General features: G+C 70.1%; 48 protein-coding genes and 1 pseudogene (1 of these 49 only partly in view). 25 read left to right on the top strand and 24 right to left on the bottom strand.

The annotated features are described in order from the left end of the window. The 5 genes from ML01_RS17635 to ML01_RS17615 all read right to left on the bottom strand — a co-directional run. A protein-coding gene (locus tag ML01_RS17635; RefSeq protein ID WP_058556717.1) for an ABC transporter permease crosses the window boundary here: on the bottom strand, positions 1-300 show its beginning. Its footprint begins 483 nt before the window's first position; the window shows 300 of its 783 coding nt (coding positions 1-300); it begins with the start codon at positions 298-300; the stop codon falls past the left edge of the window. Beyond that, positions 300-1,211 (bottom strand): ATP-binding cassette domain-containing protein, encoded by a 912-nt coding sequence (locus ML01_RS17630; RefSeq protein ID WP_058556716.1) that lies wholly within the window; start codon positions 1,209-1,211, stop codon positions 300-302. Before ML01_RS17630 ends, ML01_RS17635 begins: the two co-directional genes overlap by 1 nt. Positions 1,212-1,244: 33 nt before the next feature. Further along, positions 1,245-1,586 (bottom strand): SEL1-like repeat protein, encoded by a 342-nt coding sequence (locus tag ML01_RS17625; protein ID WP_058556715.1) that lies wholly within the window; start codon positions 1,584-1,586, stop codon positions 1,245-1,247. A 131-nt stretch (positions 1,587-1,717) separates the two neighbouring features. Next, positions 1,718-2,623 (bottom strand): oxaloacetate decarboxylase, encoded by a 906-nt coding sequence (locus tag ML01_RS17620; protein ID WP_058556714.1) that lies wholly within the window; start codon positions 2,621-2,623, stop codon positions 1,718-1,720. Positions 2,624-2,798: 175 nt separating this feature from the next. After that, positions 2,799-2,996, bottom strand: a complete 198-nt coding sequence (locus tag ML01_RS17615) for a hypothetical protein (RefSeq protein ID WP_058556713.1) — start codon at positions 2,994-2,996, stop codon at positions 2,799-2,801. A 359-nt stretch (positions 2,997-3,355) separates the two neighbouring features. Between ML01_RS17615 and ML01_RS17610 the strand changes: the two genes are divergently transcribed. From ML01_RS17610 to ML01_RS17585, 6 genes are all read left to right on the top strand, one after another. Then, entirely contained in the window at positions 3,356-4,399 is a 1,044-nt protein-coding gene (locus ML01_RS17610; protein WP_058556712.1) for an AAA family ATPase, read from the top strand. An 84-nt stretch (positions 4,400-4,483) separates the two neighbouring features. Continuing rightward, positions 4,484-5,830 (top strand): VWA-like domain-containing protein, encoded by a 1,347-nt coding sequence (locus ML01_RS17605; protein WP_173865197.1) that lies wholly within the window; start codon positions 4,484-4,486, stop codon positions 5,828-5,830. Positions 5,831-6,123: 293 nt separating this feature from the next. Then, a complete protein-coding gene (locus ML01_RS17600) occupies positions 6,124-7,599 on the top strand; it encodes a M48 family metalloprotease (protein WP_058556711.1) in 1,476 nt (491 codons plus the stop codon). Positions 7,600-8,125: 526 nt separating this feature from the next. Next, positions 8,126-8,599, top strand: a complete 474-nt coding sequence (gene soxY, locus ML01_RS17595; protein WP_058556710.1) for a thiosulfate oxidation carrier protein SoxY — start codon at positions 8,126-8,128, stop codon at positions 8,597-8,599. Between the two features lie 55 nt (positions 8,600-8,654). Next, complete coding sequence (gene soxZ / locus ML01_RS17590) at positions 8,655-8,966, top strand: thiosulfate oxidation carrier complex protein SoxZ (RefSeq protein WP_058556709.1); 312 nt, start codon at positions 8,655-8,657, stop codon at positions 8,964-8,966. A gap of 171 nt (positions 8,967-9,137) precedes the next feature. Continuing rightward, complete coding sequence (locus tag ML01_RS17585) at positions 9,138-10,145, top strand: YheT family hydrolase (RefSeq protein ID WP_058556708.1); 1,008 nt, start codon at positions 9,138-9,140, stop codon at positions 10,143-10,145. 112 nt (positions 10,146-10,257) lie between these two features. Here the strand turns inward: ML01_RS17585 and ML01_RS17580 are convergent, their stop codons facing one another. Together ML01_RS17580 and ML01_RS27525 are read right to left on the bottom strand one after the other, a co-directional pair. Further along, positions 10,258-11,004, bottom strand: a complete 747-nt coding sequence (locus ML01_RS17580) for a ParA family protein (protein WP_058556707.1) — start codon at positions 11,002-11,004, stop codon at positions 10,258-10,260. Continuing rightward, the gene (locus tag ML01_RS27525; protein ID WP_156427807.1) at positions 11,001-12,602 is read right to left on the bottom strand and encodes a CHAD domain-containing protein; all 1,602 of its coding nucleotides are present in this window, start codon (positions 12,600-12,602) and stop codon (positions 11,001-11,003) included. The genes ML01_RS17580 and ML01_RS27525 overlap by 4 nt, the downstream gene beginning before the upstream one ends. A 357-nt stretch (positions 12,603-12,959) precedes the next feature. On the opposite strand from ML01_RS27525, the gene tal reads away from it, so the two are divergent. Beyond that, positions 12,960-13,928, top strand: coding sequence for a transaldolase (gene tal, locus ML01_RS17570; RefSeq protein ID WP_058556706.1), 969 nt, complete (start codon positions 12,960-12,962; stop codon positions 13,926-13,928). A 47-nt stretch (positions 13,929-13,975) separates the two neighbouring features. Here the strand turns inward: tal and ML01_RS17565 are convergent, their stop codons facing one another. From ML01_RS17565 to ML01_RS31415, 10 genes and pseudogenes are all read right to left on the bottom strand, one after another. Beyond that, the gene (locus ML01_RS17565; RefSeq protein ID WP_058556705.1) at positions 13,976-14,488 is read right to left on the bottom strand and encodes a dihydrofolate reductase; all 513 of its coding nucleotides are present in this window, start codon (positions 14,486-14,488) and stop codon (positions 13,976-13,978) included. After that, positions 14,478-15,497 (bottom strand): YafY family protein, encoded by a 1,020-nt coding sequence (locus tag ML01_RS17560; protein WP_058556704.1) that lies wholly within the window; start codon positions 15,495-15,497, stop codon positions 14,478-14,480. Before ML01_RS17560 ends, ML01_RS17565 begins: the two co-directional genes overlap by 11 nt. A 45-nt stretch (positions 15,498-15,542) precedes the next feature. After that, positions 15,543-15,914, bottom strand: a complete 372-nt coding sequence (rsfS, locus tag ML01_RS17555; protein WP_058556703.1) for a ribosome silencing factor — start codon at positions 15,912-15,914, stop codon at positions 15,543-15,545. A 16-nt stretch (positions 15,915-15,930) separates the two neighbouring features. Beyond that, positions 15,931-16,605, bottom strand: coding sequence for a nicotinate-nucleotide adenylyltransferase (nadD, locus tag ML01_RS17550; protein WP_058556702.1), 675 nt, complete (start codon positions 16,603-16,605; stop codon positions 15,931-15,933). A gap of 326 nt (positions 16,606-16,931) precedes the next feature. After that, complete coding sequence (locus ML01_RS17545) at positions 16,932-18,206, bottom strand: glutamate-5-semialdehyde dehydrogenase (RefSeq protein WP_058556701.1); 1,275 nt, start codon at positions 18,204-18,206, stop codon at positions 16,932-16,934. Positions 18,207-18,343: 137 nt separating this feature from the next. After that, positions 18,344-19,363, bottom strand: coding sequence for a DNA polymerase III subunit delta (gene holA, locus ML01_RS17540; protein ID WP_058556700.1), 1,020 nt, complete (start codon positions 19,361-19,363; stop codon positions 18,344-18,346). Positions 19,364-19,390: 27 nt separating this feature from the next. Continuing rightward, positions 19,391-19,942 (bottom strand): LPS assembly lipoprotein LptE, encoded by a 552-nt coding sequence (gene lptE / locus ML01_RS17535; protein ID WP_254045294.1) that lies wholly within the window; start codon positions 19,940-19,942, stop codon positions 19,391-19,393. 4 nt (positions 19,943-19,946) lie between these two features. Next, positions 19,947-22,505: a leucine--tRNA ligase gene (leuS, locus tag ML01_RS17530; protein WP_058556698.1), complete on the bottom strand. Its 2,559-nt coding sequence runs from the start codon at positions 22,503-22,505 to the stop codon at positions 19,947-19,949. Between the two features lie 138 nt (positions 22,506-22,643). Continuing rightward, positions 22,644-22,763: an SUMF1/EgtB/PvdO family nonheme iron enzyme gene (locus ML01_RS31420; protein WP_371258221.1), complete on the bottom strand. Its 120-nt coding sequence runs from the start codon at positions 22,761-22,763 to the stop codon at positions 22,644-22,646. A gap of 76 nt (positions 22,764-22,839) precedes the next feature. After that, positions 22,840-23,484, bottom strand: a pseudogene (locus ML01_RS31415) (formylglycine-generating enzyme family protein); the annotation flags it as partial. 1,638 nt (positions 23,485-25,122) lie between these two features. Here ML01_RS31415 and ML01_RS17520 point away from each other — a divergent pair. Then, a complete protein-coding gene (locus ML01_RS17520) occupies positions 25,123-25,770 on the top strand; it encodes a DoxX family protein (RefSeq protein ID WP_058556696.1) in 648 nt (215 codons plus the stop codon). A 228-nt stretch (positions 25,771-25,998) separates the two neighbouring features. Here the strand turns inward: ML01_RS17520 and ML01_RS17515 are convergent, their stop codons facing one another. Further along, entirely contained in the window at positions 25,999-26,577 is a 579-nt protein-coding gene (locus tag ML01_RS17515; RefSeq protein ID WP_058556695.1) for a hypothetical protein, read from the bottom strand. Positions 26,578-27,060: 483 nt separating this feature from the next. Here ML01_RS17515 and ML01_RS17510 point away from each other — a divergent pair, with 483 nt between their 5' ends. From ML01_RS17510 to ML01_RS17490, 5 genes are all read left to right on the top strand, one after another. Beyond that, positions 27,061-28,518 carry an ATP-binding protein gene (locus ML01_RS17510; RefSeq protein ID WP_254045293.1) on the top strand — a complete coding sequence of 486 codons (1,458 nt, stop codon included), beginning with the start codon at positions 27,061-27,063 and terminating at the stop codon, positions 28,516-28,518. Then, positions 28,508-29,926: a sigma-54 dependent transcriptional regulator gene (locus ML01_RS17505; protein ID WP_058556694.1), complete on the top strand. Its 1,419-nt coding sequence runs from the start codon at positions 28,508-28,510 to the stop codon at positions 29,924-29,926. The genes ML01_RS17510 and ML01_RS17505 overlap by 11 nt, the downstream gene beginning before the upstream one ends. Before the next feature lie 176 nt (positions 29,927-30,102). Further along, positions 30,103-30,543 (top strand): DUF4168 domain-containing protein, encoded by a 441-nt coding sequence (locus tag ML01_RS27520; protein ID WP_162268044.1) that lies wholly within the window; start codon positions 30,103-30,105, stop codon positions 30,541-30,543. A gap of 316 nt (positions 30,544-30,859) precedes the next feature. After that, a complete protein-coding gene (locus ML01_RS17495; RefSeq protein ID WP_058556692.1) occupies positions 30,860-31,681 on the top strand; it encodes a BON domain-containing protein in 822 nt (273 codons plus the stop codon). Positions 31,682-32,007: 326 nt separating this feature from the next. Beyond that, positions 32,008-33,291 carry a L,D-transpeptidase gene (locus tag ML01_RS17490; protein WP_058556691.1) on the top strand — a complete coding sequence of 428 codons (1,284 nt, stop codon included), beginning with the start codon at positions 32,008-32,010 and terminating at the stop codon, positions 33,289-33,291. 45 nt (positions 33,292-33,336) lie between these two features. Here the strand turns inward: ML01_RS17490 and ML01_RS17485 are convergent, their stop codons facing one another. Together ML01_RS17485 and ML01_RS17480 are read right to left on the bottom strand one after the other, a co-directional pair. Next, on the bottom strand, positions 33,337-33,765 hold the full coding sequence (locus ML01_RS17485; protein ID WP_058556690.1) for a hypothetical protein: 429 nt from the start codon (positions 33,763-33,765) through the stop codon (positions 33,337-33,339). Positions 33,766-33,832: 67 nt separating this feature from the next. Beyond that, entirely contained in the window at positions 33,833-34,219 is a 387-nt protein-coding gene (locus ML01_RS17480; RefSeq protein WP_058556689.1) for a hypothetical protein, read from the bottom strand. A gap of 404 nt (positions 34,220-34,623) precedes the next feature. On the opposite strand from ML01_RS17480, the gene ML01_RS17475 reads away from it, so the two are divergent. From ML01_RS17475 to ML01_RS17460, 4 genes are all read left to right on the top strand, one after another. Beyond that, entirely contained in the window at positions 34,624-35,451 is an 828-nt protein-coding gene (locus ML01_RS17475) for a glycosyltransferase family 2 protein (RefSeq protein ID WP_216819216.1), read from the top strand. Continuing rightward, positions 35,448-36,248 carry a sterol desaturase family protein gene (locus tag ML01_RS17470; RefSeq protein WP_058556688.1) on the top strand — a complete coding sequence of 267 codons (801 nt, stop codon included), beginning with the start codon at positions 35,448-35,450 and terminating at the stop codon, positions 36,246-36,248. The genes ML01_RS17475 and ML01_RS17470 overlap by 4 nt, the downstream gene beginning before the upstream one ends. Continuing rightward, positions 36,245-36,625 carry a hypothetical protein gene (locus ML01_RS17465; protein WP_058556687.1) on the top strand — a complete coding sequence of 127 codons (381 nt, stop codon included), beginning with the start codon at positions 36,245-36,247 and terminating at the stop codon, positions 36,623-36,625. Before ML01_RS17470 ends, ML01_RS17465 begins: the two co-directional genes overlap by 4 nt. 79 nt (positions 36,626-36,704) lie before the next feature. After that, complete coding sequence (locus ML01_RS17460; RefSeq protein ID WP_058556686.1) at positions 36,705-36,917, top strand: zinc finger domain-containing protein; 213 nt, start codon at positions 36,705-36,707, stop codon at positions 36,915-36,917. Between the two features lie 101 nt (positions 36,918-37,018). On the opposite strand, the gene ML01_RS17455 is transcribed toward ML01_RS17460, so the two are convergent. From ML01_RS17455 to ML01_RS17440, 4 genes are all read right to left on the bottom strand, one after another. After that, entirely contained in the window at positions 37,019-37,651 is a 633-nt protein-coding gene (locus ML01_RS17455) for an RloB family protein (protein ID WP_058556685.1), read from the bottom strand. Further along, the gene (locus tag ML01_RS17450) at positions 37,641-38,963 is read right to left on the bottom strand and encodes an ATP/GTP-binding protein (RefSeq protein WP_058556684.1); all 1,323 of its coding nucleotides are present in this window, start codon (positions 38,961-38,963) and stop codon (positions 37,641-37,643) included. The genes ML01_RS17455 and ML01_RS17450 overlap by 11 nt, the downstream gene beginning before the upstream one ends. Before the next feature lie 347 nt (positions 38,964-39,310). Then, a complete protein-coding gene (locus ML01_RS17445; RefSeq protein ID WP_058556683.1) occupies positions 39,311-40,936 on the bottom strand; it encodes an alpha/beta hydrolase in 1,626 nt (541 codons plus the stop codon). Positions 40,937-41,343: 407 nt separating this feature from the next. Further along, positions 41,344-44,388 (bottom strand): caspase family protein, encoded by a 3,045-nt coding sequence (locus tag ML01_RS17440; protein WP_162268043.1) that lies wholly within the window; start codon positions 44,386-44,388, stop codon positions 41,344-41,346. A 711-nt stretch (positions 44,389-45,099) separates the two neighbouring features. Here ML01_RS17440 and tagH point away from each other — a divergent pair. The 8 genes from tagH to ML01_RS17400 all read left to right on the top strand — a co-directional run bounded on the left by tagH (position 45,100) and on the right by ML01_RS17400 (position 56,384). Continuing rightward, on the top strand, positions 45,100-46,896 hold the full coding sequence (gene tagH, locus ML01_RS17435; RefSeq protein WP_058556681.1) for a type VI secretion system-associated FHA domain protein TagH: 1,797 nt from the start codon (positions 45,100-45,102) through the stop codon (positions 46,894-46,896). Between the two features lie 109 nt (positions 46,897-47,005). Next, a complete protein-coding gene (gene tssJ / locus ML01_RS17430) occupies positions 47,006-47,539 on the top strand; it encodes a type VI secretion system lipoprotein TssJ (RefSeq protein ID WP_058556680.1) in 534 nt (177 codons plus the stop codon). A gap of 19 nt (positions 47,540-47,558) precedes the next feature. Continuing rightward, on the top strand, positions 47,559-48,893 hold the full coding sequence (tssK, locus tag ML01_RS17425; protein ID WP_058556679.1) for a type VI secretion system baseplate subunit TssK: 1,335 nt from the start codon (positions 47,559-47,561) through the stop codon (positions 48,891-48,893). A 3-nt stretch (positions 48,894-48,896) separates the two neighbouring features. Further along, the gene (gene icmH / locus ML01_RS17420; protein ID WP_058556678.1) at positions 48,897-50,282 is read left to right on the top strand and encodes a type IVB secretion system protein IcmH/DotU; all 1,386 of its coding nucleotides are present in this window, start codon (positions 48,897-48,899) and stop codon (positions 50,280-50,282) included. After that, positions 50,279-53,908, top strand: coding sequence for a type VI secretion system membrane subunit TssM (gene tssM / locus ML01_RS17415; RefSeq protein WP_058556677.1), 3,630 nt, complete (start codon positions 50,279-50,281; stop codon positions 53,906-53,908). Before icmH ends, tssM begins: the two co-directional genes overlap by 4 nt. Next, positions 53,905-54,651 carry a type VI secretion system-associated protein TagF gene (gene tagF / locus ML01_RS17410; RefSeq protein WP_058556676.1) on the top strand — a complete coding sequence of 249 codons (747 nt, stop codon included), beginning with the start codon at positions 53,905-53,907 and terminating at the stop codon, positions 54,649-54,651. Before tssM ends, tagF begins: the two co-directional genes overlap by 4 nt. Positions 54,652-54,664: 13 nt before the next feature. Then, complete coding sequence (locus tag ML01_RS17405) at positions 54,665-55,444, top strand: PP2C family serine/threonine-protein phosphatase (RefSeq protein WP_058556675.1); 780 nt, start codon at positions 54,665-54,667, stop codon at positions 55,442-55,444. 115 nt (positions 55,445-55,559) lie between these two features. Beyond that, positions 55,560-56,384 (top strand): alpha/beta fold hydrolase, encoded by an 825-nt coding sequence (locus tag ML01_RS17400; RefSeq protein WP_058556674.1) that lies wholly within the window; start codon positions 55,560-55,562, stop codon positions 56,382-56,384. Positions 56,385-57,051: the final 667 nt, after the last annotated feature.

Here is a 57,051-nt window from a genome sequence, read left to right as displayed (position 1 = left end):
GGCCTCGTAGGTGCGCTGCACCTGCATGCGCGTGAACACCGAATAGGTCGCCTCGAAGCTCGCCGTGGTCATGGCGCTGGAGGCGATGATGCCCGAGGCGAGAAACACCAGGTACGGCATGCCGCTCATGGTGTCGATGAAGGCCCCCAGGCCGAAGCCGAGGCCGAGCAGGTACAGCGTCGGCTCGCCGAAGTTGAGCACCACCGCCGGCGCGAGCAGCTTGCGCCAGACCCGCAGGTTGCGCCGCCACACGGCGAGCGCACCGCGGCCGGGGCGCGGCAGCGACCAGTCTGCGGCCATCAGTCGCGCAGCTCCCGGCCGGTGAGCCGGAGGAACACATCCTCCAGCCCGGCCGGGCGATGCAGGTAGACCAGGTCCGCATCCTGCTGCAGGAACCCGAGCAGCGGTGCGCTGTCCTGCCCGTAACAATAGAGGCTCATGCCCTGCTGCTCGAGCCGGCAGCCGTGGTGCTCGGCGAAGGCCCGAAAGCGCGCGGTGTCGCCCGCGCGCACCTCGATGACCTCCGGCTCCACGTGGCGGCGGATCAGCTCCCGCGGCGTGCCGCGGTCCAGGATTCGGCCTTGGTCCATGATCACGAGCTCGTCGCAGAGCCGCTCGGCCTCTTCCATATAGTGCGTGGTCAGCAGGAGCGTCGTGCCGCGGGCCTTGAGCGCCGCGAGTCGCGACCAGATGACGTGCCGCGCCTGCGGGTCGAGGCCGGTGGTGGGCTCATCGAGCATCACCAAATCCGGCGCGTTGATCAGCGCCCGGGCGATGGTGAGCCGGCGCTTCATGCCGCCGGAGAGCGTGTCCGTCTTGGCATGGCGGCGGTCGGTGAGGTTCGCGAACGCCAACAGCTCCGGCACCCGCGCACGGGCGGTGGCGGCGTCGATGCCGAAGTAGCTCGCGTGCACCTCCAGGTTCTCATCGACGCGGAAGTCCGGGTCCAGGTTGTCGGCCTGCGGCACGACGCCGATGCGCCGGCGAATGGCGCGGCCGTCCGCGGGCATGCCGAGCCCGAAGACGCTGAGGCTACCCGCCGTCATTGGCGTCATGCCGAGGATCATGCGCAGCGTGGTGGTCTTGCCGGCGCCGTTGGGGCCGAGCACGCCGAAGCAGCAGCCGGCCGGGATGTCGAAGCTGACGCCGGCGACGGCCGTGAAGCCGCCGTAGCGCTTCACGAGCCCGTCGGCGCGGACGATGGGGGGCATTTGAGCGCGGTCGAGAAGCGCGGTCGAGACCGGTCAGCCCGCGTCGGGCGGATCGCCGGCACCGGCAGCGGCGACGAGCTTGAGCGCCGCCCCGGCGCGCAGCCGCTTGGCGGCGGCGTATTCCTCGTCGCTCATCTGGCTGCCGACGATGTTGCGCAGCAGCTCCGCGTCGCGGTCGCCCTGCTCGATGGCCAGCGACAGCCAGTAGTGCGCCTGCGCGAGGTCGATGGCCACACCGCGCCCTTCCGCGTAGATCAGGCCCAGCGCGTACTGCGCGTCCACCTCGCCGCGCTCGGCGGCCGCACGCACGGGGCCGACCTTGCTCGGGTCGTTGCGGAGCAGAATCAGGTCTTTCAGGTAGCTGTTGTCGGGCATGGGTCTAGATTTGCGTGGGGCAAAAGGGCCTAGGGCCAAGGGAGGCCTCCTCGGCCCTCGGCCCTCGGCCCTCGGCCCTTCGACTTGCGGCAAGGAGCGGGCTCCGCAAGTCTAGTGGGCCAAATAGGCATTCAACGCGACGCCTTGGGCGGCGCCTCGTAGCGGGCCAGCATCGCGTCGTAGGCATCGAAGCCCACCAGAGCGCGCAGCGCCTCGAAGCTCACGCGGTACTGCGGCACCTGCCCGGCGCCGAGCTGCGCCAGCGCCACCTGCATCGCATGCACGGCGCAGGCCAGGAGCGTCAGCGGGTAGGCCGCGAGCTTGTAGCCGAGCTCCGCCAAGCGCGCGTCGGGCAGGAGCGGCGTGATGCCGTCTTCCAGCATGTTCACCATGTGCAGGCCGGGGGCCTCACGCGTGCAGCGCGCCATCTCGGCCTCGTTGCGCGGCGCCTCCAGAAAGAGCACGTCGGCGCCCAAGTCCGCGAAGGCCTTGAGCCGGTCGATGGCCTCGGCGAGCGCCCGCTCCGGGCCTGCCGCGGCTTCCAGCGCGCTGCGGGCATCGGTGCGGGCGACGATGATCAGATCCGCGCCGGCCTCCCGGGCGGCGACCGCGGCGCGGATGCGCCGCTCGGCTTCGGCGCGCTCCACCACCTGGCGCACGCCGGTGTGGCCACAGCGCTTGGGTGCTACCTGGTCCTCGATCATGATCCCGGCGAAGCCGGCCCTGGCGAACTGCGCCACGGTGCGATGCACGTTGACCACGTTACCGTGGCCCGTGTCGCCGTCGCCGATGACGGGGATGGAGACGGCATCGCAGATGGAGCGGCCCTGGTCGAGCATCTCCGTCACCGACAGGAGCCCCGTATCCGGCAGCGCCGCGCGCGCCGCCGACACGGCGAAGCCGCTCATGAAGGTCAGTGGAAAGCCCGCCTGCTCGACGAGGCGTGCGGACAGGGCGTCGAAGCAACAGGGCATGGTCCGGCAGCCGGGCTCCGCGAGCAGGGCCCGCAGCCGCCGGGCAGCGGTATAGCTAGTCATCAGGTGCGAAAATCCGTGCCGGGAAAGGGCACCATGATGGCAAAAGAAAAGGCGGGGATCACCCGCCTCGTCTGCGTGCCGGCCGGACCATGGTGGCGGCCCGACCGAAAACCTGGTTCCCGATGCCCGGGGCAGCGCACCTGCAAGCGCGCGCGCAGGGCAGATCATCCGGCGGTCAGCTCTTGACCCACTCGCCGAAGTTGTCGGTGTTTTTCTCTTCGCCGTCGGCGTAGCCGGCCTCGTAGGCCTCGGTGAGGCGCTGATCCTCGCGCTTCGGGTTCTGCAGGAAACCGCACTGCCAACCCTGCACGTACTCGTCGTCGACACCCAACTGCTCCATCTTGGTTACGGCGTCGTAGTAGAACTGGTTCATCTCCGCTCTCCGCATTCGCGTTCTTGGTTTGGCGCTTGCGACCCTTGCATCAGGTCGCCGTGGCTGTCGCTGACCCGCCCCGCACCGCCCGGCTCCGGCGCCTTTTCTGCGGCGATGGACTGGGTGATGGCGATCCCCGACCGGCCCGGTCAGCTTAACGGATAAGAATACCGTTTTTTTCTAATGCGTACCACCGAGAGGGGGAAGTCCCGGCGGCACCGTCCCGACCTCATGCCGGACACCGCACTTGCGCGGCCGCGTCCTGCGCACCACATCGTACAGTCGCATCGGCACGAGCGCAGCTAGCGCCCGGCGCCGCACGCTGTCACAGCGGCACCGCCATAGGAGACCGAACCGGCATGCGCCCCGCCCAACTGCTCCGCGTCCTTGAGCGCGAATTTACCAGCACCGCCAGTGGCCACCACACCCCCGTGATGCTGTGGGGCCCGCCCGGGGTCGGCAAGTCGCAAATGGTCGCGCACCTCGCCAAGCGTCACGGCGTGCCCGTCATCGACATCCGGCTGTCGCAAATGGAGCCGAGCGACCTGCGCGGCATCCCGTTTCGCGTCGATGACCGCGTGGAATGGGCAGTGCCGGCGATCCTGCCGGATGCCGAGCGCCACGGCCCGCAGGGCGTCCTATTTCTCGACGAGATCACCTCCGCACCACCAGCCGTGTCCGCGGCGGCCTACCAGTTGATCCTCGACCGCCGCCTGGGCGAGTACCAGGTGCCGCAGCAATGGGCGATCTTCGCCGCCGGCAACCGCCAGGGCGACCGCGGCGTGACGTACAGCATGCCGGCACCGCTCGCCAACCGCTTCTCGCACTTCGAGGTGGATACCCACCTCGACGACTGGGTGGCCTGGGCCTACGCGAGCGGCATCGACGAGCGCATCATCGCCTTCCTGCGCTTTCGCCCGGAGCTATTGTTCGACTTCGACCCGGCACACAACCCGGTGGCCTTCCCGTCGCCGCGCTCCTGGGAGTTCGCGCATCGGGCACTGCAGAAGTTCGAGGACGAGCCGCAACTGCTCCAGGGCACGCTGCAGGGCTGCGTCGGGCCGGCGGCCGGCGTCGAGGTGACGGCCTTCGTCAACAGTCTGGATCAGATGCCGGATCTGGACGCCATCTGCGCCGGCGCAGAGGTGTCCGTCCCGCGCGAGATCGACCTGCAATACGCGGTGGCCGCGGCGCTGGTCGGCAAGGCCATCCGCGCGAAGGCGACCCCCGAGCACCAGACCGTCATCGGCAACATCCTCGCCTACGCCGGGCGCTTCCCGCAGCGCGAGATGGGCGTCATGCTGGTGTCCGACCTGCACCGCGCCGTGGGCAACGAGCTGTTCGAGGTGCAGGCCTTCGCCGACTGGGCCAGCGCCGTCGCGGATGTGATGCTATACGAGTAAGGGCCGAGGGCCGAGGGCCGAGGGCCGAGGGCCGAGGGCCGAGGGCCGACAGAATCGGGCCACTGATCAGCGCCGTATGCAACGATGACCGACACCGCCGATATCGACCTCAGCGCCATCGAGACCAAGCTCGCCTCGGCGCGCACGCGGCTGATCCTCGATAAGCCCTTTCTCGGCGCGCTGGTGCTCAGGCTGCCGATGCAGCCGGCCCGCGACGACTGGTGCCCCACCACGGCCACGGACGCCAAGACCTTCTACTACAACCCGCAGTACATCGGCGCCCTGTCGCTGGACGAGACGCAGTTCATGCTCGCCCACGAGGCGCTGCACTGTGCGCTCTCGCACTTCGCGCGGCGCCAGCACCGGGTCAAGCACCGCTGGGATCTCGCCTGCGACTACGCCATCAACCCGCTCCTGGTCGATGACGGCCTGAAACCGCCGCCAAACGCGCTGCTAATGCCCCTGTACAAGGGCATGACAGCGGAGGAGATCTACCCGCTCCTCGACGACAACGACCAGTCCGAGACCCTCGACACCCACGCCTACGACAGCGACGCCGAGGACGGCCAGCAGGGCAGGCAGAGCAACCTCGACGAGCGCGACGTCCAGCGGCAGCAGTCCCGCGGGGCAGAGGGCGACGACGGCGAGCGCGGCGGTGCCGAGCCGCGGGCGGACGGCGCGAGCGGCGGCACGCCCCGGGGCGAGCCCGGCGACGACGGCCGCGGTGCCGCCGCCGGCCAGGTCGAGCCGGAGCAGGGCGACGACGGTGCTGCCGACGCGCCGCCGCCGCTGGCCCCGGACGAGCGCGAAACGCTGCAGGTGCAATGGCAGCAGCGCATGGCCGGCGCCGCGCAGCAGGCGATGCAGGCCGGCAAGCTCCGCGGCGAGCTCAAGCGCATGATCGACCACCTGCTCCAGCCGCAACTGCCCTGGCGCATGCTGCTCGCGCGCTACATGAACAGCATCACCCGCGAAGACTACAGTTGGTCGCGGCCGTCGCGGCGCGAGGGCGATTACCTCATGCCGAGCCTGCGCAGCCACCAGCTCGACATCGTCGTCGCCCTCGACACCTCCGGCTCCATCAAGGACCCCGAAATGCAGGAGTTCATCGACGAGGTAGACGCACTCAAGGCCCAGGTACGCGCCCGCGTGACCCTGCTGCCCTGCGATGCGACGCTGTGTGAGGGTGCACCCTTCGAGTTCGAGCCCTGGGAGCACTTTCAGCGCCCCAAGCGCTTGGGCGGTGGCGGCGGCACCAGCTTCCGGCCCGTGTTCCAATGGGTCGAGAAACAGGGTCTGCGTCCGGACCTGCTCGTCTACTTCACCGACGCCGACGGCCAGCTCCCCGAGCGCGAGCCGCCGTACCCCGTGATCTGGCTGGTCAAGGGCAAGCGCACGGTGCCTTGGGGACAGCGGATCCAATTGAACTAAAACAGGGGCTAGGGGCTAGGGGCCTAGGCATCAGGGCCGAGGGCCGAGGGCCAAGGGAGCCCGCCTCCGCCCTCGGCGCTTTGGCTCACTTTCGGGATTGGGATCGGGACCGTTGCCACTTGGTTGGGTTTCGATTTCGATAGCGATCCCGATTTCGATTTCGATTTCGATAGCGATCAGCACGACTCGTCGGTCTGAGGCGACGCCTCGCTAGCTCCTAGCCCCAAGCCCTCCTAGTTCCCTAGCCCCTAGCTCCTAGTTCCCTAGCACCTAGCCCCTAGCTCCTCATCACCATGCGATTCGACGCTCCCAAACCCCTTCGTGCCGTCCTGTTCGCCTTGTGCGTGCTGAGCGGCAGCCTCGTCGGCGGTGCGGCGAGCGTCGGCGATGCGCTGGACCTGCCGGACATGGGCAACAGCGCCGATGCCGTGCTGACGCTGACCGAGCAGCGCGAGCTGGGCCAGGAGTTCATGAAGTGGGTCCGCAAGAGCCTCGACGTCTCCGAAGACCCGCTGCTGACCGATTACGTGCAGAGCCTCGGCCGCAAGCTCGTCGCCGCGAGCCGCGACACGCGCGGGCGCTACGACTTTTTCGTCGTCGAGGACCCGCGCATCAATGCCTTCGCCGGCCCGTCCGGCAACATCGGCGTCAACGCGGGGCTGATCCTGGCCGCGGAGACCGAGTCCGAGCTCGCGGCGGTGATGGCGCACGAGGTCGCCCACGTCAGCCAGCGCCATCTGCTGCGCGCCTTCGCGGCGCAGAAGCAGATGACCATCCCGGCCACGGCCTTGCTCATCGCCGCCGCCGTGCTCGGTGCGACGGTGGACTCGCAGGTCGGCACCGCGGCGCTCATGGGCCTGCAAGGGGCCATGGTCCAGCGCCAGATCAACTTCACCCGCGCCAACGAAGAAGAGGCCGACAGCATCGGCATCGACACCCTCGCCCGTGCCGGTCACGACCCTTACGCCATGCCGGGCTTCTTCAACAAGCTGACCAAGGCGAACCGCGTCTATGAGAGCGGCGCGCCGGAGCTGCTGCGCACCCACCCGGTCACCAGCGACCGCATCGCCGATGCCATGGCCCGCGCCGAACGCTTCGGCCACAGCCAGCGGCCGGACAGCCTGCGCTTCCACCTGACCCGCGCGCACCTGCGCGAGCGCTCCTACAACCGCGCCGAGCAGGCCATCGGCCACTTCAAAAACACCCTGGCCAGGGGTCGGTACCGCAACGAGACGGCCGAGCGCTACGGCTACGCCCGCGCCCTCGCGAGGGCCGGGAGCCTCGGCGACGCGGCCGAGCAGCTCGCCCCGCTGATCGAAAAGCACCCGAGCCAGGTAGAGCTCGTCGTCTTGCAGGCGGAGCTCGACCGGCGCCGCGGCGCCGCGGACAAGGCCGCGCGCGACCTCAAAAGCGCCGTGGGGCTGGCGCCGGGGAGCTGGCCGCTGCAGCAGGCTTACGCCGAGGCGCTGCTGGATGCCGGCCGCCCTGCCGAGGCCCTGGCCACGCTGGAGCGCTTGGTGGCCCTGCGCCCGGACATCACGCCCGTCTACCAGATCATGGCCGATGCCGCGGGCAAAGTTGGCGACGCGGGTGCCGCCATGCGCTGGCGGGCGGAGTACCTGTACCGCAGCGGCGACTTGGAGCCCGCGGTGCGCCAGTTGGAGCTCGCGTTGCGCCAGCCCGGGCTCGACTTTCACTTAGCGTCCAAGATCCAGGTGCGGCTCGCGGAGCTGCGCACCGAGGAGCAAAGCCGCAAGAAGCCCCGATGACCGGCGTCGGCCGCAACCGCAGCCACAACTTCGCCACAGCCAGCAGGGGTTAGCGCTATTTCCACCCCGTCATGGATAGGCTAAGCTTCGGCCATCGTCGACGAGGGCCAGCGCCGCGTCGCCCAACCAGGCACGCTGCGGGTTCGACAAAGGCTCCGCAGACAGGAGCCAATGATCGACGGCAAACAGAAAAGAGAAGCACCAGGAGGCCCCGCCGTTGTCCTCAGTCGCGCGCTGTGCGCATGCCAGCACGTCGCCCTTCACGCTTGGTGGACACAACCAGCGCAATGCAAGGTACACGGTCGGTTCGGAACTTAAGCCTTCCCGCAGTCTTCCACCGGCTATCGCCCCGATGGTCGCTGACCGGCACGGGCGGCGGCCCCCTGTTCGCTTGGCGGCGCGTGGGCCGTGCGCCGATGACCCAGTGCCCGCGTTGGCCCAACGCGACCGGCAGCAGGCAGGCTGCCGCAACCAGATCAGACGATCGACCCAACGAACCAACCAACCGATCCAGAGGAGACACCCAATGATCGATGCAAAGCGCAGAATCCTGCTCAAGGGCTCCCTCGGTGCCGGCGCCGTCGGCGTGGCCGTGAGTGCCGGGCTCCTGACCCCGGGCGCCGTGCTCGCCGACTGGCCGGAAGCCGCCTTCGCGGCGGACAGCCAAGCCGCCGCGCTGAGCGACCTGTTCGGCTCCGACGCCACCGAGGCCAGCGACAAGGTCAAGGTCAAGGCCCCCGACATCGCCGAGAACGGCGCCGTCGTGCCGGTGACCGTCGAGAGCGAAGTCGAGAACGCCAAGGCCATCTCGATCATCGCGAGCGGCAACAACACCCCGCTGATCGCCTCCTTCGAGCTGGGCTCCGACGCGGTGCCCTTCGTGTCGACGCGTATCAAGATGGCCAAGACCTCCGACGTCGTCGCCGTCGTGCAGACCGACGCCGGTCTGCTCAGCGCTTCGAAGTCCGTGAAGGTAACCATCGGCGGCTGCGGCGGCTGACCCCGCACCCTGCCCTATCCCTTCACCGACCGGACCGATCCAGAGGTACACCGACATGTCCAATATCAAGATCCGCGCCAAGGCAACCGGCGGCGTCACCACCGTCAAGTCCCTGATGAGCCACGAGATGGAAACCGGGCTCCGCAAGGACAAAGACACCGGCGAGCCCATCCCGGCCCACTTCATCCAGGAAGTGACTGCGAAGTGGAAGGACCAGACGGTGATGACCGCGCTGTGGAGCGGCGGCATCTCCAAGAACCCCTACCTGTCGTTCAAGTTCAACGGCGGCGAGCCCGGCGACACGGTCGAGATCACCTGGGTGGACAACAAAGGCGCCACCGAGAGCGGCACCGCCGAGATCAGTTGACACGCGAGAACGGCGCGGGCCACGCCTGCGCCGACCTGCCGAAGATGACCGCCCCCGGGGCTGCCCGGGGGCGGTTTTTTTGTCGCACCGATTTCCAAGCACGTCCGCGGGCCACCGCAGCCGGGTCGCAAGACCGCCCGCGAGCGCCGACCACCCCGATGCGAGGCCAGCATGGGCCGGATGAGGACCAGTGACTTCAAGCCCGCCTGGTGGCTGCCCGGCGCGCATTTGCAAACCTTGTGGGGCAGCCTCGCGCGGCGGGCGACGCCCACCGACGGGCTGGTGCTGACCCGCCGGCGCATCGAGCTCGCGGACGGCGACTTCATCGACCTGACCATCGGCGCGGGCGACGGCCCCGGCGTGCTCATCATCCACGGCCTGGAGGGGGACCTGCGCTCCCACTACGCCAGCGCGCTGGTGGCACGACTCGCGCGCGAGGGTTTCCGGCCCCTGTTCATGCACCTGCGCGGCGCCGGCGACGAGCCCAACCGGCTGGAACGGTCCTATCACTCCGGGGCCAGCGGCGACTTGGCCGAGGTGCTCGCCGCGCTGGCGCAGGACCCGGGCGGGCCGCCGCGGGCGGCGGTGGGCTTCTCGCTGGGCGCGAACCTGCTGCTCAAGTACCTCGGTGAAGGGCGAGACGAGCTGCACTTGGAGCAGGCCATCGCAGTCTCACCGCCCTTTGTGCTGCGCGATGCGATGCTGCGGCTCGACCTCGGTCTCTCGCGCATCTACCGCAACCACTTGGTCACGCGGCTAAAGCAGAGCTTCCGGCGCAAGTTCGCCGACCGGCCACTGCCCCCTGCTCTCGCGCCGGATCTCGCCCTCGACGACATCCGCGACTTCAACCGCTTCGACGATGCCATCACCGCCCCGCTGAACGGCTTCGCCGGCGTTTTCGACTACTACCAGCGCGCGAGCTGCCGGCAGTTTCTGCCCGCCATCGAGCTGGACACGCTGATCATCCATGCGCTCGATGATCCCTTCCTGTTCCCGGCAAGCGTGCCCTTCGCGCACGAGCTCGGGCCCGGCGTCACGCTGGAGCTCGCAGCCCACGGCGGCCACGTCGGCTTCATCGCCGGCCCCTTGCCGTGGCGGCCGGTGTATTGGCTTGAAGAGCGGATCGTGCGAGCGCTGCGGGTGAAGGGAGAAGGGAGAAGGGAGAAGGGAGAAGGGTGAAGGGTGAAGGGTGAAGGGTGAAGGGTGAAGTTTGAAGGGTGAAGTTTGAAGTGAGAACGGCGGTTTCGGCCCCGTACTCCGTACTCCGTACTCCGTACTCCGTACTTCCCACCTACACCGCCCGTTCAACCTCCCCCCACAGCGCCCGATACGCTGCCGACGCCGCATTCGACGGCGCATAGGCCGGCAGCGGCATGCGGTGCAGGCCCATGCGCTCCACCTCGGCGGCGAGCGGGATGCGGGCGGCGAGGATCTCGGGGTGCTCGGCACAGAGCCGGGCGATGGTGTCCGTGTGCAGGCTGCGCTCGGCGTCGACCATGGAGAAGAACGGCAGCACCTTGAGCGCGCCGACGCCGTCCTGTTTGGCCAGAAAGCCGAGCAACTGCGTCAGCGTACGCGCGGACAACGTGCTCGGAATCAGCGGTACCAACAGCGCATCGGCGGCGCGGAAGATGTTCTCGGACATCAGCGAGATGCTCGGCGGGCAGTCGAACAGCACGTAGTCATACTCCCCCACCAGCGGCCTCAGCAGGCGCCGGAGCTGGCCGGTGGGCTTCTTCTTCTCGCCCTCCAGCAGGATGTCCATGTTGCGGTAGGAAAAGTCCGACGGCAGCAGGTCCAGCAGCTCGAAGTCCGTCCCCTTGATGACGTCGTCCAGCGGGCGCTTGCCGCGCAGCAGCGCCCGGCCGCCACCCTTGATCTTGGGCTTGACGCGGAAGTAGTAGCTCGCGGCCCCCTGCGGGTCCAGGTCCCACACCAGCGTGCGATGACCGCCTGCGGCGGCGAGGTAGGCCAGGTTGACGGTACTCGAGGTCTTGCCGACGCCGCCCTTGATGCTGTAAACGCCGATGATCTTCACGCCGACACCTCCGCGTCCGCGAGCGCACTCGGCGGCGTGAACAACTGCGCGAACAGCGCCGCGTTCGCATCGCTGTCGAAGTCCGCGAAGATGCGTGCAAACTCCCGCCGCGCCCGCTGCTGCTGCTCCAGCATGTGGCCGATGAGTGCGCCCATGGCGAGCAAAGTGCCGAGCGGTGCGGCGCCCGCCGCCTGCATCATCGCCGCGGTCTCGCGCAGGTGCGCGGCCTGCACGGCGAGGTCCTGAAAGCCGCCCAAATTGTCCAGCAGCAGCTTCATCTGCTTGATGAGCTCCTTGATGTCGGCGGCCGGGTACAGGCTCTGGAAGAACTCCATCAGGTAGCGGAGCTTCTTGCAGCTCTTGCGCAGCTCGTGCAGCTCCTCCGAGGGGGACGCGTCGGTGATGGCGCGCCCCTCGTCGAGCACACGCCGGTGCATGCGCCGAATGCGCTTGTCCGCGACGCGCTTGATAGGCGCTGTGGCTTGCTTGGCGGCCCGATCTGCCCCCGGCCGCGACGGCGCCTCCAGGAACGCCCGCCACTCGCGCAGGAGCCTGGCGAAGGACTCGCCCGCCAGCGCGTCGGCGAGCGCGCGCTGCGCCGCATCGTAATGCCCGGCGAGCCAGTCCTTGAGCGGTTCCAGGTCCTCGCGCAGCGCCGCCGGCAGGTCGGCCTTCAGAGTCGGGAAGTCGAGCAGGTAGACATCAAGGTCGCGCACCGGCCCCGTCACCTGCTGCAGCCACGCGAAGCGGGCCTTGAAGTCCGCGACGATGGCCGCTGGCAGCACGCCCTTGATCTGGCCGAGCGCCGAGCGGGTGCGGCGCGTCGCAACGCGCAGGTCATGCAGAAACTCGGGGTCAAGGTTGCGGCGGGTGCCGTCGACGTTGGCCTCGATGGTGTCCAGGAGCCCGAGCAGGATGGTGCGGGTCGCGGCCTCGGCGCGCTCGCCGGGGTCGAGTCGGTAGTCGAGCTTCGATGAATAGCCGCCGGGCCGCCGGCCGATGGCGGCAAGGCCTTCCAGTAACAGCGGCGCGTGCGCCGGCGCCAGCGGCAGCAGCGCGCGGAGCTCTGCCGACACCTCCGCGTGCTCCTCTTGATAGCCGCGCACGCCGACGAGCCGAAGCCGCGCCGGCAGCAGCCTGTCATGGCCAGGGCCATCGTCGACGATGCGCGCCTGCTCTAGCACGATGCGCACAACGGTCTTGTCGTCGGCGTTCAGCACTCGCAGCGTCCGGCTGGTGCTCGTGAGGGTCAGAAGCGCCAAGAGCCGGCGCACGCCGAGCACCGGCGCGAGGCGCTCGCGCACCGGCCCCAGCGGCAGCTCGGCGACGAGCCCCGGCTCGGTGCTGATCGACTGGCGCGCCAGCACGGCGCCGCTGTCGGCGAGATCCTCCCAGACGAGCTCGCGGCGACCGGCGGCAGACACCTCTTCCAGCGCCGCACCGGCCTGGTACAGGCTCCATTCAAAGCTGTCGAAAAAGCGCCGCTCGCTGCTGGCAGGCGGCTCCTGCTCGCAGCGGAAGGCCGCGCGAATGGCGGCGGCGATGCTGTCCATGTCCTGCTCAGGTGGAAGCAGGTAGTCCGTTGCGACCGGGTTCATGAGAACTGCGTGTAACCTCCTGGACTCTTTGACTGCGCTAAATGTGTGCAGATGCGTCAAGCTTCACAACGATGCCGAAGCCGAGGGCCGAGGGCCGAGGGCCGGATCCGACAGGCCCGCCGGCCTTGTGCCTATCTATATTATGACAGAATGATGACAATTCTCGGAACTCCTTGTTACAAAAAGAAACCTTCGCGCCTCGGTGAATCCACGACTCGTCGCCGTGGTACGGGTATTCCCGAACTATCAAAGCCGCATAGGCGACCGGACAATCCTGTTTCAGAGCCCGGCAGCCGCCGCAGGCGCGCACGGCGCGAGCACGCAGAGGCCGGGATTTCCGTCCCCACGGGAGCACCGATGAGCAAGCTCGACCAACTCAAGACCATGACCACCGTGGTCGCCGATACCGGCGACTTCGACAGCATCGCCGAGTACAAGCCGCAGGACGCCACGACAAACCCGTCGCTCCTGTACAAGGCCGCGCAGTTGCCACAGTACCGGCATCTGGTGGAAGACGCCGTTGCCTTCGGCAAGGGACGCGGCGGCAGCGCACTGGAGCAGGCGCGCTGGACCATGGACAAGCTGGCCGTGAACTTCGGCGGCGAGATCCTGAACATCGTCCCCGGGCGCGTGTCCACCGAGATCGACGCCCGGCTGTCCTTCGACACCGAGGGCACCATCGCCCGGTGCGAGGGGCTGATCGCGCTCTACGAAGATATCGGCGTCGACCCGTCACAGCAGGTCCTGTTCAAGATCGCCGCCACCTGGGAAGGGATCGGCGCCGCCGAGGTGTTGGAGCGACGCGGCATCCACTGCAACCTAACCCTATTGTTCAGCTTCCCGCAGGCCGTGGCCTGCGCAGATGCCGGCGTAACGCTGATCTCGCCCTTCGTCGGCCGCATCCTGGACTGGTACAAGAACGCCGAGAACGTGCCCGGCTATCCGGCGGACGAGGACCCGGGCGTGCGCTCGGTGACGGAAATATTCAACTATTACAAGCACCACGGCTACGAGACCATCGTCATGGGCGCGAGCTTCCGCAACGTAGACGAAATCCTGGAGCTCGCCGGCTGCGACTACCTGACCATCGCGCCAAAGCTGCTCGCCGAGCTCGCCGAATCCGACGGCGATGTGCCGCGCAAGCTCGACCCCGCCGCCGCCGCGGACATGCACCTGCCGCGGCAGAGCTTCAATGAGAAGACCTTCCGCTGGGCCGTCAACGAGGACGCCATGGCCACGGAGAAGCTCGCCGAGGGGATTCGCCTGTTCGCCGCCGACACGCAGAAACTTGAGGCGTTCGCGCACGAGATCTGCCGCGACTGTTGAGGGGAAGGAGCTAGGAGCTAGGAGCTAGGGGCTAGGGGCTAGCGCACCTAGCACCTGGAAAAAAGGACGAACTCCAGCGCATACGCATTGCGCTCGTCCGCCGGCCGATGCTCGCGCGCGACCTCCCGCCATGCCGCCGGCTCCCAGGCCGGAAAGCGCGTATCGCCGGGGATGTCGGCATCGACGAAGGTCAGCGCCAGATGCGTCGCCGCCGGCAGCAGCGCGGCGTAGATGCTGGCCCCGCCGACGATCATCGCCTCCGGCTGATCCCGCAGCAGTGCCAGCGCCGCCGCCGGCGAGCTGGCCAGCTCGCAGCCCTCGGCGCGGTAATCCCGCTGCGCGGTGATGACGACATGCCGGCGCCGCGGCAGCAGCCCCGGCAGCGACTCCCAAGTGCGCCGGCCCATGACGATGGGCTTGTCCAGCGTGAGGCGCTTGAAGTGCGCGAGATCGGCGGGCAGGTGCCAAGGCAGCGCGTTGTCGCGGCCGATGACGCGATCATGCGCCATGGCCGCGACCAGCGTAATGCGCCGGCTGTCGCGATGCGGCTCAGGCGGCATCGCCGACGACCGGCGTTATTGTGCTCTCGGCAGGCGCGCCGTAGAGGTCCAGCGCCTCGCGCAGTCGCTCGGCGACGGCCTCGCGCAGCCCGACGGGGGCAATTACCTCCACCTCCGGCCCGAACTTGAGAATGTCCATGATCAGCTCGGCGGGGTTGCTGTAGGGCACCCGCAGCTCATAGCGGCCGTCGTCCAGGGGCCGGCCCTGCTGGTCGCGGTGCCAGCGCTCGTTGGCGACGTAGCGCGCCCGGGTCGCACTGAAGCAGAGCACCGCCTCGTGTTGCGGCGTGCCGGCGAAAATGCCGTAAGAGCTCGCGAAGTGGCTGTCTAGCGCCGCGGCGTCCACGTCGAGCGCGGGCTCGTCGAGCGCCACGGCCTGCTCGATGGCGTCGAGCGCGAAGGTCCTAAGCCCTTCGCGCAGGTGGCACCAGCCGTCCAGGTACCAGTTGTCGCGGTAGTGCACGAGCCGCTGCGGCGACACGTCGCGCTCGTCGCGGGACTCGCGCCAGCGGCTGTAGTACTTGAGCCTGAGCCGCTTGCGCTGTGCGAGCGCCCCGGCCACGGTCTGGAAGGCACCGCCCTGCTCGGCGTTGTGCCGCGCCGCCATCTGCAGCATGCGGATGCGACCCACGAGCCCCTCGGAGCCCGTGCGCTGAAGCTCTAGCAGCGCGTCGATGCGCTGCTGCAGGGGTTTCAGCATGGGCTCCAGCAGGCCCGGCTGCACGTCGGCCAGGAGCTGCTGCACGGTCAAGAGCGCGTGCAGCTCCGAGGCGTTGAACCAAAGCCCCGGCAGCTCGTACATCTGACCTTCCCGCTGGTCGTAGCAATAGCCGTTGTGCTCGCGGTCGTAGACGATCGGCGCGTTCAGATACAAGCGCATATCCTCGATGATGCGCTTGACCGTCGCCCGCGAGCATTCGAGCTCGTCCTCCAGGCGCTTGCGCGACACCGGGTGCCGCGAGGCCTGCAGGATGCGGTTCAGCTCGAAGATGCGGTCGAAGCGATCCATGACGGGCAGCGCGGCGCGGCCCCGCTCGGGGCCTGCCGCCGCGCGCTAGCGGCCCGCCGCAGCGCTCTGCAGCGGCGGCGCGTCGGACACCAGCGCCGGCGCCGACCAGAGCCGCTCCAGATTGTAGAAGTCACGCACCTTGGGCAACATCACGTGCAGAACGACGCCGTTCAGGTCCACCAGCGCCCACTCGCCCTCCGCGACGCCCTCGGTGCCGAGCGGTGGCTCGCCGGCCTCCTTGGCGCGGTAAGCAACGGTCTCGGCAACGGCCTTCACGTGGCGGTCCGAGGTGCCGGAGGCGACGATCATGTAGTCCGTCACCGCGGTCTTGCCGCGCACGTCCATGATGACGATGTCGCGGGCCTTCATATCGTTCAGCGTCTCTACGACCAGGTCTTTCAGTTGCTCAAGCTGCATCTTGTCCCCTCTGGGCTTAAGTGTTGAATTCGGATTCACGCGCAAGCGCCGGGCCGGCTGGCCCCGCATAGCATCCCGCCGCCTCGGCCAGGTCCAGCACCGCGTCCGGCAGCAGAAAACGCGGGCTTGCGCCGGACGCCAGCGCGCGGCGGATGCGGGTGGATGAGATGTCGAGCTGCGTCACCGATTGCAGCCAGATGCGCCCCGCAGGCGCCGCGTGCAAATCCGCCGGCCGCTCGGTGCGGCGCCGCTCCAGCTCCTCGCGCAGCTCCGCGTCGCGCGGCAGCACGCTGCCGGGGCGGCGCATCACGGCGATATGGGCCAGCGTCAGGATGTCCCTCGGGCGATGCCATTCGAGGAAGCCGTTGAATGCGTCGCCGCCGACCAGCAGGCACAGCGGCGCATCCGGCCCGAGCTCCGCGCGGAAATCGGTCAGCGTGTCCACGGTGTAGGAGCGCCCGGACCGCCGCAGCTCCCGGTCGTCGGCGACCAGCCCGGGCACGCCCGCGATGGCCGCCTGCACCATGCGCAGGCGCAACGCCCCGTCGGCGGCGGGCTGCTCGCGATGCACGGCGACGTTGAGCGGCAGGAGCCGGACCTCGGTCAGCCCGAGGGCCTCGCGGACCTCCAGCGCGGCGCGCAGATGGCCGAAGTGGATCGGGTCGAAGGCGCCGCCGAACAGGCCGATCATCGCGAGGGCGCCGCCGCGGGCGGGGGCACCGGCAGCGGGGCCGGTGCACAGGCGGCGCGTTGCACGCTGGGCATGCCGCCGGGTAGGAACGCTGCTGGGCGCGCCTGTGGGCGCAGGGGACAGCGGGCTTGCGAGCCTTAAGCACGCACGCGAGGGCCGGCAGAACGTCGGCTGGATCAAGGCTGGCAAAGGCTGCACGGTGGGCGTGCGATCAATTGGTTGCCTGCGCAATGGGCAATTTCCACGGACCATACCAGAAACCCGCCGGACTTGGCAGCCGCCGCTGGTCGGGCATGCGAACCGGCACGTCCGCGCTGCCACGTCCGTCAGCGGCGCACGTGCCCATCGCCGAGCACGATGTACTTCTGCGACGTGAGCCCTTCAAGGCCCACCGGCCCGCGCGCGTGGAACTTGTCCGTGCTGATGCCGATCTCGGCGCCGAGCCCGTACTCGAAGCCGTCGGCAAAGCGCGTGGACGCGTTCACCATCACGGAGCTGGAATCCACCTCGCGCAGGAAGCGCCGCGCACGGCCATAGTCCTCGGTGACGATGCTGTCGGTGTGGTGCGAGCCGTGGCGCTCAATGTGGTCGATGGCCGCATCCAGGCCGTCGACAACGCGAATCGCCAGGATGGGCGCGAGGTACTCGGTATCCCAGTCCGCCTCGGTGGCCGGCAGCGCGCTGCCGAGCACGGCGCGCGTGCGCTCGCAGCCGCGCAGCTCCACCCCGGCCGCCGCCAGTGCCGCGCCGACGCGCGGCAGAAACTCGCCGGCGACGCCCGCGGCCACCAGCAGCGTCTCCATGGTGTTGCAGGTGCCGTAGCGCTGGGTCTTGGCGTTCATGGCCACCGCGAGCGCCTTGTCGAGATCGGCACGGTCGTCCACGTAGACGTGGCAGATGCCGTCCAGATGCTTGATGACCGGCACCCGCGCGTCGCGGCTGATGCGCTCGATGAGGCCCTTGCCGCCGCGCGGGATGATGACGTCGATGTGCTCCGGGCTCGCGATCATGGCGCCGACCGCGGCGCGGTCGGTGGTCGCCACCACCTGCACGGCGTCCTCCGGCAGACCTGCCTCGGCGAGCCCGCGCCGGATGCAGGCGGCGATGGCGCAGTTGGACGCAAACGCCTCGGAGCCGCCGCGCAGCACCGCGGCGTTGCCGGCCTTGAGGCACAGCGCCGCGGCATCGGCCGTCACGTTCGGGCGCGACTCGTAGATGATGCCGACGACGCCAAGCGGCACCCGCATGCGGCCCACCTGGATGCCGGACGGACGGTAGTCGAGCCCGGTGATGGCGCCCACCGGGTCGGGTAAAGCGGCGACCTGATGCAGGCCTTCGATCATCGCGTCGATGCGCGGCGGCGTCAGCGCGAGCCGATCGAGCAGCGCGGCATCAAGGCCCTTGGCCGCGCCGGCCTCGAGATCCGCGGCGTTGGCCTGGCCGAGGATGTCGCGGGCTACATCGAGTTCAGCGGCCATCGCTGCCAGCGCCCTGTTCTTGGCCGCGGTCTCGGCGCGGGCCACGGCGCGGGCGGCAGCGCGGGCGCGCGCGCCCACAGCGGCCATGTAGGCGGCGACGTCTGTTATCTCTGGCTCATGCATGGATTGGCCTCCGGCGGCAAGCGTGTGGGGGCATTGTCCCCGACGCGGGGCGGGGCGGAAAGGGCCGAGGGCTCTGGGGCGAGGATGCGACCCTGACGATGTGCAAAACGCGCCTCCGCGGCCCTGGGCCCTTCCCCTTAGCCCTTCCCCCGCGCGGCCAGCGCCAGCCCATCGGCGATCTCGGCCAGCACCGACCAGGGCTCGGCATCGCCGCGGCCCTTGATGGCGAGGTCGGCGTCGGCGCAGCGCGCGAGCAGCGCCCACAGCCGCACCAATGGCAACCTGCGCGCCGCGGCCAGCACCGACTCCGAGCGATACTGCGTCACCTTATGCTCGCGCAGCACCGCCGCAACGTCCCGGCGATTGGCGAGCGCAAAGCCCACGGCCGCGAGCTTGCGCAGCTCCCGCGCCAGCACCCACAGCACCAGCGGGGCGGCGGTACCCTCGGCCGCCAGCACCCGCAGCACGCGGTCGGCGCGGGCGCGGTCGCCGGCCAGGGCGGCATCGGTGAGGTCGAAGAGGTCGTAGCGGGCGTTGTCGGCGACGGACGCGAGCAGCGCCTGAGCGTCGAGCGGCCCGGGCTCGCGCAGCAGCTTGAGCTTTTCGATCTCCTGCGCGGCGGCGAGCAGGTTACCCTCGACGCGTTCCGCGAGCACGGCCAGCGCATCGGCATCGGGCCGAAAGCCGGCCCGCTCCAGGCGCCCCGCGAGCCACCGGCTAAGGCGCTGCCCCTGGAGCTGGCGCACCTGCACGATGACGCCGGCAGCATCCACGGCCTGCGCCCATTTGGAGGTCAGCGTCTTCCAGTCGAGCCGCGGGGCGATGACCAGAAGCAGCACATCATCCGCGGCGCCGGCGCAGTAGCGGCGGAGCGCCTCGCCGCCGTCGCGGCCGACGCCGTCGCCGGCCAGGCGCACCTCGATCAGGCGTCGCTCCGCGAACAACGACAGCGACGCCGTGGCGTTGGTCAGTGCCGACCAGTCGAACTGCGCGTCGGCCTCCAGGCAGGTGCGCTCGCCGAAGCCGCGGCTGCGGGCGACCGAGCGCACGGCAGCGGCGGCCTCGCCGAGCTGCAGCGGCTCGTCGCCGAACAGCAGATAGATCGGCGCCAGACCGCGGCTCAGCGCCGCCTCGAGCTGCGTGGGGTCGAGCTGCATACCGGGCCGCTGCGCGCCGCGCTCCGCCTAGCCGGCGCCGGGGCGCTGCGCGAGCGCGGCGCGCAGGCGAAAGATCACCTGATCCGCCGCGTCGTCGGCCATGTCGGAGTAGATGATGTCGGACTCCTGCTCCTTGCCGAGCACCGCCGCATCCGGGTTGTCGTCGAACGTGCGCTCCAGCGTCAGTCGCTGCGGCTCCACCAGCGGCACGCCCTGCGCATCCAGCACGGCAAAGCGCACACGAGATGTCAGCATGAATGCGAGCGCCTTGCCGTTGGAATCCACGGCGACGACGCGGGAATCGCGCTCGTCGGCCAGGATGTCGATGACCATGCCCGCGTTGGTCGGGGTCGCCGTAGTGGGCACGCCGCTCGCGATCAGGCGCGATTCGATGCTGCGCCCGACGAGGCCGCCGCCGCGCACGGCAACGGGGCTCAGGCCCGGCGGGATGTCCACGGCGCCGCGGAGCTGAAAACCGCAGCCGCCGAGGACGGCGACGGCGGGCAGCGCCAGCAGGGCCGCCGCGAGGCGCCGCCGGGCCAGGCTGCGCGGCGCCGGGCAACAAGGCTCCAAGGCCACGCGCTCAGCTCGCAACGACGTTCACCAGCTTGTTCGGCACGACGATGACCTTGCGCACCGTGACGCCCTCGATGAAGCGGCGCACGTTCTCATCGGCCAGCGCCGCGGCCTCAATGGCCTCGCGCGGCGCGTCCGCCGGCACCTGCACCTTGCCGCGCACCTTGCCGTTGACCTGCACGACGTACTGCACGTGCTCCTGCACCAGCGCGGCCGCATCCACCGCCGGCCAGCCGGCGGCGAGCACGTCATTGCCGAAACCGAGCTCGCGCCAGAGCTGATGCGTGACATGCGGTGCAATGGGCGCGAGCAGCCGCAGCACGATGCCGAGCCCCTCGCGCAGCAGCGCGGCACCGGCCGGCGTCTCGGCATCGAGCTTGTAGAGCACATTCACGATCATCATGCAGCCGGACACCACGGTGTTGAACTGCTTGCGCTCGAAGTCGAACAGCGCCTTCTTCAGCGCCGCGTGGACATCGCGGCGCGCATCGGCGATGGCCGGGTCGGCAGCCGGAGCAGTGGCGCCGCGCACGGCCTCCGCGCTGCCGGCCGCCAGCGCCCAGAGCCGGCGCAGGAAGCGCGCGGCGCCCTCCACGCCCTCGTCGGACCATTCGAGCGACTGCTCCGGCGGTGCCGTGAACATGGTGTAGAGGCGCACCGTGTCGGCGCCGTAGCGCTCGATGAGTGCCTCGGGATCGATACCGTTGTTCTTGGACTTGGACATCTTCTCGACGCCGCCGAAGGTCACGGGCTCGCCGTCCGCCCTCAGCGTGCCGCCGATGAGCTTGCCTTTGTCGTCGCGGGTGACTTCAACGTCGGCGGGGTTGAACCAGGTGCGCTTGCCATCCGCGCCTTCGCGATACCAGGTCTCGGCGACCACCATGCCCTGGGTCAGCAGGTTCGCGAAGGGCTCGTCGCAATCCACCAGGCCCTCGTCGCGCATCAGCTTGTGGAAGAAGCGCGCGTACAACAGATGCAGCACCGCGTGCTCGACGCCGCCGACGTACTGATCCACCGGTAGCCAGTACTTCGCGCGCTCGTCCAGCATGGCCGTGTCGCAGTCCGCCGAGCAGTAGCGGGCGTAGTACCAGCTCGACTCGAAGAAGGTATCGAAGGTGTCGGTCTCGCGCTCCTCGCCGTCGGGCAGCGCGTAGAACTCAGGCATCCGCTTGAGCGGCGAGCCGGCGCCGTCCACGACGACATCCTCCGGCAGCCGCACCGGCAGATCGGTTTCGGGCCGCACGCCGCCGTCGGCGGTGCGCACCGCCGGGATCGGGCAGCCCCAGTAGCGCTGGCGCGAGACGCCCCAGTCGCGCAGGCGAAAGTTGACGCGCTTCTCGCCCCGGCCACGCTCGGCGAGCCAGGCGGCGATGGCGTCGAAGGCCTGCGCGGAGGTCAGGCCGTCGAAGGGGCCGGATTCAACCAGCACCCCCTTCTCGACATAGGCGCCCTGGCCGATGCCGCAGTCGCTGCCGTCCGCGCTGACGATGACCTGCTGCTTCGGGATGTCGAAGCGCTCGGCAAACTCCCAGTCGCGCTGATCGTGCGCCGGCACCGCCATGACCGCACCGGTGCCGTAGCCCATGAGCACGAAGTTGGCCGCAAAGATCGGCACCGGCGCGCCGGTGATGGGATGCACCGCGTCGAGGCCCAGCCGATGGCCCTTCTTCTCCATGGTCTCCAGCTCCGCCTCCGTGGTGCCGCCCTTGCGGCACTCGTCGATGAAGGCGGCAAGCGCCGGGTCCTGCTCGGCGCGGGCGCGGGCCAGCGGGTGCTCGGCGGCAACGGCGACGTAGGTGACGCCCATGACGGTGTCCGGGCGCGTGGTGTAGATGCCGAGGCGCTCGTCGGAGCCCGCGATGCCGAATTCCATGTAGACGCCCTCGGAGCGCCCGATCCAGTTGCGCTGCATGGTGCGCACCTGCTCCGGCCAGCCGTCTAGGGTGTCGATGGCGTCCAACAGCTCTTGGGCATAGGCCGTGATGCGCACGGACCACTGCTCGATCTCGCGCTTCTCCACGGTTGCGCCGGAGCGCCAGCCCTTGCCGTCGATAACCTGCTCGTTGGCGAGCACGGTCTGGTCCACCGGGTCCCAGTTCACGGTGGCCTTGGCGCGGTAGGCGAGGCCCTTTTCCAGCAGCCGCGTGAACAGCCACTGCTCCCAGCGGTAGTAGTCCGGGTCGCAGGTGGCCAGCTCGCGCGACCAGTCGTAGCCGAAGCCGAGCCGCTTCAACTGGCCCTTCATGGTCTCGATGTTCGAGCGCGTCCAGGCGGACGGCGGGATGCCGTGCTTGATGGCCGCGTTCTCGGCGGGCAGGCCGAAGGCGTCCCAGCCCATGGGCTGGAGCACGTTCTTGCCCAGCATGCGCTGGTAGCGGGCGATGACGTCGCCGATGGTGTAGTTGCGCACATGGCCCATGTGCAGCCGCCCGGACGGGTACGGGAACATGGACAGGCAGTAGAACTTCTCGCGCGCCGGGTCCTCGACGGCGCGGAAGGTCCGGTTGGCATCCCAATACTGCTGCGCCGCCGTCTCGGCAGCGGCGGGATCGTACTCACTCTGCATCGGCTCGGGTCTCGACTGGCAGCGGCACGGGCGGGCGGCACGGCGCCCGGCCGAGCGGCTGCGGACGGCTGGGTTCAGCCGCAGAGGATACCGTATCGCCGTCGCCCGCAGGCAGCCGCGCCGGGTCTGCGTCTTCGCTTAGTCCAACGCGCGGGCGACCCGAAACCCGATGTCGGCATTGCGCGTGCCGGGCTCGCTCCACAGCCGCGCGGCGGCGCGCAGATACCCGGGCTCGTAGCGCCAGGCGCCGCCCCGCATGACCCGCCGGCCGCAGTGGCGCGTGGGCCGGCTCCTCTGCCGTCGGCGGGATACCGGGCTGGACCTTGTAGCGCGCGCTCCAGCAGTCGCTCATCCACTCCCAGACATTGCCGTGCATGTGGTAAAGCCCCCAGCGGTTCGGCGGCAGCGCCGTCGCGGGCAAGGTCTGGCCGCGATAGATGCCCGTGCGCGCGCCGCAGGCGGCGTAGTCGAAGACGCCGTTGTAGTTGGCCTGATCGGTATGAACGCAGCCGCCGGTGGCGAAGGGCGTGTCGGTGCCCGCCCGGGCCGCGAATTCCCACTGCGCCTCGGTGGGCAAGAAGTACTGCTTGCCGGTCTCGGCGCTGAGCCATTCGGCATAGGCCATGGCATCCGGCCAGGAGACATTGATCACGGGCCGGTTGCCGCGGCCCCAGCCTTCATCCGGCGGCAACGCACGCCCGGTCATCGTCGCAAACAGGTCGTACTCCGCAAAGGTCACCTCTGCGATGCCGAGCGCGAAGGGCTCGACGCCGACCCGGTGCACCGGGCCCTCGCTGGCATGCCGCTCGGGCTCGCCGCCATAGGATCCCAACATGAAAAAGCCGCCGGGCAAGGCCGCCAGCTCGGGGCCGCGCCCGCCACTCGCGAGCACATCACTAAAGGTGGCCCCGACGCCATCGACAAAGAGGCTCCGAAAGGCGTCCGGTGCGATCTGATGCACCACCTTGGCCGCGGCCATCTGGAGATCGCGCGGTGTGCCCTCGCCGGAGAGGTACAGCGCCATGGGCCCCAACATCACCAGGCCGGCCAACCTCCCCGTCAGGCCGAGCATACGGGCGGCGCGCCAGCCGCGGCCCGAGCGCCGACGCCTGCGCCGGCTGCCCTTGCCCGACGGCTCGGATTGCCCAGGCTGGCCGGCGGCGGTGCGGCGCGGCGGTCGGCCGCGGGCCGGTACCAATACTCGGATCGAGCGCGCCCGTGCACGAGCATCGGCCGCTGCCCGCGCCCCCGGCGCCGGCGCCGCCTCGGCGCCGTCTCCGGGCGGCCTGGCTGCCCGCTCGCCGGCGAGGGCCACAAGCCCCCGGCTCAAGTGCCCCAGCCAGAGGCGTGGCACGTCGGAGCGCTCATCCGGAGGCCTGTCCCGGAGCAGGCGCTCATACAGCGCGTTCACCGTCAGCAAGCGCCCGGTTGGAGCGTCCTGAGCCGACAGCACATCGGCGAGCCAGGGCCCGAGCAGGCGGCGCGGGGGCATGGTCCCAGCGACGGCGACGAAGGGCGCATTGGCGGCGCTCGCCAGCACGGCCGTGTTCGGAAGCTTCATGGCCTCGGCGGCGAACACCCGGCGTAGCGCTGCCCCGGGCGCGGCAGCGACGACACCGATATCCAACAGGATGATCCGCCGCGAGCAATCGCTGAGCCGGGAGTTGTTCAGCAGGGCGGCAATCGGCATGGCGTGCCGGGGATCGAGCCCGCCGGTCCAGCCCGGCAGCAGCAGATGGGTGCGGCCCGCGCGGTCGAGCAATCCTGCCGCGGCGATATAGAGCAGCAGCGTGTCGCCGCCGTGCTCCGCGCTGTAAAACTCGAACAGGGTCTTAGCGAGGCTGCCCCGATCCGGATTCAGCAGCGTCTGCACCTCGCCGAAGCCACCCGCGTCGGCCCGCAGAAGCGCCGCACGCAAGTCCTCCAAGACCGCTGCGGGGGTGCGGGCGGCGAGGGGTTGATCCGTACGATAGGCATCGATGCCGACGAGGAGCGCGTGCTTCACCAGGTTGCCGGGCCAGGTCTCATGTCAGGTTACCCCTATCAGTTTATAGGGGTTTCCTGCATCTGCACGCTGTCGGCTCGACCGATTGTCGCCCGTCAGCCCGGGCACGGCCGAAGGTCGCGGTTAGGCCGGAGGTTCCGTGATTCGCATCACATCGGCGGCGAAGGCGCCCCTGCGAGCCATCGGGAACGGACGGTTAACGAACGGCACCTTCCCCGGCACGGCGATGTTGCGGATGGAGCCGAAGACATCCTCAGCAGGCATCCTCAGCAGACATCCTCAGCAGGCATCCTCAGCAGGCATCCTCAATTGAGGCGGCCCGCCCCACTGCTTATCTTGCCCAACGAAACGAACCCTTCGCCCTGGTTGCCAAGCCCCAGCTTGGCAACCCCAGCCCCGGAAGCTCCAGCTTCCCGTCGGTCAGCCACGCGGTAGCCACCTCGATCAACCTGCGCCGCGACCTCGCGGGACGCCGATCCGGGACCGCCGCTCGCCCGTCTCTTTGCCGGCCGCTCGCGCCGGATGGCCACCCAATGAAAGATCGCCGGCGCCGCTCGGGTCTGCGACGGTGAATCCATCGTTTTCACCTCGCCACCTCGCCGGAGAACAACCATGTTTGCGCTGATCCATCAGGCCCGCGGTCTGCTCGATGCCACGCGACGCGCCGACTTCATCGCGCCCTTGCTGCTGCGGCTCTATCTCGCGCCCATCTTCTGGATGGCCGGCACCATGAAATTCGCGAGCTTCGACAGCACCGTGGCCTGGTTCGGCAACCCCGACTGGGGCCTGGGCCTGCCGTTTCCGACGTTGCTGGCGTTTCTGGCGGCCTCCACCGAGACCGCAGGTGCGGTGCTGCTGGTACTGGGGCTCGGCGTGCGCCTGATCTCGATGCCGCTGATCGTCACGATGCTCGTGGCGATGGTCACGGTGCACTGGCAGCACGGCTGGCTCGCCATCGCCGAGGGGGCCGGCTCGCTGTTCGCCAACGCGCGCACCATCGGCGCCATCGAGCGACTCGACCGCGCCAAGGACATCCTGCGCGAGTACGGCAACTACGAGTGGCTGACCGAGAACGGCAGCCTCGTCATGCTGAACAACGGCATCGAGTTTGCGGCCACCTACCTGATCATGCTCGTGGCCCTGTTCTTCATCGGTGCCGGCCGCTGGCTGTCGGTGGACGATTGGATACGCCGCTGGCTCGATCGCCGGAGCCCGGCTGCGCGGGGCGCGAGGTCGCGCTTCGCTATGGCGCACGCCTGAGGGCAAGGGCTGCGGCAGCGTCGGCGCCGAGCCGGACACCCGCCGCCGTCCGCCGAAGCGGTGCCGGCACCTTGCGGTGCGAACGGGCTGCACGAGCACACGGCGGTTCAAGACCGGGGGCAAAGGCGGGGCCGGCGGCCGCAGCGCTTCTGGTTGCGCAGCTCGCGGCGTGCCGACAGAGCCCGGCAGGTCCGCCAAAGGGCCGTTTCCGATCCGTCCGGGGCGGACTCAGATGGCTGCCAGCACCTGCTGCAGATTCGCCTCGCCGATGACCCAGCCGCCCTGGTGGGCGGACGCCTCGGGGCAGTCCATGCCGGCATGGGACTGCCCCCCGCCAACAACGATCCGGCGGCAGGGGATCAGGCTCCAGCCGTCGCTCGTGAGCTTGGCTCGGGTGTCTGTGTCGGTCTCGTCGAACGCCAGGGCGACCCGCCGGAACCCACCGGAACCCCCGCGTCGTTGTGCCTCAAGGGAGGCCTGGGCGAACTCCTGCCAGGTCCACTGGCTCTGCGCCCACTCCGGCGTCGCCACGATGATCATGGCCGAGCACTCGGACATTGCCTGGAGGTATCCCGCGTTCCAACTCGCGTTGCGGGCACCGATCAGGGTAATGCCGGAGGACTCCGCCTGGAACCGGCGGTCCTGGGTGAGCTCGGTCCCCTCCTGCTCACGCATGGCGATGTTGTCCATGTAGACGGACCGGGTATCGAAGAGGCTCTTCGCCCGCATGATCCGGCGGCGCAGCCACGTGGCGAAGATCGAGCCGAGGCCGGCGTTGGAAAAGCTGAGAAGCACTTCAGTCGCCATAGCGGATTCCTCGCTCGGGATGACTCTCGGCATGAATTGACGCCGCTCGGCGTCGCTGCCCGCCTCAGCACGCCTCCCCGCGGTCCCTCCGGCCGCGGGCGGGCCGAGATCAGGCCCTAGGGATCGTCCCGAAAACGCGCACCTCCGGATCGGGTAGGCGGGGTCGGGCTCCCCGTCCCGCAACGCGCGGGGCGACCGCGGACAGGAAATCCGTTCCGCCCGGAGCGTCCACGCTGACCCGATCCTTGTACGCTAGCGCCGCCGGGATGCGCCGTCAACATGCACCGGCGCGGCGGCAAGCGGGGCTGCCGAACGCCGGGAGCCCCGCAAGCGCGGGCGCCTTGCCTGCACACTCACGGCCGGATCTAGAAGCTCGCCCGCGGCTCGCCCGCGGCTCGCCCGCACCTGTTGCGCCAGCAGGGCGCGCCATGGGAGATAATCGTCCGGGTGAAAGGTTTAGGCTCACTGCGCAACGCTGTCCTGTTGTTCGTCCTCCTGCCGCTGCTCGGCATCCTGGTCGCCGTCGGCATGCTCGGCCTGCGTGAGCTGGAACAGCAGATGACCACGCGCCTGCAGGACGATATCGAGCTGGTGGCACGCTCGATCCGGTTGCCGATCTCGGCGGCGATGCTGCGGGGTGATACCGAGGCCGTGCAGGAGGCGCTGGACTCGGTGTTTCAGATCGATCAGGTGTTCGGCGCTTACGTATACAACAGCTCCGGCGAGCGGGTGGCCACCAGCGGGCCGCGCAGCCCCTTGTTGGAGCGGCGTCGCGATGCACGGGCAGTGACAGCGCAAGGGACGCAGGGCAGCTTCGAGGAGCGTCGCGGCCGCGACGTTTTTTCGTTCTTCCTGCCGTTATTGGATCCAGCAGGGCAAGTGGTCGGCCTGTTGCAGGTGACGCGCGACCTATCCCGTTTCCAGGACTATTTGGTCCGGATGCAGTGGCTCGGTGGCGCCGCGCTCGGTCTGCTGGCGGTCGTCTTCGTCCTGGTCGTGCTGGTCGGACACCATCGTGCCGTCGGTCGCCATGTGCGCGCCTTGACCAGCGCGATGGAGCCGATCGGGAACGGCGAGCCGGGACTGCGCGTGCTTGAGCAGGGGCCGGATGAGCTCCGCCGTCTGGGCGTTGGCATCAATGCGATGATCAGGCGTTGGGAGAGCTCCGAGCAACGCCTGCGCGATCAACGTCAACGCGAGGCGAGGCTTGAGAGTGAGCTGCGACAATCGGAGAAGCTGGCGGCGATCGGGCGTCTGGCGGCCGGCTTGGCGCACGAGCTCGGCACCCCCCTGGGCAGCGTTGCCGGGCGTGCCCAGCGCGCCGCGCGCGGCTTGCCGGAGACGTCGCCGGCCAAGGCTGAGCTGTCGCGGTTGCTGGCAGAACTGGGCCGGGTGGAGAGCATTGTGCGCGAGTTGCTCGATTTCGCACGCCAGGGGCCGCCGCGCCGGCGGCCGGTCGAGCTTGCGCCGTTGATCGAGGGCGTTGTAACCCGCTCGCGACAGGCCTCGCCGCGCCGCGATCTCCGTGTCGACGTCATGCTGCCCCGCGACTTGGTCGATCTCAGAATCGACGTAGATCCTTTGCGTCTGGAGCAGGCATTGGGCAATCTGCTCGACAACGCGCTGCAGGCGGCCGACGCGCGGGTCCGGATCAGTGCCGAGCTGGTCGCGGATCAACTGCTGCTGCGGGTCGAAGATGACGGGCCCGGGGTGGCCGCCGCTGCCGTCGAACGGCTGTTCGAGCCCTTCTTCACCACCAAACCTGCCGGTCAGGGCACGGGACTCGGGCTCGCCGTCGCGCGCGCGGCCGTTGCCGAGCATGGTGGTCGTCTAACGATCGAGTCCGGTCGCGCATCGGGCGCCTGTTTCCAGATCGGTTTGCCGCTGACGGGCCGCACCCGAGCCGACGCCGAACGACGAGGCTCAACTGATGTTCGCTGAGCCTGGTGCAACGCCGACCGAACGACCTACCATCCTGGTGGTTGAGGATGACCTTGGCTATCGGCAGTTGTTGCTGGAGGAGCTCGAAGACGCCGGCTATGTGCTCACCGGGGTTGCCGATGCCGCCGCGGCGCGCGCCGTGCTCGCGCGCCAAAGCATCGCCCTGGTGCTGAGCGATCTGCGCCTGCCGGGCGAGGACGGGCTGGCGGTGCTGCAAGCGACCCGCGCGCTGACGCCGATACCCGGTTTTATCATACTGACCGGTTTCGGCACCATCGGACAGGCGGTGGCCGCACTCAAGGCGGGTGCCGATGATTTTTTGACCAAACCGGTCGATCTCGACCATTTGCGACTCGCGGTGGCGCGGGTGTTGGAGAACCGGCAACTGCAGGCCGAGGTAGCGCGGTATCGGCAGGTGCTCGCGGGCGCGAGCTTCCACGGTATGCTCGGCAAGAGCCCGGCAATGCTCGTGCTCTATGACCTGATCCGCCGCATCGCCCAGTCCGACAGCAGCGTGCTGATCACCGGCGAGTCCGGTACCGGCAAGGAGCTGGTCGCACGCGCGTTGCACGCCGAGAGCCCGCGCGCGGCGGCGCCGTTCGTCGCGCTCAATTGCGCCGGCATTCCGGAGTCCTTACTGGAGTCCGAGCTGCTCGGCCATGCGGCCGGTGCCTTCAGCGGTGCACGCGGCGCGCGCCAAGGGCTCTTCGCCGAGGCCGACGGCGGCACCCTGTTCCTCGATGAGATCGCCGAGATGCCGCCCGCGATGCAGACCAAGCTGCTGCGGTTGCTGCAAGACGGCCGGGTGCGGCCGGTGGGCGCCAATGCCGAGATCAGCACCGATGTGCGTATCGTCGCCGCGACCCATCGCGATATCAGCGAGCGCATCGCGAACGGGCACTTCCGCGAGGATCTGTTCTACCGCCTGGAGACCTTCCACATCCAGGTACCGCCGCTGCGCGCCCGTGGCGAAGACATCGCCGCCTTGCTGCAGCACTTCTTGCAGACACACACGGTGGCGCGCGAGTGCCCCGCGCGGCGTTTCGCGCCCGAGGCCTGGCGCGCCTTGCTGAGCTATGGCTACCCCGGCAACGTGCGCGAGCTGGCGAGCCTGGTGGAGCGCGCCGCGACCCTGGCACCGGCGGAGGCAATCGGCCTCGATGACCTGCCGGAGCGCGTCCGGAGCGAGACCTCTGGCCGCGGACACGCAGACGAGCCATCCGTCGCATCACCCGCCGCGCCGCAGGCCGATGAGGACTGGCGGACACTTGCCGAGGTCGAGGCGCGTTACATCCGATCGGTCCTCGATTGGACCCACGGCAACAAGCAGCGCGCGGCCAAGATCCTTGGAGTCGGCCGCAAGACGCTCTATCGCAAGCTCGACGAGCGGAGGCCAAATGACACGTAGCAGGATGACACATGTGTCGTTTCGACTCGGTCGCTTGGCCGTCCAGCCCTTGCGCCTACGCTGGGTTGATTTCATAGACCATTGATTTCTCAGTCTCCATCGTCTTTTTTCAGGCTTGGCACGGCAAGTGAATGTTCCAGGTTGCCATTCACAACCGTTCCAAGCGGAGGTTCAACATGAAGACGATGACACGTGAACAGACTCGTGCGCAGACTCGTGCGCAGACTCGTGCGCAACTGGCTCCGGCCCTTGCAATCGCCGCACTGCTCGCCGCAACCGGCACCGCCGTAGCCCAGCAAGGTACAGGCGGGAATCCGGCTGCTGGCATGCAAGCGCCGCCGAGCGCTCCCATGGAGGTCGCCGATGCGACGGTCTCGAATTTCGCCGATGCCTTCCTCGCGGTGCAGAAAATCTCCGAGGAGCTGTCCGCGGAGCTGGCAGAGACTCCGAGCGCGGAGGTTGCTCAATCCCTGCAGCGCGAGGCCCAGAATGAGATGGCGCAAGCCGTTGAAGAAGCTGGCATCTCCGTGAAAGAGTACAACGATATCGCCGTGGGTATGAAAGGCGATCCGATGCTTGCGGAACGGGTCGAGACGGCGATCAACGAGAACCGCTAGGGCTGCGATTCGGCCAGCCGCGCGCGTTCGAGCCGGCATCGCAGGTGCTTGAGCGCATTGTTTGGCCGAACGCGCAGACCGCGTCACGAGCCGCCGGCCTGCTGGGCTGGCGGCTTTGCGCTTTACCATGAAAGTCGCGCGGCGCGCGCCTTAGCCCCCCCTCGCCCTCCGGGTCGCTCTGGGAGAGGGCCGGGGTGAGGGAAACGGCCATGGCGAGCAGCGCCTTGCGGGCTACGGGGTGGCGCTGGTCGCCATGGCCGGCCGTTAGCTGGACAGGCGCTTGCACGCCTCCAGATTCCCACGGGAGGGCTCTTCGATGATCGATTTCAAGGGTAGCGCGACGCCTAAGCGACGCATCGCCGCTGTGCTGACGCTCGGCGCCTTGGCTGGACCTGTGGGGTCCGAATCACTTGAGCAGGCTGAGACGGCGGCCAAGGCACAGGTGATCCTTGACGCCAATCCGTTACTAGGCGGCTACGCGCTCAAGGTGCGGCCAAGCGGTACCGGACTGCGCCTCGAAGGTGCTGTTGCGAACCAGATTGAGGCGGACCTCGCTGCCGAGCTTGCCGGCTTGATCGCCGGGGAAGCGGCCGACATCCAGTCCGGATTGCGCTTGGATACACGCATACCGGAGGAGCAGAGCGGCTTGATCACCGCGATCCGGGAGCGTACTACCGCTGCCCGGCTGAAACAGCGGCTACGCTGGCAGGTCCGCAACATCCCGCTGGATGTGCAGGCAAGGGTGGAGAGCGGGGTGGTGCGCTTGCACGGCCAGGTTGGTGCTTTGGCCACCAAAGACCGCCTTGCGGCGATGGCGGAGAGCACGATGGGAGTCGATGAAGTCTTCAACTACATCAGCGTCGATCCGGCGTTGATCACCGACGAGCGCAAGCGACAGCGCCGCGCCGAAAGGACGCATCGGAAGGACGACTGGATCAGCACCCGTTTGCGGGCGTTGTTGCGGTCCGACACCACCGTGAACGACCGCTCCATCGAGATCACGGTGAGCGACGGTGAGGTTACCCTGAGCGGCTCGGTGGCCTCATCCGCGGAGCGCGCGGTGGCCGAATCCATTGCCGCGGATGTCCCCGGTGTTCAGGATGTCGATTCGCGCCTTGTCATCGAACGCTTACTGTGAAGCGCCTGCTGTGACGCGCCTGCTGTGACGCGCCTGCTGTGATGCCGAGCATAGCCGCAACAAAAAGCCGGTCGCATGCCGGCGGGGCGGACGCCGACCGCCATCTTCCATCAGGGCTATCGCATCGACGCAGGCCTCGGCCCGCCGCACCCGGCGCCGCCACTTGCGCGGCCCGCAAATCGGCGCACATCTCTCCCACGATCGAGGCTGCCCGCCCGGTCTCGCGCCCGTCGCCCCTCAAGCCCAGACTTTGCCCGGCCCGGCGCAATCGGGTAACGTCTGTGTCTGCGCCCAGCGCCCCGTCCAGTCACCGCCGGATCAGCCGCATGACCCACTTGTCCTTCACCCGCAGTGCCGCGCATCTTAGCGGTGCATTCGCGCTCGTCGTGCTGCTCGGCCTGCTCGGCGGCTGTGCGCAGATGAGCTTTCCCGAGCTGCCGCCCGGTTTGACCAACCGGCCGCAGCCCGCCGCGGAGACGCAGCCCTCGCCGGAAGACGAGGCCGCGGGCGCCGTCGCCGAGACCATCGAGCCACCGGAGCCAACTGCCGAGGAGCCGACCGCCGCGAAGCCGAAACCGGGCAAACTCTACGAGTGGTCCGGTGACGGCCGGCAGCTCACCCGCATTATCATCGACACCAACGAGCAGACGGCCCGCTTCTTCGCCGGCGACGACCCGGTCGGCTGGAGCACCGTCGCCACCGGGGTTGCGAACCACCCGACGCCGCGCGGCGAGTTCTCGATCTTGGAAAAGGTGCGCGACAAGCGCTCGAACCTCTACGGCAAGATCGTGGCCCGCGACGGCCGGGTGCTGAAGGGCAGTGCCCACAGCAGGGACCGCGTCCCGGCCGGCGCCCGGTTCGTCGGCGCGAACATGCCGAACTTCATGCGCATGACCTACGACGGCATCGGCATGCATGCGGGACCGATCCCGAACCCCGGCAGCCCCGCCTCCCACGGCTGCATCCGCATGCCGCCGACATTGGCGGAGGCGGTGTTCGCGCACGTGGGGTCGGGCACGGCCGTGACGGTGGTCGGCAACGGCCCGGACTACGGCAACTATGCCGAGCGCATCGCCCGCGAGCAGGCCGAGCAGCGCGCCCGCCGGGCGGCAGCCGAGGCAGCGAAGACGGGCACCGGGCTGGACGCCCTTGATGCCGAGATCAAGGCCATGGAGGAGTCGGGCGTGGAGACGCCGCCAGCGACCGGCACCAAACCGGCGGACCCGCAGTCCAGAACACCTGCGCAGGCACGAGAACAGCCCCCGGCCCCCGGCGCCACCGCCGGCTCCGGCGCCGCGGCATCCGACGCCGCAAGGGCGGAGCAAGCGCCGGCCGATGCCCGTGCCAACGCCGAAACCGACGCGGCCAAAGCAGACCGCGCGGCGCCCGAGCCCCGCCGCAGCGAGAGCAAGGTGCGCGCCGATGCTGCCAACAAGGCGGCCCCCGCTGCCACGCCAGGGCCCGAGCAGCCCGGCCGGGAGTCCGCGCCTGCTGCGGACATGCCGGCAGAAGCCCCGACCGAAGCGGACCCGCCCTACTACGAGCCACCGGCACCACCACCCACCATCCGCTCCGCCGGGGCGCCTGTGTCCGCCGCGGCCCGCGGCTGATTGCGGCCAAATCCGAACCCTTGGCGCGCCGCGCCGCAGCCGCCGTCAGCCGAGCACGTGCTCGTAGACGAGCCGCAGCAAGGCCAGTTCCGGCGCCGGCATCCCGCGCGCCTGGCTCAGCTCAATGAAGCTCGCCCCCGCCGCGGCGGCCGCGGCGAGGGGCGGATCGATGGCCTTGAACTGGGCAAGGTGCACCTCGGCGCAGACGCCGTCGGCGACCACGTGGCAGCGGAAGCCGCCGTCGGACTCGATGCAGCCCCGCGGCAGCGACAGCGCCGCCTCGGCATTGCGCAACAATATGCCGGGGTGCTGGCGCACCGGGCCACCCGCGGCGCCGCAGGCACCGGGATGCACCACCGTAGTCGCCGGCAGCACGGCATCGGTGCAGATGCCGCCGTGCGCGGGCCGCAGGAAGCGCAGGCGCGCGCTGGTGCTCTGCTTGTGATACACGACGAGATGGGCGGCGGCGGACATGGCGTGCTCTCCCGGTGGCAGGGTCGCGCAGTGCGCGGAGGCCGGTCTGTGGCTGCGGCCGGCGGTCTCAGGGCGCTTCCAGCAGCCTGAAGTCGGCGCGTATGCGGCCGCCGTCTGCGCCGCTCTCGGCGCCGGCCCAGGCCTCCACGGCCTCGACGAACCAGCGCGACCGCTTGGGATGGGCCCGCACGATGTCGTACTCGCCGAAGCAACTGCCGTCGCCGTGGAAGACCAGCATGCCGAGGCGGTAGCCGTGGGCGTCGAGCCACTCCGCCACGAGGCTGTCGGCGCCGCTGGCCGCGTCCCGTTCGAGCCGGTAGCGGGCCGTGCCGGCGGCGCAGTGAGCGATGATGTCCGGCTCGTCGAAGAGCGCGGCGGCGGTGTCCCGGAGCGCCGCGCAGAGGGCCTCGGCACGCGGGCGCAACCGGTCGATCTGGTGTTGCAGCGGATCCATGCGAAACCCCGCAAGCACGGCTCGTGCCACCGCACCGGCACCATAGGATTTCAACGTGTTGCGAAGGCCCGCGCCACACCCTGTCGGATCTGTTCCCGGCCTTTGTCGGCATGCCGACAGTCAATCTGCCCGCACGCGGCGCCGTCAAGCGATCCTTGCGTGTCGCCGCGGAGCGCGAGGAGGGTCCACCTTGACGCCGGCATGGCCAATGCGGGGGCTTGTCGTCTTCGAGGAACCTCCGCACCTAAGGCGATTGGCGGAAGAAAACATACCAGGCGGTATGTTGTTTGACAGAAATCGCCTTAGGTCAGCTCCGAACTGATCAGCGCCCAACGCCGTGCCGATGATCTTGCGCCCAACGTGCTTTGCAACGCCGAACAGGCCCATGCGCCGGTTCCCCCGCCATGCTTGACAGGCTCGCCGACGACACGGCCCGCCCCAGGCCGACCCTGCCGATGGCGGTGGTGATCCCGACCCGGCGCGTGGACGCCGCGGTGTGCACCCACGCGGCGCGGGTCGATGCCGTGCTGCGGCCCGCGGAGCTGGTGCTGGTGCAGCCGCACGACGCCGAACCGCCCCTGGCCTGCACGCCCGCTCCCGCCCACTGGCGCGTGCTCGGTGCACCGCGCGGGCGCGGCACGCAGTGCAACGCCGGGGCGCGCGCCACCACGGCGCCGCTGTTGCTGTTTCTGCACGACGACACGCTGCTGCCGGAATCCGCCGCGCGCGGCCTCAGGGCCGCCTTCGCCGACGCCCATCTGGGCATGGCCTGCTTTCGGCTCCGCTTCGACCACCGCCATCCGCTGCTTGCGCTGTACGGCTGGTGGACGCGCTTCGACACTCGCTGGACGACCTTCGGCGACCAGGCTTACGTGCTGCGCCGCACGCTGTTCGACGCCGTCGGCGGCTTTCCGGACTGGCCCTTGTTCGAGGACGTGGAGCTCGCCCGGCGCGTGCGCCGCCACGGCCGGCCGCTCGGGCGCATCCGCAAGCTCCCCGCCAGCGTCACGACATCGGCGACGCGCTACGTCCGCGGCGGCGTGCTGCGGCAGCAGATGCGCAACCTTTGGGCGATGCTCCGGTTCTTTGCCGGCGCCTCGCCGTGGCGGCTCGCCGCCGCCTATGAGCGCGCCAGCACACGGCAGCAACAGCCGACGAGAACCAGTCCACCGCCGACGGAACGCGGCGACGGCCCAGACCAGACACTGTCTCAAGTACAGGATTCCTTATGAGCATTGACACCATCATCGGCCTCCTCGCGCTCGGCGCGCTGTTCGCGCTGGAGGGCTGGCTCCCTGCCCGGCCCGGCGGGCGCCGGCTGCGCCACGGCGCGCGCAACCTGGGGCTCGCGGCCGCGAGCGCCGTCGTCGGCGCCCTCACCGCGCCGCTGCTGGTGCTCGCGACCGAGCTCTCGGCGGCGTCCGGCATCGGCCTGTGTCATGGCCTCGGCCTCGGCTGGGCCGGCTGTGCGCTGCTGACCTTCGTTCTGTTCGATCTGTGGATGTACGCCTGGCACCGCCTGAACCACGAGTTGCCGCTGCTCTGGCGCCTGCACCGCGTGCACCACACGGACCCGGCCATGGACAGCACCACGGCGTTGCGTTTTCACCCCGGCGAGATCCTGCTCTCGGCCCTCGCAAACTGCCTGGTCCTGCTCGCGCTCGGCATGTCCCTCGGCATGCTGGTGCTATACAAGTCGCTGATGGTGCTGGTTATCCTGTTCCACCACAGCAACATCGACGTGCCCGGGTGGCTGGATGCGCGGCTGCGCGCCATCATCGTGCCGCCGTCCATGCACCGGGTGCACCACTCGGACGTCCCGGCGGAGACCAACTCCAACTACGGCACGGTGTTCTCGTTCTGGGACCGGCTGTTCGGCTCCTTCCGGCTGCGCGCGGACCCCGCACAGATCCGCTTCGGCATCGGCGCCTACGCCGGCGACGACTGGCAGCGCCCGCTCCGGCTGCTGCGCCTGCCGCTGGAGCCGACTCCGGGGCCGCTCCGAACCCCTGCGGAGGCGAGCCGATGAGCAGCCCCCCCTCGGAGCCGACGGGGCTCCTTTTCGTCTACAACGCCGACAGCGGGCTGTTCAACGTCGTCGCCGACGCCGCGCACAAGGTCCTGTCGCCCGCGACCTATGCATGCAATCTCTGCAAGGTGACCTACGGCTGGTTGACGGAGCGGCGCGCCTGGCGGGACTTCATTGCCGGGCTCGATGTGCCCTGCACCTTCCTGCACCGCGACGAGCTCCGTCGCCGTTACCCCGGCATCAACGTCGCGCTGCCCGCCGTGCTCCGCGTCACCGACGGCAGCGCCGACGTCTGCATCGACGCGGACAGCCTGAACCGCTGCGAGGACACCGATGCCCTGATCGCGCTCGTGCGTAGCCGCTGCCTGGGGGCTTGAGCGGCATCGTGCCCGCAGTCCGGGCATCTGGCGCGGGCGAAACCGTAGGCGAGGATGCCGTAGCCAACGGACCTCCGCGGTGCGGGTGCACCCGATCGAGGCCCGCCCCAAGGACTCCATCGATACCGACCTCCCCAGCGTCACCGTGCACGTCGGCGTCAGCGCGCACCCCGAGTGCGTGCGCTGCTGGCTCCACCGACACGATGTCGGCAGCAACGCCGAGCACCCAGATCTGTGCGGGCGCTGCGTCGAGAACGTGGTGGGCCGCGGCGAGACCCGGCGCTTCACTTGATCGCCGGCGCCATGGAAGGCGCTGGATCAAGGATCAATGAGCGCGCGGCTGGATCGTCTCGACCGGACAACGCCCGGAGCCGACCGCGCCAGCACGGGCATCTATCGGGCTTCGCCGCGAATCGAGCCGGTGAGCCGAAACACATCGGTGCTCGGATTGCGTCCGCTCTCCCCTTCCCGTTCCGCATCATCGTGCAGCCGCATTGCGCGATTCTCCGCATCGGCGATGCCGGGCTTCAGCACGTCGAACGGCAGATGCTTGCAATAGCCGGCGATGTGCTCGCGCAATAGACGCTGAACGTCATGCCGCTGTCGCGCACCCGGGTTCTCGCGAAAGTGCAGCAGCAGCCACAGCTCGAAGCAGGGATTGGAGACAGCCAGGGCGATGCCGCGTGATCGGGCCAGTTGCCGGGCCTCGTTCAGATGTGGATGCGCGTCCACGTCGAAGACGCACCAAACCTCGTCGTAGCGGAGAAAGCTGTCGGCTTCCTTGTCGGCGGCGTTGTCGGCCTCTTGCTTGCGCTTCTCGGCGCGCCGGACCAGCGTCAGCGGCACGCCATGCTCGTCGGCGATATCGATCTCCACGGTGTTGTTCCGCGCCCAACGCTCGAAGCCGCGGAAATACTGCGGCTCAGTCACTTCGCCCTCGCAAACCAGCAGGAGCCGACGCTTGGGGTCCTTGCGCGCAGCACGTCGTGCCGGGCGCCGCTGTCGCTCCCGGCGTCTATTCGTCATCGGCAGGCGGCTCGGTGGGTGCGATCAGGTCGCCGAGAAAGGGGATTGCGCCGTAGCGGCCCTGCAAATAGCCGCGCTCCAAATTCTCCGCCGGGCGTGGCTTGTAGTCGGTCAGCGGATAGAGGCAGGTCGCGCCTTCCGCATCCTTTTCGGTCAGCCAGACCTGATCGCGACGCAGGGCCGGCTCGCCGAGCAGGTTGCCGAGCAGGTGGGTGTCGTGGCTGGTGAACAGGATCTGGGCGTTGCGGGGATTGGTGCGAGGGTCGTTGAATTGGCGAACGATCTCGACCGCGAGCGCGGGGTGCATGCCGGATTCGATTTCGTCTACAAGCATCAGGCTTCCCAGCTTGAGTGCACCAAGCAGCCTTGGCCCAAGGCGATAGAGGGTTTGGGTTCCATGTGACTCTTCGTCCAGCGGCAACCAAGCTCCATCATCCTCGCTGCCGTGGCGAAAGAATACGCGGCGTCGTGATACCCCGCGGAATCGCGCGGCAGGCGAGGCGTCGTCTTCCGCCTCCTGCACGCGAAGGTCTTCGATGCCAACGTCGGCGGCACGCAAAAGGCCGAGAAATTCGATGACTTCGGGGTCTGCATCGACAGCATCATCGAACAGCGACAGTTGGTTACCGCCCCGATGCTGGGCCTCCAAGATGCGCTGCATCATTGGGTCATAGAATGCGCTGCGGCCGCCGCGCACGAAGCCATAGCCGCGCCTTGAAGGCATTACTGAGCGAATTCGGCTAAACCAGCTATAGACTTTGCCAAGCTGCGGATGCCGCAGTTGGGCCGCGGACGAAAGGAACAGGGCATTAGCCCGCGTCACCTGCGCAACGGTTCGATTCTCGCCGGTCAGATAGACTCCATACTTGAAGTCCTGACCATCACGCTCGAACCACATTTGCTTACGGGATTCTGGCCAAGCGTAGAGCCACTCCTCCAGAAATTGCTCGTCATCGGCAACAAAGCCGTAGCGGTATCGCACGCCGTCAAAGACAAATGTTGCTTCGTACAGAGAGGGCTCGGTCGCCCTCGCTCCCCAAGCGAATGGGTCTCGGGGGAGCCCGCCTTCCGGAGGCCACGCCCGATGCGAATTCATGACCGCATCGCGCATGAAAACCAACGCGGACAGCACATTGCTCTTGCCGCTCGCATTTGCGCCGTACAGCGCTGCGGCAGGCAATAGCGGCTTCTTGAATCCGGCGACTTGGCGCGGCCTCGAGTCGTCGCCGCCGGCAGGGCCTGCTGCCTCCAGCGTCAACGCCTGCTCGTCGCGGATGGAGCGATGGTTCTCGACTCGGAATTCGATCAGCATCGGCGAGAAATGGCGGTGGGGGAGGTCTTTGAGCAGTCCTGCGCACGAATTTGTCGCAGGATGCCCTCAAACCAGCGATAGTCGGCACTTTAGCAGAGTCGCTGGCGTGCTGGGGCTCGGGGCGAGCGTTCAGCGCCGGGGCGGGCGCGGGCGCGGGGACCTCGGCAGATGCGCTCGGGAGTCGGTCGGGTCACGCTCCAAGACGGCGGCCGCCGCCGGCAGGGGCGAGTTGGGGGCGAGCGCGCGGTGGCAGCGATGGCGATGCCGCGCGGGCGGCGAGGAGCTCTGCGTGTCGGCTGCAAGCCGTCGCCGGAGAATGCGCGCCGGGCGTTGCGCCCGGCGCGGCCTCAGCGCCGCATCCGCCAGAAGCGCTGGCCGCCGTCGTTCGCGGGCGTGAGCCTCATGCGCTGCGCGGGCGGCGTGTCGTGCAGCATCAGGGTGCGGAGGTCGCCGAGCAGCGCGTCGGCCTGCGCGAAATAGCCGTGGCCGAGCACGTCCAGGTTGAAGTCGGGCACGGCGACGGTGTCGATGCCGGGGGCGACGGTGTAGGGCTCGAAGTAGCCGGCGCGCGGGGCGGCATGCAGTACGCGCGACGACAACAGCGCAAGGTCGCCGTCGGAGGCATACAGCGTGGTGCGCGCCGAGTAGGCCGGATACAGCGCCGCGAGGTCCAGGAACAGGTCCCGCCCCAGGTCCGGCGCGGCCAGGAAGATTTGGCCGAATCTCACCTTGCCGCGGGTCTCGGCGTCCGCCGCGATGCGCTGCAAGGCCCGCAGCAGGCCGCGGTTGCCCATGCTGTGGGCCACCAGGTGCACGCGGTCGGCGCCGAGCCGGCTCGCGGCCGTGACCAGGAACTCGGTGATCGCGGCCTCGCTGGCCTCGATCGTGTCCTCGTCGGCGGCATAGCCCGCGAGCTTGCCCTTGGACGGCCAACTGAAGAACGCGGTGGCCCCCGGCACCTTGAGATCGAAGCCGATCTGCGCGGCCTGGATCGCGGCGTCCGCGAAGCTCACGTTGTAGCCGTGCAGGAAGACCAGCGCATGGGACGGCTCGCCGTCGGCCCTGGCCGCCGCCAGGGTCGCCTGGATCTCCGCCAGCCAAGCGGCTTGGTCCTGCGCCGCGACGGCCTGAAGCCGAAGCCGGTCGTCGCGCAGCTCAAAGCGCAGCAGGCGCTGCCAGAGCGGGTTGCCGGTCTCGCCGAAGCGGTGCGCGGCCGGGATGAAGACCTCGGCGCGGCCGTAGGTGATCCGGTCATTGCGCCCGTCGGTGAAGCGGCCCGGGTGCTCGGGGTCCGGCCGGCGGTTGGTGCCGAACCAGACCGGGTAGACGGCATCGTCGTCGGTGGTCTCGTTGACCATCGGCAGCGCCGCGGGCGCCGCCCAGGCCAGGGCCGCGAGCTGGGTGTCGATGGTCATGCGTTGCAGCGGCGCGGCGGTGCGCTCGGCGAGCAGCAGCCGCGCCGCGGCTTGGGTGGGGACTTGGGTCGGCTCCATCACCTGCGCGAGCAGGCCCTTCTCGCCGCCGGCGTCCGGCACGCTGTCGTCCAGCAGCGCGCAGAGCTTGAGGCGGCCTTCGATGGCGTCCGCGATGGCCTGCGCCAACACCTGATCCGGGGCCTGGTCCGGGGCTCGATCCGGGTTCCGGGTGTGGGCCTGACCAAGACCCTCGCCGGTCGGCAGCGCCGGCGCGCCGCTGCCGGTCTTGGCGGTCCCGCCCGCCAGCGCCTGCTGCAGCACGCCGCGGGCCAGGTCCATGTGCGCCTTGGCGGCGGCATAGTGCTGCTCGCCCTGGGCCATGCGATAGGCATCGCCGTGCGCGCGCAGCCGCGCGATGCAGGTCTCGGCCTTCTCGCGCTCGCCGCTCAGTTGCCTGATGGCGTCCTGCCAAGTCTCGATGGGCCGCGGCTCGGCGGCCGCCGCGGCGAGCGGCAGCAGGAGCAGGCCGGTGATTGCGATCAGGATTCCGGTGCGCATTGGATGGGGCTCCGGGAGGGAATGATGGGTCTTTGCGGGGCATCGTCCGCGCTCCGAGCAGCATCGTCCAAGCTCCGAGGGGCAATGATGGGGCTCGGAGGGCCATGATGGGGCTTGATCGTGACGGCGCGCCGGCGCCGTCACGCATCCGCCGGGCGCTCCGGCGCCCGGTCTTTGCGCCAATCCCCGCGGGACGTGCCGCTGGAGCGGCCGGGGACGGGTAAACGACGCTGGAGCGTCGTTACCATCACCAAATCACCAACGGGTAACGACGTTGGAGCGTCGTTACCATCACGGAAGGATGTCCTCGCGACACCGCTCCAGCGGTGTCGCGGCCCTCCCGGCGCTCCGCGCCCCGGCTGCGGAGGATGGGTTTCGCTGCGCTCTACCCATCCTGCAAGCACGGCCTACAGCCCCGCCGCGAATACGGTCCGGGTGAAGCGCATCTCCACCCCAGGCGTCTGCCGGCCGTCGGTGAGCTGGGGCACGCGGCGGGTCAGGTAGCCGGTCAGCTCGTCCATGCTGACGAGGCCGTTCTTGTCGGTGTCGGCGGCGCGGCCCAGGGCCTCCAGCAGGGCCTCGGTGAAGGCGCCGTTGCGCCAGCGTGGGTCTTCGCGGGAGGTCTCCGTGCCGGCGGAGGAGGTCAGCACCGTGACATTGCCCATCGCCAGCGCACCGCGCAGCAGGGCCGCATCGACGCCGAGATCAAGCGCCCCTTCGGTGGCCCCGCCGGAATGGCAGGCGTCCAGCAGCACCAGCACCCGGCCGCGCTCGGCCAGTGCCGCCAGATCGGCCCGCAGGCTTGCCACCTCGATGCCGCTGCGCTTGATGCCGACCTTGTCGGTGGCGTCGGTGTCGTGGGGCAGCAGAAAGAGCCGGCCGTCCACCAGCGCGGCGTGGCCGGAGAAGTGGATCACGGCCAGGTCATCGCGGCCCGGCTGCATCTGCGCCTTCAGGCCGTCCAGCGCGCGCAGCACGCCCGCGCCGGTGGCCTCTTGGTTGCGCAGCAGTTGCGGCTTGACCGCGGCGTACAGTGTGCCCTGGGTGTTGACCAGCGCCGCGGCCAGGTCGTGGGCGTCGTCGTCGGCAAACTCCAGGCGCAGGTGTGCGGCGGTGTCGGCATCGTAGTCGCCGACGCCGATGGCGAGCACATGCAGCCAGGCACCGGGCGCCACATCGCTCGGCAGCCGCCGGGCGATGGCACCGCGGATCTTGGCCAGCTCCGCGAGCCCCAGCGCGGTGACCACGTCCTGCTCCTGCAACACCAGCGGCAGCACCTCCGGGCGGCGCTGCTCCGGGATCTCGGACACCGGGACGGCCTCGGCGAGCCGGTCCCAGCCCCGGTTCACATGCCAGCGCAGCACCCCCTGGGCGCCCGGCGTGGCGGCATAGATGCCCTCCGGCGTCCAGGCGACCCAGTTCCTGCGGTCCGCCATCGGCAACAGGGCCAGCAGCTCCCGGCCGTCGTCCATACGCTGCCAGCGGATGGTGCCGTCGGCATAGGCCGCCACCACCAGCCGGCCGTCGCCGCTGATGTTGACGGCCCAGGCCGCACCGGGCACGGCGCGGCGCCAGAGCGGCACGCCCGCCGCGTCGAAGGCCCGCAGCGACCAGTCGGTGCCGAGCACGAAGCGCTGACCGTCCGGGTGGATGGCCAGGCTGCGGGCGGCCTCGTAGCTCTGAAGCGGCAGCGGCGTGCCGGCCAGCGTCGGGCGCGTGTTGTTGATCCAATCGGCGACGGGCAGGCCGGTCTGGCGCGGGGGCCGGGTGTGCCCGTCGGCCGCCGGCAGCGGGGCCAGCGCCGGTGCCGCCGGGTCGATGAGCCCGGCGAGGTCGAAGCGATGGCGGTCCTCGGTGCCCCATGCCTCGAAGCCGAAGTCCACTTGGGCGCCGTCGGCGGAGACCGCGAGGTTGTGGCGCTGCCCGCGCGGATCGAGCAGCGGCGACGGGCGCACCGCCGGCTCGGCGCCGAGCACGGCCAGGGAGGGATCGGCCGCCGCCACCAGCAGCCCGCCGTCGGCCAGCGGGCACAGCGACATCACGATGGTCAGCGGCCCGCGATGGTGCACGCGCCGCGGGCCGGTGCCGGCGTCGGACCAGGCGAGGATCGGGTTCCGCCCGTCTATGTCGTAGCCCCCCGCCGCGTACAGCGTAGCGCCGTCGCGGGACCAGGCGACGATTGGCAGATTGCCTTTGTCCACGCCGGCCAGCCCGGGCTGGCGCGCCGGCGGCGCCAGCGTCCGCCCGTCCAGCAGCACCACCGCGGGTCTGTCTTCAAAGCCGACCGCCAGCCGGTCGCCGTCCGGGTGGAAGGCGATGAGAGCGGGTCGCTCGCCGGCGGTCATCGGCTGCCGGGCGAAGGGCCGAAGATCGCGGCCAAACCGGGCGTCGTAGAGCCGGACCTGACCGTCGTAGCTGGTGGTCGCGAGCCGGCCGTCCGCGGCGAAGGCGAGGCCATAGACCTGGCCGCCGTATTCGGTATCGCGCGCCGCCTCGGCCCAGTCCAACCGGCGGTCATAGACGCGGATGCCGTTGGCGCCACCGAGCCCGGCCGCCAGCCAGCGGCCGTCCGGCGAGAAGGTGAGGTGGTTGAGGACGCTGGGCAGGCCGTCGATGCGCTTCGCGAGCCGGCCGTCGCGGGTGAAGAGGTAGATCTGTTGTTGTGGATCAGCCTCCGTCCAGCGCGTCCATCCCCCGACCGCGATCAGGTCCCCCTCCGGCGCCATCGCCACCGCGAAGACCTTGCCGACATCACCCGGCCCGGCCGGCAGCCGCCAGGTGGCCAGCGGCTCGGACAGCGGCCCGCCCGGGCCGCCGTCCAGCGCCCAGAGCCGAACGGTCTTGTCCTCGGAGCCGGTCACGGCCAGCCGGCCGGCCGCGTCCACATCGGCGCGCTTGATCGGCGCGGTATGCATGCCGGGGTCGATCACCAGCACCGGCTGGGTGTAGAGCGCGTCGGCATCGGCGGCCGGGTCCGCCTCGGCCACCGCGGCGATGCGCACGCCAATCGGCCCCGGCGCCAGCTCCACCCGGTGGGGCGCGCCGTCGCGCAGCAGCTCCAGCACCACCGGCGTGCCGGCCGGTGCCTGTTGGGTCGCCGAGATCAGCCCGTCGGGGGTGTCGAGCGCCGCGCCGGCATAGCGCAGCAGGATGTCGCCGCGGCGCAGCCCGGCCGCGGCCGCTTGGGTGTCCGGCAGTGCCTCCAGCACCAGCACGCCTTCGGCATCCTTGAACAGCGCGGGCTGCGCCGCCCGCAGCGCGAGCGCCGCGGCCAGCAGCTCGGCATCCGAGGCCGCCGGGGCCGCCGCTGCCTCGGTCGCCGCCTCGGCCGGGTCGCCTGCCGTGTCCGCCGCGGCCAAAGGGCCTGCCGCGAGCGCCACCCAGGCGAGCAGGCCGAGGCCGGCGGCGAGGGCCGCCGCCGGCCTCGGCGCGGGTTGGCTCTGTTGCGTCATCAAGCCGGAATCCGGGCGCATGGCTGTCTCTGCATCCTGTCGGCATCGCAGGTCGCTGTCGACGTGTGCCGGCATGGTAATGCAGCGGGGCCGCCGTGGTTGCGGCCCGTGGCCCGCCGGAGGCGAGGCCCCGCCTGGATCGCCGACTTCAGTCGGCGCCCCGGCCCTCTCGGCGTTCCCGACGAATCCCTGGCCTACCCGCCAGAATGCGACGGCCATTTCGGTGCGAACGCGCGGTGCGTGCCCGGCTAGTGCTTCGTTGCGGAAATCCCGAGACCATTCGATTCCGTGCCTCGGCGGACTGAAGTCCGCCTTCCCCAGGGGCCGACTAAAGTCGGCGTACCCGGGAACGGCATCGCAACTTCCGCAGTGGTGCACTAGTGTTTCGCTGCGGAAGGCCCGAGACCGGTTGCCCTCGTTGTCGTTGTCGTCATCGTGGTCGTTGTCGAGATCTGCGCCAGACGATTACGACAACGACAACGACAACGATCGGACACGGCCTTTTCCAAGCGCTCGCGCCCGCGCCAGGCACGCAGTCTCCCAGCAAGGCGCGGCCGCAGGCGGGTTAGGGCAACTTTGGAATCGCTGGTGTGCTTTGCCTTGCGCGTGCCCTGATGGGGAGTTTCGCTATACTCCGAGGCTTGCCGGACCGCCTCGCGCCGCGGTCAACCCTGGCTCAGGCCGTCACCCGGACACCCAAACCCTGTCGCCATGCATCTCACGCTCGATGTCATCGCCGTCTCCGGCCAGCCGCCACGGGCGCCGCTGTCCCTCACGCTGCCGCTGCACGAGGGCAGCCGCCGGCTCGGGCGCAACCCCGACAACGACTTGGTGCTGGAGGACCCCGATCGCATGGTCTCCGGGCTGCATGCGCAGGTGACGGCGAGTGGCGACGGCTTCGTGCTCACCGATTTCAGCACCAACGGCACCTGCTTGAACGACGCGCCGGACCCGTTGCCCCGCCATCAGCCGACGCCGCTGCAGGACGGCGATCAGCTCCTCATCGGCCCCTACGCCATCGCCGTGCGCATCAGTGCCGAGCCGCCGACGGCGGAGCCCGAACCGGATCTGCCGCCCCCGCTGCCGGGCTTTGGCCCCGCGGACGCGCCGCCCGCCGACGCGCCGGCCACCCCGCCGGGCTGGGGCATCGACTCACCCGGCCAGGCGCCGCTGCTGGAGCCGCAGGCCTTCGACGACGCCCTGCCCGGCCTGACCCAGCCCGGCGCCGAGGCCGATATCCTGGATTTGCTCGGCGGCGGCGACCAGCCGCCCGGCAGTCAGGCGCGCATGGACCGCCTGGAGCGCGCGGCGGACCGCTTCGCCGAGTCGCCCGGCAGCCTCGACGACCTGCTGACCGACCCGGACGCCGGCCGCGGTGCCGCGCCAGTGCCCACGCCGCTAGAGCAGGTCTTTTTCCAGGCCCCGTCGGCGGCGCCCATCCCGGACGACTACGACCTGCTCGCCGACAGCGGCGCCGGCGGCGCGGGTCCGGCAACAGCGCAGCAGTCAACGGCCACGCCGCCGCCGATCAAGGAGCCCGACTGGGCGCCGCCGTTCGCGGCCCCGGGGCCTGAGCCCGACTTCGCCGACGTCGACCCCGCGGCGACAGCGCCGCCCTTCGGTGCCCCGGAGCCGGACTTCGCCGACGTTCACCCCTCGGCGACAGCGCCGCCCTTCGGTGCCCTGGAGCCAGACTTCGCCGACTTCGACCCCTTTGCAACGGCGCCGCCCATGGCACCCGCGCCGCGGCCCGCGCCGGCGACAGAGCCACCGACCGCGCCGGTCGCGCCGCCGACAGCGCCGGAGCCGCCGCCTGAGCCACCCCCCGAGGCCGCGCCGCCGGCACGCCCGGCACCCCGCCCCGAGCCCGGGCGCCGCGCCCCACCACCACCGGCCGCGGCGGCCGAGCGCGCGGCGCTACAGGCCTTCCTCGCCGGGCTTGGCGCCGGCGACGCGGCGCAGATCCAGGACCCAGACGCGCTGCTGCGCAGCGCCGGCGCCCTGCTGCGCAGCATGGTGGCCGGGCTCAGCACAACGCTCCTCGCCCGCACCCAATTCAAGAGCGAGATGCGCTTGGGCGTGACCACCATCCGCGCCGCCGAGAACAACCCGCTCAAGTTCTCGGTGACGGTCGAGGACGCGCTGGAGCGCCTCCTGCTCCGAGAGACGCCCGGCTTCCTACCGGCGCAGGAGGCCGTCAAGCAGGGCTTCGAGGACATCCAGGCGCACGAGATGGCCATGATCGCCGGACTGCGCTCGGCGCTCGACGAGCTGCTGGGCCGCTTCGCGCCGCAGGCGCTGGAGGCGGAGCTCACCGACAAGGGCCTGGAGAAGCTCGTGCCCATGATGCGTAAGGCGCGTTGCTGGGATCTGCTCGGCGAGCGCCACGCCAAGATCGCCGCCGCCGCGTCCGAGGACTTCATGACCGTCTTCGGCGCGGCCTTCTCCCGCGCCTACGACGAGCAGACAGCGCTGCTGGCGCGCGCCCGCCGCGAGCGCGAGCGTTGACGGCGCAACCCGCCACGTCGCGCCGCCGGTCTGCCCCGCGCCGCGCTGCCGTACCGCCATTGCCCGCATCTGCCCAGTTTCCGCACCGCCCCCGAAGAAGGATCGACACATGACGCAGCCACCGAGCCCGACCCGACCCACCCCTGCGCGGCGGCACTTCCTCCGCGCGGCCTGCGCCGCCGCCTGCGGCGTGGCGCTCGCCGCAGCCGGCTGCGGCGGCAAGCCGCCGAAGATCGAGATCCCGGCGGCACCGCCGCCACCACCGCCGAAGCCGCCGGCAAAGCTCGGCGTAACCGTCAAGAGCGCCGGCAACGCCAACGGCAGCCTGCCTATCGTGGTTCGCGTGTACGAGCTCAAGGCCAGCGGCGGCTTCAGCGGCGCGGATTTCTTCTCGCTCTACGAGAACGACGCCGCCGTGCTCGCCGACGCCCTGGTGGCGCGCGAGCAGATGACGCTCGCGCCCGGGCAGTCCCACAGCATCAACAAGCAATTGAGCCCCGATGCCCGCTACATCGGCGTCATGGGCGCCTTCCGCGACATCGACAACGCCCAATGGCGGCGCGTGGTGCCGCTGGCGGCGGACACGGACAACCAGGTGTCCGTGACCATCGGCGCGAACGACATCCGCATCGAAACCCTCTGACAGCGGGGATTACAGGCCCATGGCATTGGACAACCGCGTGCTCTGGTCGGAGGGGATGTTCCTGCAGCCCCAGCACTTCCAGCAGCACGACCGCTGGATCGAGGCACAGATCCACGCGCAGACCGCGCTGCGGGCCGCCTTCCCCTGGGGCCTGCGGCGACTCACCCTGGACCGCGAATTGCTGGATCTCGGCAAGTTCGCCATCACCGACTGCGCCGGCATCCTGCCCGACGGCACCGCCTTCGACTGCCCGGCCTCGGACCCGCTGCCGGAGGCGCTGGACCTGGTGGAGGACGACTCCGGCCAGCTCATTTATCTGGCGCTGCCGCTCGCCCGCCCAGGCGCGGTGCAGAGCGGCGGCGCCGACAGCACCGATGCCGCGCTGCGCTATCGGGCCGGCGAAGAGACCATCCGCGACAACACCGACGGCGGCGGCCTCGAGGCGCTGATGAACGTCGGCCGCCTGGAGCTACGCCTCAGCCGCGAGCGCGACGTGCGCGACGGCTTTGCCTGCTGCGGCATCGCCCGCGTGCAGGACTGTCGCGCGGACCGCAAGGTGACGCTGGACCAGCGCTACATCCCGCCGGTGCTCGACATCGCGGCCTCGGACCTGCTGCGGGACTTCATCGAGGAGCTGCACGGCCTGCTGCATCGCCAGGGCGAGGCGCGCGCGGCGCGGGTGCGCGGCGTCGGCCGCGGCGGCGTGTCCGACTGGGCGGATTTCCTGCTGCTGCAGCTCATCAATCGCGCCGAGCCCGTCATCGTGCACTGGACCCGCATCCAGGGCCTGCACCCGGAGCTGTTGTACCGCGCCCTGGCGTCGCTGGCCGGGGAGCTAGCCACCTTTTCCGCCGATGCCAAGCGCGCGCCGGAATTCCCGCCCTACCGCCACGACGACCTGCAGGCGAGCTTTCTGCCCATCATCGAGCGGCTGCGGGATTATCTCAGCCGCGAGACCGTCGAGCGCGCGGTGGCCATCCCGATCCAGGAGCGCAAGTACGGCTTTCGCATCGCGCTGGTGTCGGACCCGTCGCTGTTCGCGAGCGCGCGCTTCGTGCTCGCCGGCCAAGCGCAGGTGGCCTCCCAGGTGCTGCGCAACCGCTTTCCGACCCAGGTCAAGATCGGCCCCATCGACAAGATCCAGGAGCTGGTCAAGCTCGCGCTGCAGGGTGTGGCCTTGCGCCCGCTGCCGACACCACCGCTGGAGATTCCGTACCACGCGGGTTTCGACTACTTCGAGCTCGACCGCGGCAGTGATCTGTGGCGACAGACCGCCACCGGCGGCGGCTTCGGGCTGCACGTGGGCGGTGACTTTCCGGGGCTCCAACTGGAGCTCTGGGCCATTCGGGAATAGGCCGTGACCGACGAAGACAACCCCTTTCTGACGCAGAACGACCCGGGCGCAACCGTCATCCGGCCGACGCCGGGGCAACGCCGGGCGGCTCCGGCCCGGCCCGCGCAGCCCGCGCAGCAGACAGCGCCGGCCGGGCCGACCATGCCGCCCCCCGGTGCCGCGCCGCTCACGGCCCTGCCCGGCGCGCTCGCCGACAACCCGCTGGTGGCCTGTGCGACGGGGCTCTTCACCGTCGCGGGGCAACTGCGCGGCAGCGCGAGCCATCCGGACCCGAACGGCCTGCTGGAGCGGCTCATCGGCCAAGTGCGCGGGTTCGAGCAGTGCGCCCGCAGCCGGGGCCTGGCAGATCAGGTGGTGCTGCCTGCCCGCTACATGCTGTGCGCGCTGCTGGACGAGTCGGTGCTCGACACCCCCTGGGGCAGCCAGAGCATCTGGGCCTCGCGCGGGCTCCTGGTCAGCTTCCACCGCGAGACCTGGGGCGGCGAGAAGTTCTACGGCGCGCTGGATAAGCTGCTGGCCTACCCGGCCGGCAACCTGCACCTCCTGGAGCTCATGTATCTGTGCCTGGCCATGGGCTTCGAGGGCAAGTACCGCATCCGCGACGGCGGGCGCGAGCAACTGGAGCAGATCCGCGAGCACCTCTACCAGACCATCCGCGCCCAGCGCCAGGACCCGGAGCCCGAGCTCTCGCCGCACTGGCGCGGCGTCACGGCGCTGCGCGACCCCCTGCTGGACCAACTGCCGCTGTGGGTATTCGCGGGGCTTGCGGGGCTGTTGCTCCTCGGGCTGTTCGCGTTCTACACCTTTGCGCTGAGCCGCAACTCCGAGCCCGTGTTCCTGTCGTTGGCGGCGCTCGATCAGCGCCTGACGCCGATGCCGAAGCGCAGCGTCGAGCCGATCCTCCGCCCGCCGCCGGAGCCGCCGCCGGCGGATGCCCCACCGCCGCCGCCGACGCTGACGGAGCTGTTGGCCGCCGACATCTCGGCCGGGCGCCTCAGCGTCGAGGACCGCCCACGCGGCGAGACGGTGCTGCTCGGCGGCAGCGCGATGTTCGCGTCCGCCTCCGATCAGCTCATGCCGGACTTCGTCGTGCTGGTGCGCCGCGTCGGCGACGCGCTGAACCGCATCCCGGGGCCCGTGCTCGTCACCGGCCATTCCGACAGCGCGCCGATCCGCACGCTGCGCTTCCCGGACAACTTTGCGCTGTCGCAGGCGCGGGCCGAGTCCGTCACCAAGCTCTTGGCGGAGGTCGCGGGCGACGCGGGACGCTTCACCACCGAAGGCGTCGCCGCCACGGAGCCGCTGGTGCCCGAGAACCCACGCGACGCCCGCAACCGGCGCGTCGAGATCATGCTCCTCGACGCCGGCAGGGGGCGCGCACGGCCATGAAGGGTTGGTTCGCATTCCTCGGCAAAGGCTGGTTCCTGTCGCTGGTCGGCGTCACCGCACTGGCGCTCCTGATCTGGTTCGTCGGCCCGCTGATCGGCATCGCCGGCAGCGTGCCGCTCGGCTCCGTCTCCGTGCGGTTCGTCGTCATCGGCGTGCTGCTCGCGCTCTGGGCCATCGTGCAGATCGTGTCGCTGCTGCGTGCCCGCGCGCGCAACCGCAAACTCGTCGATCAGCTCGCTGGCGACGGCGAGGCGGGCATCGACGCCGCCGGGGCGGCCTCGGCGGAAGAGCTCGCGACCATGCGCAAGCGCTTCCAGGACGCGCTCGCGGTGCTCAAGCGCGGCGACATGCGCCGACGCCTAGGCGGCCAGTGGCTGTATCAGTTGCCCTGGTACCTGATCATCGGCCCGCCCGGCTGCGGCAAGACCACGGCGCTGGTCAACTCGGGGCTGCGGTTCCCGCTCGCGGACCAGTTCGGCAAGAACGCCATCGAGGGCACCGGCGGCACCCGCAACTGCGACTGGTGGTTCACCGACGAGGCCGTGCTGCTCGACACCGCCGGGCGCTACACCACGCAGGATAGCTACGCCGAGGTGGACAGCGCCGCCTGGGGCGGCTTCCTCGGCATGCTCAAGAAATACCGCCCGCGCCGGCCCATCAACGGCGTGCTGGTGGCCTTGAGCCTGGCGGACCTGATCCAGCAGTCGGATGCCGAGCGCGACGCGCATGCGCGGGCCGTGCGTGCTCGGGTGCAGGAGCTCTACACGGAGCTGAATCTGCGCTGCCCCATCTACGTGCTGTTCACGAAGGGGGACCTGATCGCGGGCTTCACCGAGTTCTTCGCCGACATGGGCCAGGAGGAGCGCCATCAGGTCTGGGGCTTCACGCTGCCCTTCGACCCCGCCGACGACGCCAAGGAGCCGCTGGCCGGGCTCAGCGCCGAGTACCGCGCGCTGGTGGAGCGCCTGGACCAGCGCCTGCTCGGGCGCATGCAGCAGGAGCGCGACCTCGGCAAGCGGCGCCTGGTGTTCAGCTTTCCGCGCCAGTTCGCGCTGCTGGAGGAGCGCATCGAGCACTTCCTCGCCGACGCGCTGGCGCCGAGCCGCTTCGACCGCAAGCCCCTGGTGCGCGGCGTCTACTTCACCAGCGCGACGCAGATGGGCACACCCATCGACCGCGTGCTCGGCGCCATCGCGGCCAACTTCGGCGTCGGCGGCACGGGTCCGCGGCCCTTCCAAGGCAGCGCCAAGAGCTTCTTCGTCACCCGCCTGCTGCGCGACGTGGTGTTCGCGGAGGCCGCGGTCGCCGGGCTCGACCCAAGGCTGCAGCGCCGCCGGCTGTGGTTGCGGCGCTCGGCCTTCGCGGGCCTGGCACTGGTGACGCTGCTCGGCCTCGGCGCCTGGACCGTCAGTTGGAGCACCAATCGCGCCTACATCGCCGACGTCGACGACAGCCTGCTCGTCATTGACCGGCAGATCGACGCCCTGTCGCCGAACGACCGCGACCCGCTCGATGTGCTGCCGCTCCTGGATGCGGTGCGCGACATCCCGCGCGGCTACGGCGAGCGCGACGCGCCGGTGCCCGTGTCGATGGGGCTCGGGCTCTACCAGGGCGACAAGCTCGGCTCCCAGGCCAACCGCGCCTACCGGCGGATGCTGCACAAGGTGCTCCTGCCGCGCGTAATCTTGCGGCTGGAGGACCAGATACGCGCCGGTGGAGGGGACCCGGAGTCCCTCTACGAGGTACTTCGCGTATACCTGATGCTGGGCGAGCCCGAGCGCTATGTGCCCGAGGACGTGCGCGCCTGGGTCACCGCGGACTGGCTGGAGCAGTTGCCGCGCGAGACCACCAGCGCGCAGCGCGAGGCCCTCGCCGGTCATCTGCAGGCGCTGCTCGCGGCGCCGCCGGTGCCGCTGCCGCTGGCGCTCGACGGCGCGCTCATCGAGCAGGCCCGCGACATCCTGAACAAGGGCTCCCTGTCGGATCGCATCTACGAGCGCCTCAAGTACCGGGGCTTCGGCGAGGACCTGCCGGACTTCAACATCCCCGACGCCGCCGGCGACCAGGCCTCCTTGGTGCTCACCCGCCCGAGCGGCCTGTCCATCGGCACGGGCATCCCGGCGCTCTACACCTACGCGGGCTATCACCGCGACTTCGACGCCACCGTGGCAGAGCTGATCGAGGACGCGGCGGCGTCCGGCTGGATCCTCGGCCCCCAGGCCGACGTGGCACCGGACAGCGCCGAGGCGGACGCGCTGCTGGAGCGGGTGCGCGAGCGCTACCTGGTGGACTACGCCGAGCAGTGGACCGCGCTGCTGGAGGACATCGACGTCGTCTCCGCCCGCGACATCCAGCACGCGGCCAGCGTTGCCCGGGTGCTCGCCGAGCCCAAGGGCTCGCCGCTGCGGCGGTTGCTGACGGCCGCCGCCGACCAGACCGAGCTGGATCGCTTTCCAGAGGCGTCTGCGGACGCGACGGCGGCGAGCACCGACGGCAGCGGCAGCAGCGGCAGCAGCGTCGCCGACACGGCCCGGGCGCTGGCCACCGAGGCGCTGGACCGACGCATGAGCTACGCGGGGCAGCGGCTGCGCCAAGCCGCCGTCGACGATGCCCGCCGCGACGGCGCCGACGGCGAGCTGCCGGAGACCTATGTCAGCGACCGCTTCCGCTGGCTCCGCGACCTGGTGCGCGCCGAGGCCGGCCAGCAGCCGCCCATCGAGCGCGTGCAGCAGCAGCTCGGCCAGTTGCAGACGCGCCTGGAGGCCATCGACAGCGCCCTGCGCAGCGGCCAGGGCATCCTCGCCGCGGGCGAGGGCTCGCAACTGCAAGACCTCCAGCAGGCGGCCACGCAGATGCCGCCGGTGCTCGCGAAGGTGGTCGGCGGCCTGGCGCAGGACAGCGCCACGCTCATCGCCGGCGGCCAGCGCGCCGAGATCAACAAGCGCTGGAACGCGGACATACTGCCCTTCTGCCGCCCGGCCATCGGCGAGCGCTACCCGTTCAACCGCGGCAGCAATCGCGACACCACGCTGCACGACTTCGGCCGGCTGTTCGGGCCGGAGGGCCTGCTCGACGGTTTCTTCAAGACCCAGCTCGCCCCGTTCGTGGATACTTCAGGTGCCAAGTGGCGCTGGAATGCCGCCGGCGCCGGCATCGGCATCCCGGACAGCGTGTTGACGGAGCTCCAGCGCGCGGCGCAGATCCGCGAGGCCTTCTTCGCCGACGGCGGCAAGGCCCCCGGCGCCGCCTTTACGCTGACCGCGGACAGCATGGACCCCAAGGCGCTGCGCTTCGCGCTCGACATCGGCGGCCAGGTGCTGACCTACGAGCACGGGCCGCCGAAACCGCAGAACCTGCAGTGGCCGTCGCCGGAGGGCGTCGGGCGCGCCCGCATCGCCTTCACCGGCGTCGGCGGCAACGAGGTCGGCGAGACCAAGAACGGTGCCTGGGCCTGGTTTCGGCTGCTCGACGGCGCCGAGCTCAGCGCCACCGGCCAAGAGGAGCTGTACCGGCTCAGGTTCAAGCAGGGCGGCATGTGGGCCCGGCTGGAGCTGCGCGCCGCGAGCGTGAGGAATCCCTTCCGACTCGACGCACTGCGAAGCTTCCGCTGCCCGGAACGCCTATGACCCCCGACAACGCGACACAGATCGGACGCCCCGGCGAGGCCGCCGCCGGCTTCTTCGGCAAGCTGCCGACGCTCGGCGACTTCGTCGCGCGTAGGCTGCCGGCGCAGTTCGTGCAGCCGTGGGATCACTGGCTCACGCAAGGCCTTGCCGAGAGCCGCGCCAGGCTCGGCGACGATTGGCTCGATACCTATCTGGTGAGCCCGCTATGGCGCTTCGTGCTCGCCCCGGGCATCGCCGGGCGCATGGCCTGGGCTGGCGTCATGATGCCGAGCGTGGATCGGGTCGGGCGCTACTTTCCGCTGACCCTGGCCCGCAGCGCGCCGGCGCACGCGGACTGCTTCGCGCTGCTGGGGGCGACGGACTGGTTCGGGCAGTTGGAGGCGCTCGCGCTGTCCACGCTCGCCGACGGCTTCGACCTCAACGCCTTCGACACCGGCCTGCTGCAACTGCCGGCGCCGCCGGTGCGGCTGGTGGAGCACGCCGCCGTCGGCGCCGATACCGGCCGGCCGGACGCCTGGGAGCTCGGGGTTGCCGACGACGCGCTCGACGGCGCCTGCTCGCGGCTGCTGCACCGGGCGCTGGAGGACGTGTTCTTGTCCTACAGCCTGTGGTGGAGCACGGGCTCCGAGCAGGTGTCGAGCAGCCTCCTCACCTGCCAGGGGCTGCCGGCACCGGAGGCCTATGTCGCCATGCTCGGCGGCCACTGGGAGGCCGGCGGCTGGACCCGGCTGGGTGCGGTGTGACGGGCGCGGCCGGATGATCCTCTCGGGCAGATTCGGCGGCGGCAACCGCGGCGGCGCTCGCCCCGGCGGCGAGCCGGGCGGCGCGCCGCGCTGGACCTCCGCCGGCGCCACGGATCAGGGCCGCGTACGCAGCATCAACCAGGACGCCTTCCTGGACCGCCCCGCGCTCGGCCTCTGGGTGGTCGCCGACGGCATGGGCGGGCACACCGACGGCGCGCATGCGAGCCGCGCCATCGTCGACGCGCTGGCGGCGCTGCCGCACGCGCCGCTGCTCGGGCGGCGCGCCCGCGCCATCATCGGCACGCTGCGCCGTGTGAACGACGAGCTGCTGGAGCATGCCGCCGCCATGCAGGCGGACCTGATCGGCAGCACCGTCGCGGCGTTGGTGGCCGTGCGCGAGCACGCTGCCGTGCTCTGGACCGGCGACAGCCGAGTCTACCGGCTGCGCGCCGGCCAGCTCACCTGCCTCACCACGGACCACAGCCAGGTGCAGATGCTGATCGACGAGGGGCTCCTAGCCCCCGAGCTCGCCGAGAGCCACCCGGCCGCCAACGTGCTGCTGCGCGCCGTCGGCAGCGAGGCGGACCTCAAGGTGGACTACGGCCTGCTGCGCCTGCAACCGGGCGATCGCTACCTGCTCTGCAGCGACGGGCTCTACCGCGAGCTGACGCCCGAGGCCATGGCCACCGTGCTCGGCAGCGCCGAGCCCGCCCGCAGCGCACCGGAGCTGGTGCGCCAGGCCTGCGCGCATGGCGGGCGGGACAACGTGACCGCCGTGGTCGTAGGGCTCTGAGCGCTGCGGAGCGCCCCGGTCGCCGGCGACGGAACCCGATGTTGTGCCGCAGGTGAATCAAGGGCCAAGGGCCGAGGGCCGAGGAGGGCTCCCTCGGCCTTGCCCAAGCCGGCTTGTGTCTCCTGCTCACCGCCGCCTCCCCGCCCTCGCCCTCGCCCTCCTGCTGTTCGGCTGCGCCTCGCCGCCGCCGGAGCCTGATGCCCTCGCGGCAACCGGCGGGCTCACCGCCGGCTGGGTGGACGGCCAGGCCTTTCGCCATCGCACTTATCGCAACGCCGCGGCCGACGACGCGCGTCTGCCGCTGCACGTCTACCTGGAAGGCGACGGCCTGCCCTTTCGCACGCCGACACGGATCAGCGCCGACCCGACCCCGCGCAACCCGCTGGCGCTGCGGCTCATGCTCCGCGACCCAGCGCCCGCCGTTTATGTCAGCCGCCCCTGCTACCACGGCGAGGCGGCGGCCCCCGGCTGCTCGCCCAGGCTCTGGACCACCGGCCGCTATGGCGAGCCCGTGGTGGCGAGCATGGCCGCCGCACTGCGCCGGCTCGCGGGGCCGGAGCGCCCGCTGGTGCTGATCGGCTACAGCGGCGGCGGCGTGCTCGCAATGCTGCTCGCCGCGCGACTCGATAACGTCGAGCGCGTCGTCACCGTCGCCGCGAACCTGGACCTGGCGCGCTGGACCACGCTCCACGGCCACACCCCGCTCAGTGCATCACTCGACCCGGCGAGCGCCCCGCCGCTGCCCGCGCACATCGCACAACTGCACCTAGCCGGCGGCGACGACCGCCAGGTACCGCCGTGGATCTCGGCACCCGTGGCGGCACAGCAGCCAGGCGCCGAGCACCGCGTGCTGCGCGGCTTCGATCATCGCTGCTGCTGGGAGGGCGCTTGGCCGGCGCTGATGGACCGCAAGGTGCACCCTGCCAAGCTTGGCCGATGACCGCAGCGTTGCCCGTCCGTGCCGAGGAGATTCGCGACGATGGCTCCATCGTCGAGATTGTTATCTGGGAACTACCGGAGCCCTTGCCGCCATGCCGTCACCGGTTCAAGTATCGGCTGTTCGGCCTTGATCATCACTCCGACCAGCGCGCGGGGGCTGCTACGGAGCGCGGCGGCTGTAGGGCCGAGGGCCGAGGATGGCTCCCTCGGCCCGCGGCCCTCGGCCCTTCCCCCAGGTGTCGTCGTACACTTGACTCATCTGCAAACTCTCAGACTGAGGTATGCCCGACAAGCGGGCTCGAGACCGCGCCGGCGCCGACTGGATAGGGGTAGGGGAGGCTTGCGCCTCCCCTCCCTCCGAACCGTGCGTGCGGTTCTCCCGCACACGGCTCTCCGGTCGGTTGGTTCCTCATCGGGATTGGCGCGCCCGGGCATGGGCTGCGGTCATGGTGAACAGCCCGTGGTGAGCGAAGAAGGCATTCGGCCAGCGCCGATACTTGCCTCCTTTGACCCCGAAGACCCAAGGCCGCCAACATCCGCTCGCTCCACACCGATGGCTCCACCCACGTCCACGTCTGTGGATCATGAGGATCGTATGCTTGTTTAGCCGTCTCCGGCACTGACGCACTCGGCATCTCGCCTCCATCTTCATGGCATTCACGGATCAA

The organism is Thiohalocapsa sp. ML1, from assembly GCF_001469165.1.
GTDB lineage: Bacteria > Pseudomonadota > Gammaproteobacteria > Chromatiales > Chromatiaceae > Thiohalocapsa.
This window is presented reverse-complemented; position numbering and strand designations above follow the sequence as displayed.

Excerpts from the sequence above, each read along its gene's own strand:
- ML01_RS17475 (WP_216819216.1), top strand. The coding sequence starts at position 34,624 with ATGCTTGACAGGCTCGCCGACGACACGGCCCGCCCCAGGCCGACCCTG.
- ML01_RS17520 (WP_058556696.1), top strand. The coding sequence starts at position 25,123 with ATGTTTGCGCTGATCCATCAGGCCCGCGGTCTGCTCGATGCCACGCGA.
- ML01_RS31420 (WP_371258221.1), bottom strand. The coding sequence starts at position 22,763 with ATGCGGGGCGGCGCCTGGCGCTACGAGCCCGGGTATCTGCGCGCCGCC.
- ML01_RS17615 (WP_058556713.1), bottom strand. The coding sequence starts at position 2,996 with ATGAACCAGTTCTACTACGACGCCGTAACCAAGATGGAGCAGTTGGGT.
- ML01_RS17440 (WP_162268043.1), bottom strand. The coding sequence starts at position 44,388 with ATGACGCAACAGAGCCAACCCGCGCCGAGGCCGGCGGCGGCCCTCGCC.
- ML01_RS17485 (WP_058556690.1), bottom strand. The coding sequence starts at position 33,765 with ATGTCCGCCGCCGCCCATCTCGTCGTGTATCACAAGCAGAGCACCAGC.
- ML01_RS17465 (WP_058556687.1), top strand. The coding sequence starts at position 36,245 with ATGAGCAGCCCCCCCTCGGAGCCGACGGGGCTCCTTTTCGTCTACAAC.
- ML01_RS17450 (WP_058556684.1), bottom strand. The coding sequence starts at position 38,963 with ATGCTGATCGAATTCCGAGTCGAGAACCATCGCTCCATCCGCGACGAG.
- ML01_RS17585 (WP_058556708.1), top strand. The coding sequence starts at position 9,138 with ATGGGCCGGATGAGGACCAGTGACTTCAAGCCCGCCTGGTGGCTGCCC.
- tagF (WP_058556676.1), top strand. The coding sequence starts at position 53,905 with ATGACCCCCGACAACGCGACACAGATCGGACGCCCCGGCGAGGCCGCC.
- ML01_RS17505 (WP_058556694.1), top strand. The coding sequence starts at position 28,508 with ATGTTCGCTGAGCCTGGTGCAACGCCGACCGAACGACCTACCATCCTG.
- nadD (WP_058556702.1), bottom strand. The coding sequence starts at position 16,605 with ATGATCGGCCTGTTCGGCGGCGCCTTCGACCCGATCCACTTCGGCCAT.
- ML01_RS17625 (WP_058556715.1), bottom strand. The coding sequence starts at position 1,586 with ATGCCCGACAACAGCTACCTGAAAGACCTGATTCTGCTCCGCAACGAC.
- tssM (WP_058556677.1), top strand. The coding sequence starts at position 50,279 with ATGAAGGGTTGGTTCGCATTCCTCGGCAAAGGCTGGTTCCTGTCGCTG.
- tssJ (WP_058556680.1), top strand. The coding sequence starts at position 47,006 with ATGACGCAGCCACCGAGCCCGACCCGACCCACCCCTGCGCGGCGGCAC.
- tagH (WP_058556681.1), top strand. The coding sequence starts at position 45,100 with ATGCATCTCACGCTCGATGTCATCGCCGTCTCCGGCCAGCCGCCACGG.
- ML01_RS17605 (WP_173865197.1), top strand. The coding sequence starts at position 4,484 with ATGACCGACACCGCCGATATCGACCTCAGCGCCATCGAGACCAAGCTC.
- ML01_RS17405 (WP_058556675.1), top strand. The coding sequence starts at position 54,665 with ATGATCCTCTCGGGCAGATTCGGCGGCGGCAACCGCGGCGGCGCTCGC.
- tssK (WP_058556679.1), top strand. The coding sequence starts at position 47,559 with ATGGCATTGGACAACCGCGTGCTCTGGTCGGAGGGGATGTTCCTGCAG.
- ML01_RS17630 (WP_058556716.1), bottom strand. The coding sequence starts at position 1,211 with ATGCCCCCCATCGTCCGCGCCGACGGGCTCGTGAAGCGCTACGGCGGC.
- ML01_RS17620 (WP_058556714.1), bottom strand. The coding sequence starts at position 2,623 with ATGACTAGCTATACCGCTGCCCGGCGGCTGCGGGCCCTGCTCGCGGAG.
- soxY (WP_058556710.1), top strand. The coding sequence starts at position 8,126 with ATGATCGATGCAAAGCGCAGAATCCTGCTCAAGGGCTCCCTCGGTGCC.
- ML01_RS17560 (WP_058556704.1), bottom strand. The coding sequence starts at position 15,497 with ATGGATCGCTTCGACCGCATCTTCGAGCTGAACCGCATCCTGCAGGCC.
- ML01_RS27525 (WP_156427807.1), bottom strand. The coding sequence starts at position 12,602 with ATGAACCCGGTCGCAACGGACTACCTGCTTCCACCTGAGCAGGACATG.
- ML01_RS17455 (WP_058556685.1), bottom strand. The coding sequence starts at position 37,651 with ATGACGAATAGACGCCGGGAGCGACAGCGGCGCCCGGCACGACGTGCT.
- soxZ (WP_058556709.1), top strand. The coding sequence starts at position 8,655 with ATGTCCAATATCAAGATCCGCGCCAAGGCAACCGGCGGCGTCACCACC.
- tal (WP_058556706.1), top strand. The coding sequence starts at position 12,960 with ATGAGCAAGCTCGACCAACTCAAGACCATGACCACCGTGGTCGCCGAT.
- ML01_RS27520 (WP_162268044.1), top strand. The coding sequence starts at position 30,103 with ATGAAGACGATGACACGTGAACAGACTCGTGCGCAGACTCGTGCGCAG.
- ML01_RS17490 (WP_058556691.1), top strand. The coding sequence starts at position 32,008 with ATGACCCACTTGTCCTTCACCCGCAGTGCCGCGCATCTTAGCGGTGCA.
- ML01_RS17600 (WP_058556711.1), top strand. The coding sequence starts at position 6,124 with ATGCGATTCGACGCTCCCAAACCCCTTCGTGCCGTCCTGTTCGCCTTG.
- ML01_RS17515 (WP_058556695.1), bottom strand. The coding sequence starts at position 26,577 with ATGGCGACTGAAGTGCTTCTCAGCTTTTCCAACGCCGGCCTCGGCTCG.
- rsfS (WP_058556703.1), bottom strand. The coding sequence starts at position 15,914 with ATGCAGCTTGAGCAACTGAAAGACCTGGTCGTAGAGACGCTGAACGAT.
- ML01_RS17445 (WP_058556683.1), bottom strand. The coding sequence starts at position 40,936 with ATGCGCACCGGAATCCTGATCGCAATCACCGGCCTGCTCCTGCTGCCG.
- leuS (WP_058556698.1), bottom strand. The coding sequence starts at position 22,505 with ATGCAGAGTGAGTACGATCCCGCCGCTGCCGAGACGGCGGCGCAGCAG.
- ML01_RS17470 (WP_058556688.1), top strand. The coding sequence starts at position 35,448 with ATGAGCATTGACACCATCATCGGCCTCCTCGCGCTCGGCGCGCTGTTC.
- ML01_RS17610 (WP_058556712.1), top strand. The coding sequence starts at position 3,356 with ATGCGCCCCGCCCAACTGCTCCGCGTCCTTGAGCGCGAATTTACCAGC.
- ML01_RS17495 (WP_058556692.1), top strand. The coding sequence starts at position 30,860 with ATGATCGATTTCAAGGGTAGCGCGACGCCTAAGCGACGCATCGCCGCT.
- holA (WP_058556700.1), bottom strand. The coding sequence starts at position 19,363 with ATGCAGCTCGACCCCACGCAGCTCGAGGCGGCGCTGAGCCGCGGTCTG.
- ML01_RS17480 (WP_058556689.1), bottom strand. The coding sequence starts at position 34,219 with ATGGATCCGCTGCAACACCAGATCGACCGGTTGCGCCCGCGTGCCGAG.
- ML01_RS17565 (WP_058556705.1), bottom strand. The coding sequence starts at position 14,488 with ATGCCGCCTGAGCCGCATCGCGACAGCCGGCGCATTACGCTGGTCGCG.
- ML01_RS17545 (WP_058556701.1), bottom strand. The coding sequence starts at position 18,206 with ATGCATGAGCCAGAGATAACAGACGTCGCCGCCTACATGGCCGCTGTG.